Annotated in this window: 53 protein-coding genes (1 of these 53 running past the window's edge); 34 read left to right on the plus strand and 19 right to left on the minus strand. The window is 62.0% G+C overall.

Going from position 1 to position 57,671, the window contains the following annotated elements; genetic code table 11:
• The first annotated feature begins 348 nt into the window (after positions 1–348).
• From OHD58_RS22980 to moaB, 6 genes are all read left to right on the plus strand, one after another.
• Positions 349–573, plus strand: coding sequence for a DUF2007 domain-containing protein (locus OHD58_RS22980; protein ID WP_263805875.1), 225 nt, complete (start codon positions 349–351; stop codon positions 571–573).
• Between the two features lie 40 nt (positions 574–613).
• Positions 614–1,387, plus strand: a complete 774-nt coding sequence (locus OHD58_RS22985; RefSeq protein ID WP_263805876.1) for a tRNA1(Val) (adenine(37)-N6)-methyltransferase — start codon at positions 614–616, stop codon at positions 1,385–1,387.
• A 73-nt stretch (positions 1,388–1,460) separates the two neighbouring features.
• A complete protein-coding gene (locus OHD58_RS22990; protein WP_263806094.1) occupies positions 1,461–2,330 on the plus strand; it encodes a S49 family peptidase in 870 nt (289 codons plus the stop codon).
• Between the two features lie 87 nt (positions 2,331–2,417).
• Positions 2,418–2,603 carry a hypothetical protein gene (locus OHD58_RS22995; protein WP_263805877.1) on the plus strand — a complete coding sequence of 62 codons (186 nt, stop codon included), beginning with the start codon at positions 2,418–2,420 and terminating at the stop codon, positions 2,601–2,603.
• A gap of 10 nt (positions 2,604–2,613) precedes the next feature.
• Entirely contained in the window at positions 2,614–3,507 is an 894-nt protein-coding gene (locus OHD58_RS23000) for a 4-(cytidine 5'-diphospho)-2-C-methyl-D-erythritol kinase (protein WP_263805878.1), read from the plus strand.
• Positions 3,500–4,045, plus strand: coding sequence for a molybdenum cofactor biosynthesis protein B (gene moaB, locus OHD58_RS23005; protein ID WP_263805879.1), 546 nt, complete (start codon positions 3,500–3,502; stop codon positions 4,043–4,045). Before OHD58_RS23000 ends, moaB begins: the two co-directional genes overlap by 8 nt.
• Positions 4,046–4,135: 90 nt before the next feature.
• Here the strand turns inward: moaB and OHD58_RS23010 are convergent, their stop codons facing one another.
• Complete coding sequence (locus OHD58_RS23010) at positions 4,136–4,543, minus strand: hypothetical protein (RefSeq protein WP_263805881.1); 408 nt, start codon at positions 4,541–4,543, stop codon at positions 4,136–4,138.
• 259 nt (positions 4,544–4,802) lie between these two features.
• On the opposite strand from OHD58_RS23010, the gene OHD58_RS23015 reads away from it, so the two are divergent.
• The gene (locus tag OHD58_RS23015; protein WP_263805882.1) at positions 4,803–5,234 is read left to right on the plus strand and encodes a hypothetical protein; all 432 of its coding nucleotides are present in this window, start codon (positions 4,803–4,805) and stop codon (positions 5,232–5,234) included.
• A 99-nt stretch (positions 5,235–5,333) separates the two neighbouring features.
• On the plus strand, positions 5,334–5,705 hold the full coding sequence (locus tag OHD58_RS23020; RefSeq protein ID WP_263805883.1) for a hypothetical protein: 372 nt from the start codon (positions 5,334–5,336) through the stop codon (positions 5,703–5,705).
• A gap of 36 nt (positions 5,706–5,741) precedes the next feature.
• On the opposite strand, the gene OHD58_RS23025 is transcribed toward OHD58_RS23020, so the two are convergent.
• Positions 5,742–6,251 carry a glycosyltransferase gene (locus tag OHD58_RS23025; RefSeq protein ID WP_263805884.1) on the minus strand — a complete coding sequence of 170 codons (510 nt, stop codon included), beginning with the start codon at positions 6,249–6,251 and terminating at the stop codon, positions 5,742–5,744.
• 232 nt (positions 6,252–6,483) lie between these two features.
• On the opposite strand from OHD58_RS23025, the gene OHD58_RS23030 reads away from it, so the two are divergent.
• From OHD58_RS23030 to OHD58_RS23045, 4 genes are all read left to right on the plus strand, one after another.
• Positions 6,484–7,425: a glycosyltransferase gene (locus OHD58_RS23030; protein ID WP_263805885.1), complete on the plus strand. Its 942-nt coding sequence runs from the start codon at positions 6,484–6,486 to the stop codon at positions 7,423–7,425.
• A 605-nt stretch (positions 7,426–8,030) separates the two neighbouring features.
• Entirely contained in the window at positions 8,031–8,981 is a 951-nt protein-coding gene (locus OHD58_RS23035; RefSeq protein ID WP_263805886.1) for a hypothetical protein, read from the plus strand.
• A 304-nt stretch (positions 8,982–9,285) separates the two neighbouring features.
• On the plus strand, positions 9,286–10,440 hold the full coding sequence (locus tag OHD58_RS23040; RefSeq protein WP_263806095.1) for a PA0069 family radical SAM protein: 1,155 nt from the start codon (positions 9,286–9,288) through the stop codon (positions 10,438–10,440).
• Positions 10,441–10,611: 171 nt separating this feature from the next.
• A complete protein-coding gene (locus OHD58_RS23045; RefSeq protein ID WP_263805887.1) occupies positions 10,612–11,340 on the plus strand; it encodes a ribonuclease HII in 729 nt (242 codons plus the stop codon).
• Between the two features lie 101 nt (positions 11,341–11,441).
• Here the strand turns inward: OHD58_RS23045 and OHD58_RS23050 are convergent, their stop codons facing one another.
• The 9 genes from OHD58_RS23050 to OHD58_RS23090 form a co-directional block, all read right to left on the minus strand.
• A complete protein-coding gene (locus OHD58_RS23050; RefSeq protein WP_263805889.1) occupies positions 11,442–11,921 on the minus strand; it encodes a F0F1 ATP synthase subunit B in 480 nt (159 codons plus the stop codon).
• A gap of 13 nt (positions 11,922–11,934) precedes the next feature.
• Positions 11,935–12,507, minus strand: a complete 573-nt coding sequence (locus OHD58_RS23055; RefSeq protein WP_263805890.1) for a F0F1 ATP synthase subunit B — start codon at positions 12,505–12,507, stop codon at positions 11,935–11,937.
• Between the two features lie 68 nt (positions 12,508–12,575).
• Positions 12,576–12,800 carry a F0F1 ATP synthase subunit C gene (locus OHD58_RS23060; RefSeq protein WP_149763079.1) on the minus strand — a complete coding sequence of 75 codons (225 nt, stop codon included), beginning with the start codon at positions 12,798–12,800 and terminating at the stop codon, positions 12,576–12,578.
• 71 nt (positions 12,801–12,871) lie between these two features.
• Positions 12,872–13,621 (minus strand): F0F1 ATP synthase subunit A, encoded by a 750-nt coding sequence (locus OHD58_RS23065; protein WP_263805891.1) that lies wholly within the window; start codon positions 13,619–13,621, stop codon positions 12,872–12,874.
• A gap of 34 nt (positions 13,622–13,655) precedes the next feature.
• Positions 13,656–14,066, minus strand: a complete 411-nt coding sequence (locus OHD58_RS23070; RefSeq protein ID WP_263805892.1) for an AtpZ/AtpI family protein — start codon at positions 14,064–14,066, stop codon at positions 13,656–13,658.
• Between the two features lie 231 nt (positions 14,067–14,297).
• Positions 14,298–15,458: a cell wall hydrolase gene (locus tag OHD58_RS23075; protein WP_412177283.1), complete on the minus strand. Its 1,161-nt coding sequence runs from the start codon at positions 15,456–15,458 to the stop codon at positions 14,298–14,300.
• Positions 15,459–15,709: 251 nt separating this feature from the next.
• Positions 15,710–17,146 (minus strand): ribosome biogenesis GTPase Der, encoded by a 1,437-nt coding sequence (gene der, locus OHD58_RS23080; RefSeq protein WP_263805893.1) that lies wholly within the window; start codon positions 17,144–17,146, stop codon positions 15,710–15,712.
• A 9-nt stretch (positions 17,147–17,155) separates the two neighbouring features.
• Entirely contained in the window at positions 17,156–17,821 is a 666-nt protein-coding gene (locus OHD58_RS23085; protein WP_263805894.1) for a tetratricopeptide repeat protein, read from the minus strand.
• A gap of 95 nt (positions 17,822–17,916) precedes the next feature.
• Complete coding sequence (locus tag OHD58_RS23090; protein ID WP_263805895.1) at positions 17,917–18,483, minus strand: NnrU family protein; 567 nt, start codon at positions 18,481–18,483, stop codon at positions 17,917–17,919.
• 141 nt (positions 18,484–18,624) lie between these two features.
• Here OHD58_RS23090 and OHD58_RS23095 point away from each other — a divergent pair, with 141 nt between their 5' ends.
• A complete protein-coding gene (locus tag OHD58_RS23095) occupies positions 18,625–19,635 on the plus strand; it encodes a polysaccharide deacetylase (protein WP_263805896.1) in 1,011 nt (336 codons plus the stop codon).
• A gap of 6 nt (positions 19,636–19,641) precedes the next feature.
• Here OHD58_RS23095 and sbmA read toward each other — a convergent pair whose 3' ends face one another.
• Together sbmA and OHD58_RS23105 are read right to left on the minus strand one after the other, a co-directional pair.
• On the minus strand, positions 19,642–20,898 hold the full coding sequence (gene sbmA / locus OHD58_RS23100; RefSeq protein ID WP_263805897.1) for a peptide antibiotic transporter SbmA: 1,257 nt from the start codon (positions 20,896–20,898) through the stop codon (positions 19,642–19,644).
• A gap of 119 nt (positions 20,899–21,017) precedes the next feature.
• A complete protein-coding gene (locus OHD58_RS23105) occupies positions 21,018–22,184 on the minus strand; it encodes a YbfB/YjiJ family MFS transporter (RefSeq protein ID WP_263805898.1) in 1,167 nt (388 codons plus the stop codon).
• Positions 22,185–22,334: 150 nt separating this feature from the next.
• Between OHD58_RS23105 and OHD58_RS23110 the strand changes: the two genes are divergently transcribed.
• Positions 22,335–23,582, plus strand: a complete 1,248-nt coding sequence (locus tag OHD58_RS23110) for an aminopeptidase (protein ID WP_263805899.1) — start codon at positions 22,335–22,337, stop codon at positions 23,580–23,582.
• 23 nt (positions 23,583–23,605) lie between these two features.
• Here the strand turns inward: OHD58_RS23110 and OHD58_RS23115 are convergent, their stop codons facing one another.
• Together OHD58_RS23115 and tssH are read right to left on the minus strand one after the other, a co-directional pair.
• The gene (locus OHD58_RS23115) at positions 23,606–23,962 is read right to left on the minus strand and encodes an ArsC family reductase (protein WP_263805900.1); all 357 of its coding nucleotides are present in this window, start codon (positions 23,960–23,962) and stop codon (positions 23,606–23,608) included.
• Positions 23,963–24,052: 90 nt separating this feature from the next.
• The gene (gene tssH, locus OHD58_RS23120) at positions 24,053–26,869 is read right to left on the minus strand and encodes a type VI secretion system ATPase TssH (protein WP_263805901.1); all 2,817 of its coding nucleotides are present in this window, start codon (positions 26,867–26,869) and stop codon (positions 24,053–24,055) included.
• A 376-nt stretch (positions 26,870–27,245) separates the two neighbouring features.
• On the opposite strand from tssH, the gene tssA reads away from it, so the two are divergent.
• The 18 genes from tssA (at position 27,246) to OHD58_RS23210 (ending at position 47,501) form a co-directional block, all read left to right on the plus strand.
• Positions 27,246–28,421 (plus strand): type VI secretion system protein TssA, encoded by a 1,176-nt coding sequence (gene tssA / locus OHD58_RS23125; protein WP_263805902.1) that lies wholly within the window; start codon positions 27,246–27,248, stop codon positions 28,419–28,421.
• Between the two features lie 6 nt (positions 28,422–28,427).
• Positions 28,428–28,967 carry a type VI secretion system contractile sheath small subunit gene (tssB, locus tag OHD58_RS23130; protein WP_263805903.1) on the plus strand — a complete coding sequence of 180 codons (540 nt, stop codon included), beginning with the start codon at positions 28,428–28,430 and terminating at the stop codon, positions 28,965–28,967.
• Positions 28,968–28,971: 4 nt separating this feature from the next.
• Positions 28,972–30,474, plus strand: coding sequence for a type VI secretion system contractile sheath large subunit (tssC, locus tag OHD58_RS23135; RefSeq protein ID WP_263805904.1), 1,503 nt, complete (start codon positions 28,972–28,974; stop codon positions 30,472–30,474).
• A 63-nt stretch (positions 30,475–30,537) separates the two neighbouring features.
• Positions 30,538–30,987: an Hcp family type VI secretion system effector gene (locus OHD58_RS23140; RefSeq protein WP_263806097.1), complete on the plus strand. Its 450-nt coding sequence runs from the start codon at positions 30,538–30,540 to the stop codon at positions 30,985–30,987.
• 21 nt (positions 30,988–31,008) lie between these two features.
• Positions 31,009–31,725 (plus strand): type VI secretion system baseplate subunit TssE, encoded by a 717-nt coding sequence (gene tssE / locus OHD58_RS23145; RefSeq protein WP_263805905.1) that lies wholly within the window; start codon positions 31,009–31,011, stop codon positions 31,723–31,725.
• A 2-nt stretch (positions 31,726–31,727) separates the two neighbouring features.
• Positions 31,728–33,602 carry a type VI secretion system baseplate subunit TssF gene (gene tssF / locus OHD58_RS23150; protein WP_263805906.1) on the plus strand — a complete coding sequence of 625 codons (1,875 nt, stop codon included), beginning with the start codon at positions 31,728–31,730 and terminating at the stop codon, positions 33,600–33,602.
• On the plus strand, positions 33,566–34,627 hold the full coding sequence (tssG, locus tag OHD58_RS23155; RefSeq protein ID WP_263805907.1) for a type VI secretion system baseplate subunit TssG: 1,062 nt from the start codon (positions 33,566–33,568) through the stop codon (positions 34,625–34,627). Before tssF ends, tssG begins: the two co-directional genes overlap by 37 nt.
• Entirely contained in the window at positions 34,624–36,096 is a 1,473-nt protein-coding gene (gene tagH, locus OHD58_RS23160) for a type VI secretion system-associated FHA domain protein TagH (RefSeq protein WP_263805908.1), read from the plus strand. The genes tssG and tagH (OHD58_RS23160) overlap by 4 nt, the downstream gene beginning before the upstream one ends.
• 3 nt (positions 36,097–36,099) lie before the next feature.
• A complete protein-coding gene (gene tssJ / locus OHD58_RS23165) occupies positions 36,100–36,552 on the plus strand; it encodes a type VI secretion system lipoprotein TssJ (protein ID WP_263805909.1) in 453 nt (150 codons plus the stop codon).
• 37 nt (positions 36,553–36,589) lie between these two features.
• Entirely contained in the window at positions 36,590–37,924 is a 1,335-nt protein-coding gene (gene tssK / locus OHD58_RS23170) for a type VI secretion system baseplate subunit TssK (RefSeq protein WP_263805910.1), read from the plus strand.
• A gap of 4 nt (positions 37,925–37,928) precedes the next feature.
• Entirely contained in the window at positions 37,929–39,266 is a 1,338-nt protein-coding gene (gene icmH / locus OHD58_RS23175; RefSeq protein ID WP_263805911.1) for a type IVB secretion system protein IcmH/DotU, read from the plus strand.
• A gap of 1 nt (position 39,267) precedes the next feature.
• Positions 39,268–42,804 (plus strand): type VI secretion system membrane subunit TssM, encoded by a 3,537-nt coding sequence (tssM, locus tag OHD58_RS23180; RefSeq protein ID WP_263805912.1) that lies wholly within the window; start codon positions 39,268–39,270, stop codon positions 42,802–42,804.
• Positions 42,786–43,328 (plus strand): type VI secretion system-associated protein TagF, encoded by a 543-nt coding sequence (gene tagF, locus OHD58_RS23185; protein WP_263805913.1) that lies wholly within the window; start codon positions 42,786–42,788, stop codon positions 43,326–43,328. Before tssM ends, tagF begins: the two co-directional genes overlap by 19 nt.
• Entirely contained in the window at positions 43,328–44,428 is a 1,101-nt protein-coding gene (locus OHD58_RS23190) for a DUF2169 domain-containing protein (protein WP_263805914.1), read from the plus strand. The genes tagF and OHD58_RS23190 overlap by 1 nt, the downstream gene beginning before the upstream one ends.
• Entirely contained in the window at positions 44,425–45,444 is a 1,020-nt protein-coding gene (locus OHD58_RS23195) for a 3-oxoacyl-ACP synthase (protein WP_263805915.1), read from the plus strand. The genes OHD58_RS23190 and OHD58_RS23195 overlap by 4 nt, the downstream gene beginning before the upstream one ends.
• Positions 45,441–45,827 carry a DUF4150 domain-containing protein gene (locus OHD58_RS23200; RefSeq protein WP_263805916.1) on the plus strand — a complete coding sequence of 129 codons (387 nt, stop codon included), beginning with the start codon at positions 45,441–45,443 and terminating at the stop codon, positions 45,825–45,827. The genes OHD58_RS23195 and OHD58_RS23200 overlap by 4 nt, the downstream gene beginning before the upstream one ends.
• A complete protein-coding gene (locus OHD58_RS23205; protein ID WP_263805917.1) occupies positions 45,820–46,518 on the plus strand; it encodes a hypothetical protein in 699 nt (232 codons plus the stop codon). The genes OHD58_RS23200 and OHD58_RS23205 overlap by 8 nt, the downstream gene beginning before the upstream one ends.
• A 26-nt stretch (positions 46,519–46,544) precedes the next feature.
• Complete coding sequence (locus tag OHD58_RS23210) at positions 46,545–47,501, plus strand: hypothetical protein (RefSeq protein ID WP_263805919.1); 957 nt, start codon at positions 46,545–46,547, stop codon at positions 47,499–47,501.
• Position 47,502: 1 nt separating this feature from the next.
• Here OHD58_RS23210 and OHD58_RS23215 read toward each other — a convergent pair whose 3' ends face one another.
• The 3 genes from OHD58_RS23215 to OHD58_RS23225 are packed head-to-tail and all read right to left on the minus strand — an operon-like array spanning position 47,503 to position 50,623.
• Positions 47,503–47,844: a hypothetical protein gene (locus OHD58_RS23215; protein WP_263805920.1), complete on the minus strand. Its 342-nt coding sequence runs from the start codon at positions 47,842–47,844 to the stop codon at positions 47,503–47,505.
• On the minus strand, positions 47,844–48,284 hold the full coding sequence (locus OHD58_RS23220) for a DUF6484 domain-containing protein (protein ID WP_263805921.1): 441 nt from the start codon (positions 48,282–48,284) through the stop codon (positions 47,844–47,846). The genes OHD58_RS23215 and OHD58_RS23220 overlap by 1 nt, the downstream gene beginning before the upstream one ends.
• Positions 48,285–48,292: 8 nt before the next feature.
• The gene (locus OHD58_RS23225) at positions 48,293–50,623 is read right to left on the minus strand and encodes a type VI secretion system Vgr family protein (protein WP_263805922.1); all 2,331 of its coding nucleotides are present in this window, start codon (positions 50,621–50,623) and stop codon (positions 48,293–48,295) included.
• A gap of 212 nt (positions 50,624–50,835) precedes the next feature.
• Between OHD58_RS23225 and tagH (OHD58_RS23230) the strand changes: the two genes are divergently transcribed.
• The gene (tagH, locus tag OHD58_RS23230) at positions 50,836–52,011 is read left to right on the plus strand and encodes a type VI secretion system-associated FHA domain protein TagH (protein WP_263805923.1); all 1,176 of its coding nucleotides are present in this window, start codon (positions 50,836–50,838) and stop codon (positions 52,009–52,011) included.
• Between the two features lie 36 nt (positions 52,012–52,047).
• Here the strand turns inward: tagH (OHD58_RS23230) and OHD58_RS23235 are convergent, their stop codons facing one another.
• The gene (locus OHD58_RS23235) at positions 52,048–55,665 is read right to left on the minus strand and encodes an autotransporter (RefSeq protein ID WP_263805924.1); all 3,618 of its coding nucleotides are present in this window, start codon (positions 55,663–55,665) and stop codon (positions 52,048–52,050) included.
• 583 nt (positions 55,666–56,248) lie between these two features.
• Between OHD58_RS23235 and OHD58_RS23240 the strand changes: the two genes are divergently transcribed.
• On the plus strand, positions 56,249–57,671 hold the 5' portion of the coding sequence (locus OHD58_RS23240) for a caspase family protein (RefSeq protein WP_263805926.1). 44 nt of this gene lie beyond the right edge of the window; only the first 1,423 of its 1,467 coding nucleotides appear in the window; the start codon lies at positions 56,249–56,251; the stop codon falls past the right edge of the window.

A 57,671-nucleotide genomic window follows, 5' to 3' on the forward strand; every position in this document is an offset into this window, starting at 1 on the left:
TTCACTGGCATCGGGAGGCCTGAGCCACTGGCTGGAATAGGTTTCCCTCAACCATTGAACTTCGCCTTGGCCGATGCGAACCGGTTCGACGCCATCCAATGCGGGCCTGGTCCCGTTCAACCAAGAGTATGCGGAGAACAAAGCTACGCCGGCTACTATGAAGTGAAGTAACGGTTCTCGAAACAGCTTCATACAATAACCCTATGCTTCAAATCCCGGCCCGTAAACTGCACAGAAGTTCTTTTCGGCGGGACTCTACGGTGATCCGCTCAAGGTCAATACCTGCCCTAACCTCAAGCCTCACCCTCCCTCTTTACCTCGCCCTCCCAACCTGCCACCCTTCGCGCTATGATCGAACTTGTCAGAACCAACGACGCCGTGCTGATTTCCTTCATCGAGGCACTGATGCGTGACGCGGGCATCGAATTCCTTGTCGCCGACCAGAACATGAGCGTGCTTGACGGCTCGATCGGGGTGTTGCCGCGCCGCGTCCTGGTGGTCGACGACGACATCGACGAGGCGCGCAAGATCCTCGCCGACGCCGGCATCGCCAACGAGATCAAGGGCGCCTGAGGCCGCTTCAGCCATGGATTGTTCGGGCGCCGCAACGGGCATGAAAACAGCCTCGCACACGATCGACGCCTTTCACCGCGGCCATTTCTTCCTGGTGCAGCCGCGCGGCAAGGGCCACCGCGCCGGCATGGATGCCATGATGCTTGCCGCCGCCGTGCCCTCTTCTTTTTCCGGCCGGCTTGCCGATTTCGGCGCCGGTGCCGGTGCCGCGGGGCTCGCCGTCGCGTCGCGCTGCGCCGGGGCCAGCGTGGTGCTGGTCGAGCGCTCGGCCGAGATGGCGGATTTCGCCGCGCAGACGCTGGCGCTGGACCAGAACGCCCATCTGCGCAACCGCGTCTCCCTGCTCACCGCCGACGTGACCCTTACCGGCAAGGCGCGGGTCGCCGCGGGGCTGGCCGATGCCTCCTTCGATTTCGTCGTCATGAACCCGCCCTTCAACACGGCGCGCGACCGGGCGACGCCCGACGCGCTGAAGGGCGAGGCGCATGTCATGGAAGACGGCATGTTCGAGCGCTGGATCAGGAGCGCCGCCGCGGTCGTGCGGCCGCGCGGCCGCCTCGCACTGATCGCGCGACCCGGGTCGCTCACCGCCATCCTGGCAGCACTCGGCGGTCGCTTCGGCGGCGCCGAAATCGTGCCCATCCAGCCACGCGCCGACGAACCGGCGATCCGCATCATCCTGCGCGCCGTGCGCGGCTCGCGCGCCGGCCTGTCGCTGATGCCGCCGCTTATCCTGCACGATGCCTCCGGCGACCCGTTTTCGCCGCATGCCGACGCCATCAACAACGGCCGCGCCTCGCTGTTCGGCGATTGACTTTCCCGCCTGCCATTGCGGATATGCTGCGAATTCCTACATGCGGATGGACGACACCCCGGAGACTTCCTTGCTGAGACGCCTTTTCCGACGCCTCTTGCCGAAATCGATGCGTTCCGACGCGGTCACCATTCCGGTCATCCGCCTGCATGGCACCATCATGAGCGGCGGCGGCCAGCTGCGGCCCAATTTGTCGCTCGCTTCCACCGCCGGCGTCATCGAAAAGGCCTTCGCCTTCCCGGATGCGCCCGCCGTCGCCATCTCCATCAATTCGCCCGGCGGCTCGCCGGTGCAGTCGCGGCTGATCTATAAGCGCATCCGCGACCTGGCCGCCGAGCGCAAGAAGAAGGTGCTGGTGTTCGTCGAGGATGTCGCCGCCTCGGGCGGCTACATGATCGCGATCGCCGGCGACGAGATCATCGCCGACCCGTCATCCATCGTCGGCTCGATCGGCGTCGTCTCGGCCTCGTTCGGCTTTCCCGAGCTGATGAAGAAGATCGGCGTCGAACGCCGCGTCCACACCGCCGGCCAGAACAAGGCGGTGCTCGACCCGTTCAAGCCGGAAAAGAAGGAAGACGTCGAGCGGCTGAAGGCGCTGCAGCTCGAAGTGCACGATACCTTCATCGACCTGGTGAAGCAGCGCCGCGGCTCGAAGCTCGCCGACGACCCGGAGCTGTTCACCGGCCTGTTCTGGACCGGAAAGCGTGGCCTGGCGCTCGGCCTGGTCGACGCGCTCGGCGACATGCGCTCGGTGCTGAAGGACCGATACGGCGCCAAGACGCGGCTCAAGCTGATCTCGCCGCCGCGGGGCCTGTTCGGACGCGGCATGGGTTTTTTCGGCGCCCGCGACGGCTTTTCGGCGCCCGATATCGCCCAGGCGGCGGCCGGCGGCATCATCGATGCGGCGGAAGAGCGCGCGCTGTGGAGCCGCTTCGGCCTTTGAAAGAACGCGCAAGGCGGTTATCATGCGCTTGACGCAACCTTCCCGGCAAGGTCTCTGGCCGGTGCTCTCTAAGGGAGGAGCGAACCGATGCCGCAGCTCATTTTCTTCGCCCTGGTCGGCCTCGTTGCCTGGTACGGCTACCGCCATTTCGTCAGGGAAGCCGAGCGGGTGACCGCCAAGGTGCGCCGCGAGGAACACCAGGCCGCCACCGGCACGCAGGGCACGCTGGTCAAGGATCCCGAGACCGGCGAATACCGGCTGGCCAAGGACTGATCCCGTCCTGATGGACTTGCCTTTGCCTTCGATCACCCGGTACGCGCCGGCCAAGATCAACCTCGCGCTGCATGTCACCGGCCGGCGGCCCGACGGCTATCACCTCATCGAAAGCCTCGCCGTGTTCACGCGCTTTGGCGACCGCGTCGGCGTTTCGGCTTCGGATGAGGACCGTTTCTCGGTCAACGGGCCGTTCGCGGCCTATGTGCCTCTCGACGACACCAATCTCGTGCTGCGCGCCCGCGACGCGCTGCGCGCCGCCTATCCCGGCCCGGCCGTCACGCCCGTCGCCATCACGCTGGAAAAGAACCTGCCGGTCGCGTCCGGCATCGGCGGCGGCTCCAGCGACGCGGCGGCGGCGCTGCGCGGGCTGGCCGAGTTCTGGGCGATCGACGACGCGGCCGCACTTTTGCGCATCGGGCTTTCGCTCGGCGCCGATGTGCCGATGTGCCTCGCGGCAACGCCGCTGGTCGCACACGGCATCGGCGACGGCCTGACCACCGTGCCCGGCTTTCCCGCGCTCGGGCTGGTTCTCGTCAATCCCGGCATTGCTGTGTCGACGGCCGACGTGTTCGGCGCGCTGGCGCAGCGCGACAACGCCCCGCTGCCGCCGCTGCCGCCGTCCATCGACTTCCATTCCCTGCGCAACTGGCTGGAGACCACCCGCAACGACCTCGAGCCCGTCGCGCGGACGCTAGAGCCCGCGATCGGCGCCGCCGCGGCTGCGCTCGACCGCGCCGGCTCGAGCTTCACCCGCATGTCGGGCTCCGGCGCCACCTGTTTCGGCCTGTTCGAAACCGGCAATGTGGCCAAACGCGCCGCCGTCGCCATCCGCGGCCGCCATCCCGGCTGGTTCGTCGCCGCGACGCGCAGCACGGCATCGGAGGACGAAGCGCATGGGTGAGGCACGCTCCTTCATCCCGATCCGCATCGCGGTGCTCACCGTCTCTGACACGCGGACGCTTGCAGACGACAAGTCCGGCCAGACGCTGGCCGACCGCATCATCGATGCTGGCCATCTGCTCGCCGCCCGCGCCATCGTCACCGACGACAGGGACAGGATCCGCGACCAGGTGCTGGCGTGGTCGTGCGACGAAAAGATCGACGTGATCATCACCACCGGCGGCACCGGCTTCACCGGCCGCGACGTGACGCCGGAAGCACTGGAGCCGATCTTCGAAAAGCGCATGGATGGCTTTTCCGAAGTTTTTCACCGCATTTCCTACGACAAGATCGGCACCTCGACGATCCAGTCGAGAGCGACCGGCGGCGTCGTCAACGCCACCTTCGTCTTCGTGCTGCCAGGCTCGCCCGGCGCCTGCAAGGATGCCTGGGACGGCATCCTCAAGGCACAGCTCGACTACCGCCACATGCCCTGCAACTTCGTCGAGATCATGCCCCGGCTCGACGAGCATCTGAAGCGCGGCAGCAAGACGGCATAACGTCCCTCCCCCTTGTGGGGAGGGGTTAGGGGTGGCGGTACTTCGGTACTGGGGTGCTTCGGGAATTTACGCCTTCCCGCAAGAAATCCCCTACTCCGCGCTTCCCTCCAGCAGCGACGCCTTGATCTCGCGGTTCACCGCGCCGTAGGGCGACGAGGTGACATAGACCAGTTCCATGTCGCTCTCCGCGACGAAGGTGCCCGGCACGCCGGCCGGCAGGTAGATCAGCTCGCCGGCATTGGCGGTCACTTCGGTTACGCCGCTCGCCACCGTGCAGCGGCCCCTGGTCACCACCAGCACCTCGTCATAGGCGAATTCGAAGCTGCTGTGCGCGCCTTTGGGAGCACGCAGGAAGCCGACACCGCCCAGCTTCGCCGCCGGCGTCTCGTCCTCGTTCACCACGTCGGCCAGCGCGATGCCCGACCACTCCATCCAGTCGGTGGCGTCCTCGAGGGTGAATTTGCGGACAGCGCGAAAGTCGGATTCTCTGGAATTCATGGGTATTGCTCCTGTCTGTCTTCAAGGAGCGCTCCTTCTAGAGCTTCAAGCCGGCTTGAGGTCAAGCGCGGATCCGAGTCTCACGTGCCGGTATGTCGAGCGCCTCCCGTGGCGGCACCATCGGCAACCATCAATTGTATTGCTTCCTTCACCTCGCGCAACAGCTTCCATTAGAGGGTTTTAAAACGCGGAGCCTGTGTTACTCTCGCATCGTTACGATGTGAAACAAATCGTCATACGGCGAGAAAGAAGGAAGAAGATGTCTCAGACAGAGAATCTCTCGCAACGCTGGGAGAACTATAGTCCATCGAAGACCCTTTGGTTTTGGTCTCTCATGGGCGCCGCCATCGTCACCATGCTTGTCGGCTTCACCGTCGGCGGGTGGACGACCGGCGGATCGGCGGCGGTAATGGCCGAAAAGGCGGCGCGGGACGCCCGCGCCCAACTCGCGGCCAGCATCTGCGTCGAAAAATTCGTGACCACGGCCGGCGCCGACAAGCTCACCGCACTCAAGGAAGCGTCGCAGTGGCAGCGGGACAATTTCGTCGAGGAAGGCGGCTGGACGCAGCTGATCGGCATCGAAAAAGCCGTCCCGGGCGCCGCCGATCTCTGCGCCACCGAACTGGTGGCGTTGGACAGCCTTCCGGTGCGCACCGTTGCGCCTGCCGTCTCGACGACCACCGACGGTTGATCCCCTCGTCTCCCGGCCACCGGCCGGGAGACTTACGATGGTAGGCCGGGCGTGTTTTCGATAGAAGTCGAGTGCGTTCCCATGGAGGTGTTGTCCCGCATGATCGATTTGAAGTTCGTCTCAGGTTGCGCCGTGGGCATGCTGCTCGCTGTCGTGGGGGCTACCCCCGTCAATGCCGAAAGCAGGATGTGGATCGATTCCGCCGCCAGCAAGAGAAGAACCTGCCCGTCGTTCGAATGCGGCATCATCGGGCGGTTTTTCTTCCGCGAGACGGTAGTCGTCTACGAGACCGCGGATGGCTGGTCGCGGGTGTCGCAATATTACTCCGCCGGCTGCAGCGACGGGCGCTCGGCCTTCGTCGATTCCGGGCGCGACGACTGCGCAGAATCCAACGGCATCAGGAACGGAGAGTTCGCCGAATGGGTCCGGTCCGACTTCCTGGCCGCGACCCGGCCGGACAATCCGGGATAGAGCCGGCGACCGAAAATTCGCCGCCGTTCCTGCCGGTCATTTCTTCGGCGGCGCGACCAAGATCTCCGCCGCCAGCAACTTTGTCGCCAGTCCGCGCGCCACCGCTTCGGCGTCGCGCGCCGATTTCGAAAGCGTTGCCGCCTGCCGCTTGGTGATTAGCAGGCCCTGGGCGAGCGCCCGGCCGCCGGTGAACACCCGCGACAGGAACGGCGCGCGATCCTTGCGCGAGCGCGAAAAACGCGCCGCCATGGTCAGCTTGCCCACATGCTGTAGAACATCATCTATCCAGCCGTCGGCCAGCCTGGCGCCGGGCTCCAGCAGAAGCAGCCAGTCGCCTTTCGCCTGCGCGACACCGGCGGCGATGCCGCCATCTGCCAGATAGTGGCAGCCGGCATGTTCGGCGACGTAATGGGTCTGGTCGGTGGAGCCCCGGTCGCAGACGATCACCTCACGCACGACGCCTTCCACCGCGCCGCCCACCAGCGACGCCAGCGTGCGCGCCAGCGCCTCCTCGTCGTTGCGTGTCTCGATCAGCACGGAAAGCATCGTTTCCGCGTAGCCGAAAGCTGTTTGAAACGCCAGTTGCCTGTCCGCAGTGCAAATGATTTGGCGCCTCCCTCAGGAAAAATCGCCCAGCGATTGTGCATCGCACAAGACAACCCGTTCGTTCTGCCAACCGACTGGAAGTGATTAGGTTTTTGCGTCAAGCGTTTAGCCGAAGCACGACGCGCTTGGCATGGATGATGCATTTTCTTTTGCAATGCAAAAGGAGAGCATCATGCCGAAGGCCACCGAAATCGACATCTGTGTCTGTACGTTTCGCCGGGCGGAAATCGCCGATACGCTGCGCTCGCTTGGCCGAATGGACATGCCCGTGGGTTACAAGGTTGGCGTGATCGTCGCCGACAACGACGGCGATCCGACCGCAAAGCCGCTCGTCGCCGCGCTCGCCCGCGAACTGCCTTTTCCGGTTCGCTACATCCATTGCCCGGCGGGAAACATTTCGATCGCGCGGAACGCCTGCCTGGATGCAAGCAAGGCCGGCTTTGTCGCCTTTATCGACGACGACGAAACCGCATCCAGCCAGTGGCTGGTAAAACTGGTCGAGGCGGCGGACATCACCGATGCCGATGCGGTGCTCGGGCCGGTCAAGGCGCAATACCGGCCCGAAGCGCCCAAGTGGATGCGGCGCGGCGATTTTCATTCAACCGCTCCTGTGTGGATCCAGGGCGAGATCCACACCGGCTATACCTGCAACGTTCTCCTGCGCATGGACGCGACCAGCATTTCCGGCCGCCGCTTCAGCCTGGCGCGCGGCCAGACGGGCGGCGAGGACACGGAATTCTTCGATCATGTGCACAAGGCTGGCGGCCTGATCGCCTATGCAGCCAAGGCTTGGGTCGACGAGTTGGTGCCGCCCGCCAGGGCTACGTTCGGCTGGCTCGGCCGGCGCCGCTACCGCGTCGGGCAGACCCATGGCCACTTGCTGCGGGACAAAACGGCGGGGAAAGCGCTGGTCCGGCAACTCGGTCTCGTGTCGGCGAAGGTGGCCTTCTGTTTTGTATCGGCCGTCGCGACCGCCGTCTGGCCCGTTCGCCGAAACCGCAGCGTGCTCAGAGGCATCATGCATATTGGCGTGTTGAGCGGCCTCGTCGGCGTCGGTGAAATCCGCCAATACGGAGTGCCTGCATTGGGCGAGCGACCGAAACGCGCAGCCTGATGGCTGCGCCCTCGGCGATTGGCGGAAACGCCGGCGCCGGCGCTATTTCCGAGCGGCATCTGACGTTTGAACTTCAGCCCTTCGAGCTGCTCGTTGCGCAGCGCCTGCCAAGCAGGTTCTCCGCCTTGTGGCGTCGGCGCGCACGGTGCGGGCGAAAGTGCGGTGGCTGGACGGCGTGCGCTGGCGCATTGCTTAGCCCCCTCTCTTGCGATTTCTAACGCTTGGCCTCCGCTGGCGTCCATGCCGCTGAAATGTCGGTGCGTTGGTTCGCTCCGGCCAAGACGTTGAAATCGCTTTCTCCCCCGCAAGGGGGGAGATAGCCGGCATCCACCCTCGCTCCAATCGCCAACGCCGAAGATTGGCGGAACGGCGGGGCGAGCGTATCTCCCCTTTGGTGGGGGAGAAAGCGATTTCAACAGCTTAGCCGAGCCGGACGAAGTCCGTCTTCGCGAGGCTAAATGTTAGAAATCGCAAGAGAGGGGGTCGCTTCGTGACCTGACGTTCATTCCAAATTGTCACCATCTGTCAGGAATATTTTCTCCCTCTTTATCCCCACCCCTCCAGCTGCCCCGCATAATCCTTCTCGCAACTTGGAAGGAACGGCAATGGACTGGAACCTGGCAATCGAGCGGAATCGGGAGGCACTGAAGCGCATCCTGGCGATGCTCGTCGCCATGGCGGAACTCGGGGGACAGTTTACTTTCTTTCCGCAGAAAAGCGCGCTGCCTCAAGGTTCAGTGCTGGCGGAAAAAAGTAAACTGTCCCCTGCATCGACCCTGCCGCGCCATCTCCACACCGCCGTGCTCCGCCTGCTGCGGCCGGCTGAGGCCGCCGTACGGCGGCTGATCATCGTGGCGGCGCGTAGCGTTGTCGTCCCGCCCCCTCCACCACGCTCCGCGTGGTCCCCCTCCCCCGCTTCGCAGGGGAGGATCAGCGGCGCCGCCGGCACGACCTGGATCCTCCCCCTCCTGAGCTTATCGAAGGAACGGCGGAGGGGGACCGCCGAAGGCGGTGGAGGGGGCGCGGGGACAATCTCCAGCGTTGAAGTAGCGGGCATCGCAAAACCGCACCTCGCCACCCGCCCGCTCGCCCTGCCGCTGTTCGATGCACTGCCGCGCTGGAATATCCGCCCCCGACGCCCGGTCCCCACCAGCGTGCCGCGCATCTCGGTGCCCGGCTACACCACACTGTCGCCCATCGTGCCCCGCCGCCTGCCAGCACCCGACGACCCGGTCGACGCCACCCGTCTCGGCCTGCGGTTCGCAGCCCTTGCCGCCGCCCTCGACGACCTGCCGCGCCAGGCAAAACGCTTCGCCCGCTGGCGTGCCCGGCGCGACGCGATCATCGCGCAGGACAGAAACCCCGATGCCGCCGAGCAAACCGGAGAACCGCGCCGCAGCAAGCCACACCGCATCTGGCCGCTGCGCCCCGGCCGGCCGCCCGGCCAGCACCCGAGGCAGGGCCGGAAAAAATCCCGGCACGATGTCCACGAAATCCTGAAAGACCTGCACGGCCTCGCCTTCGACGTCCTGGAGGAGCGCCGCGACACATCCTGACGGTGGTCGCGTGCGCGATTGTGCGCTGAACCCGGAACCCGTCCATTGCCCTGCCGGGCAGCGAGCGGGCGATGGAACCTGCCGCGATACCGGCGCTCATCCAGCCTGGGTTCCTCGCCCCTCCGGGGAGAGGTGGCTCGGGCAAAGCCCGAGACGGAGAGGGGGTCGCTTATGAAGCGCAGCACAGCCCGTTCATCCACCTCCGCGCAGAAAGTTCTTGCTTTGTTCTCATGGAGAAAATAGGAATAGTTTCATGAACACCGCGATTCGCCAGACCGCCGAAACACCTTGGGAACGAGCTAAAGTGGAACAGATCGTCCGCGCCGACATTGCTGCTTTTGGGAAAGGCAGGGCTGAAATGGCGAATGCAATGATCGAGCAGAGTGAAATCCGCGTCCGTCCCGACCGCAACCGCGGCAGGTCGGCGGGCATCAATCCGTCCGGCCGCTTCGAGCCGGTGAGCCGCCATGTCTTCGACGACGGCTGGAATTCGCTCGAGGAACTGCCGCCCTTCAAGACCGAAGTGCAGGTCGAAAAGCCGCGCACCATCATCACCCGTAACGATTCGCCGGACATTTCCTTCGACCGGTCGATCAACCCCTATCGCGGCTGCGAGCACGGCTGCGTCTACTGCTTCGCCCGGCCGACGCATGCCTATATGGGCCTGTCGCCGGGGCTGGATTTCGAATCGAAGCTGTTCGCCAAGCCGGATGCGGCAAAACTGCTCGAACGGGAGCTGTCGAAGGACGGCTACCAGCCGCGCACCATCGCGATCGGCACCAATACCGACCCCTACCAGCCGATCGAAAAGCAGTACCGCATCATGCGCGAGGTGCTGGAGGTTCTCGATGCCCACAACCACCCGGTCGGCATCGTCACCAAGTCGGCGCTGGTGACCCGCGACATCGATATCCTGTCGCGGATGGCCGAGCGCGGGCTGGCCAAGGTGGCGCTGTCGGTGACGACGCTCGACCGCATGCTGGCCCGGGTGATGGAACCGCGCGCCTCGACGCCGACCAAAAGGCTGGAGGCGATCCGCCAGCTGACGGACGCCGGCATCCCGGCCTCGGTCATGGTAGCGCCGATTATCCCGGGGCTGACCGACCAGGAGATCGAGCGCATCCTCGACGCGGGACGCGCCGCGGGCGCCCGCGATGCCGGCTACGTCATCCTGAGGCTGCCGCTGGAAGTCGCTCCGATCTTCAAGGACTGGCTGCTGCGTCATTATCCTGACCGCTACCGGCATGTGATGTCGCTGGTGCGCTCGATGCGCGACGGCAAGGACTACGATTCGGAATTCGGCAAGCGGATGAAGGGCGCGGGACCTTATGCATGGCAGATCGGCCGCCGCTTCGAGATCGCCGCGCGCAAGCTCGGCCTCAATTCCGAAAGGACGCGGCTACGCAGCGACCTGTTCCGCGCCCCGGCCAGGCAGGGAGAGCAACTCAGCCTGCTGTGACCGAGCATGTTCCCGAAAAGTCCGCGACTTTGTCGGGAACATCGGCAGACAAAATACCCCATCCCGTCCGGCCACTCCCCTGTCCGCCTGACGGTGCCTTCCTGGACCGCCGCCCCATACGGCCGGGAAGGACTTGCGGAGAATCGGAGCCGATGCGAACCTCGCCGCACCATGGCTCGCGCGCGTTCCGATTCTCCGCCCCTCTTCGATATCGACTGCAAACCCGATTTCGCGTTCGAAAAACGTGCGATCAAGGAAGGCCAATGGCCGGTCGCCGGGCTCGACGAAGCCGGACGCGGCCCGCTCGCCGGGCCGGTGGTGGCGGCCGCCGTGATCCTCAACCCGAAGCGCATCCCCAAGGGCCTCGACGATTCCAAGCGTCTCACCGCCGAGCAGCGGGATCTGCTGTTCGACAAGATCCTGGCATCGGCGCTCGGCGTGTCGATGGCCTCGATCTGCGCGGAAGGCATCGACAGCATCAACATCCTGCGCGCCAGCCTGGAAGCGATGCGCCGCGCCGCCCTCGGTCTCAGCGTCCAGCCTCGCCTGGCGCTCGCCGACGGCCGCGACATCCCGCCCGGTCTGCCGTGCGAGGGCCGCGCGCTGGTCAAGGGCGATCAGCGTTCGCAGTCGATCGCCGCCGCATCCATCGTCGCCAAGGTGATGCGCGACCGCATGATGTCGGGCTGCGGCCAGGCGCATGTCCATTACGGCTTCGAGGCGCATATGGGCTACGCCACCCCGCGCCACCGCACCGCGATCGGCAACCACGGGCCGATCGCCCGGCTGCACCGCGTGTCGTTCGCCCCGTTCCGGCTCGGCGTGGAAGCGGCGGAATGCGATCCGGACATGCTGATCGACGCGCCGTTGGAGACGCACCCCGCCGCCACGTCAGGATAAGTGGTCGGTCACTGTCGCAACATTTGGCTGGGGTTTGCACAAGCCAACAAAAAAGCCGCCAGGTTGCCGGGCGGCTTTTTTGAAAACCCTGCATCGGCGGCTCAGTTGAGCTTGGCCTTCACTTCCTGCAGCGACGACTTGAAAAGTTCAGCACCGGTCTTGGCGTCGACCTTGTCGCCGAGAAGCTTGCGTGCCGCCTCGACAGCGATATCGACGGCGCTGGCGCGCACTTCGTTCACCGCGTCGCGTTCGGCCTGGCCGATCTTCTGTTCGGCAAGTGCCGTGCGGCGGGCGACATATTCCTCGGTCTTCTTCTGCGCCTCGACGACCAGCTGATCGGCCTCGCGCTTGGCGGCGGCGACAATGTCACCGGCCTCCTGCTCGGCTTCCTTGCGCTTGCGCTGGTATTCGGCCAGCAGCTGCTGGGCCTCCTCGCGCAGGCGCCGCGCCTCGTCGAGTTCATTGCGGATCTTGCTCGCCCGCTCGTCGAGCGACTTGGTGATCATACCCGGCACCTTCATGTAGAAGATGATGCCCAGGAAGATGATGAGAGCGACGAATGCCCAGAATGTTGCGTCCATGGCCGCGCTCCCGTTACCTGACGGCCTTGACGGCGGCCGCGACAGTTGCCTTGTCGAGCTTGCCGCCGACCAGTTCCTGTACGATCGCACCGGCCGTGTCTTCGGCGATGGTGCCGACTTCCTTCATGGCCGCAGCCTTGATGGAGGTGATATGCGCTTCGGCGTCGCCGAGCTTCTTGTCGAGGCTCGCCTCCACCTTCTTGCGTGCGGCTTCGGCGCTCGCCTTGGCGCCGTCGCGGGCCTCTTGGCCGATCGCATTGGCCTTGGTGCGGGCGTCGGCGAGTTCCTGCTCGTAGGCGGCAACCGCGGCGTCGGCCTCTTCCTTGAGGCGTCCGGCCTGATCGAGATCCTGCTGGATGCGGTCGTGGCGAACTTCAAGGATGCCGCCGATACGCGGCAGCACAGCCTTCTTCAAGAAAAGATAGAACAGCCCGAAGGTGATCGCGAGCCAGAGTATCTGCGACGGAAAGGTCGACGCATCGAACGGCGGAAACGACCCACCGCCGTGTCCGGCATCCTCTACGGTATGCGCTTCGTCCAATGCCGGAGCATTGTGTTCCTGCGCGTATCCCGGTGTCACAAACATCAAACTTCCCCTGTCCACTCGCTCCGGCCGCAATGCTGCGGCCGGTCAGATCGCTTTTCCGTCGGCTCTTAGGTGAAGAGCAGCAGGAGGGCGACGAGTAGCGAGAAGATGCCCAGAGCTTCGGTCACGGCGAAGCCGAAGATCAGGCGGCCGAACTGGCCGTCGGCAGCCGACGGATTGCGCAGCGCGCCGGCGAGGTAGTTACCGAAAATGTGGCCGAGGCCGATGCCCGCGCCACCCATGCCGAGGCAGGCGATGCCCGCACCGATTGCCTTTGCTGCTTCTGCTTCCATTGTCCAACTCCTTGTGGATCTCAAATAAATTGCAGTTTCAGGTGGCGGATGAAACCGCCGGCGAAATTTTCCTAGTGGCCAGGGTGAATGGCGTCGTTGAGGTACATGCAGGTCAGCACCGCAAAGACATAGGCCTGGAGAAAGGCCACCAGAAATTCAAGCCCGGTGATCGCCACCGTCATGGCGAGCGGCAGGATCGATCCGGCGACCCCGACGAAACCGAAGGCGCTCAGCGACGTCACGAAACCCGCGAAAACCTTCAGCGTGATATGCCCGGCCAGCATGTTGGCGAACAGACGAACCGAAAGGCTGATTGGCCGCGACAGGAACGAGATCACCTCGATCAGCACGACGAGCGGAATGAGGATTCCCGGCACGCCCGACGGCACGAACAGCTTCAGGAAGCCGATGCCGTTCTTCATGAAGCCATAGACGATGACCGTGCCGATGACGAGCAGCGCCAGCGCGAAGGTAACGATGATATGGCTGGTGACGGTGAAGAAATAGGGAAACAGGCCGAGCAGGTTGGCGACGAGCACGAACATGAACAGCGAGAAGACGAACGGGAAGAACTTCATTCCCTGCGAACCGGCCGCGTCGCGCAGCATCGACGCCACGAATTCATAGGACATCTCCGAAACGGACTGGAGACGCCCCGGAACCAGGCCCCGGCTGGACGTGGTCAGGAACAGAAACGCGCCAGCGGCGGCAACCGTCGCCACCATGAAGGCGGAAGCGTTGGTGAACGAGAAGTCGAGCCCGCCGATTTCGATCGGAACCCATTTCGAAATCTGGAACTGGTGGATCGGATCGTTGGCCACCTTAACCCCTCACATCCGCGCCCGCGGGCGCCATTCATTTCTTGTCCGACCCGTCGACGTCCTTGCCGGACTGCTTCGGGCCTTGTTTCGCAACCAGTCCCGCCGAGCGCAGGACATTCAATACCCCGGCGCCGAAACCGAGCAACAGGAACACGATCAGTCCCCACGGGGAGGTCCCCGCAAAATGGTCGACCGCCCAACCGAGAGCGACACCAACCGCGATCCCCGCGATGAATTCGCTGGAAAGCTTCAATGCTTGCCCGAACCCGGCGGCACCGCCGGAATTCGTGCCTTCACTCCCGGAACGCTTTTCCGGCCGCCTCGCCGCAAGAGTTGCTTCGAGATCGCGCCGGCGGCGCTCGAGGTCGTCGTCGCGAACGTCAGGCCTATCTGGATTTCCGGGCCCGGTTTTGCCGGTTTCGTCTGGCCGAATGGGTGTGGCCACCGCAACCTCCCTGCCCGGCCAGCCGCAAACCTGCTGTCCGCTTCAAAGTCGCGCGCAACATAGTTAGCGGGCATGTCCCAGTCAAGCCACGCAAGGGTGCCTTAGAGTATGTATTTAAGATAATGAAATCAATGATTTGGGAAACTGCGACATACTGCCCGCCCGGCCCGATGGGGGAACGACCACGAATCCCGCGAGACTCCCACCGGCGCGACGCACGTCGCGCCGCGTTCAGCTCCAGCCGCCGCCGTAGGTCCGGTAGAAGATATGAAGGCCGATCTTCTTCATCTTCTCCATTGTCCGGGCCCAACCGGGGCGGACATAGGTGGCATAATAATGTGTGGAGGAGCCGATCTCGGGGATGAATATCTTGCCGGCGGTCACCGCCATCGCGATCTGTTCCGCGGTTCGGTAGTGGGATGGGCTGAGCACGCGGTCCTTGATGCCGTCGCAGGCAAAGGAAAACTGGCAGCGATTGCGCCAATGGTCGTTCTGGTAGACGACGCCGCAGATCGTGCTGGGATAGGCCGGATTGCGCACGCGGTTCAAGACGACCTGCGCAACGGCGGCCTGCCCCTTGAGGCTTTCGCTGCGCGCCTCGAAATAGATGGCGTTGGCCAGGCACTTCTGCTCCACCTTGGTGAAGACATGTGGTGGCAGGGGTTTGCTCATCCAGTCATGGTCGCCCTTTGCGATCGGTGGAATGAAGCGGCCCTTGTTGGGATCCTCGTCCTGGAGCAGGGTTTCGAAGGGCGACGATTTCGCGTAGTCGGGCTCGGCCGGCGCGTAGGCGGTGGCAAGGATGTCGGGTGTGTCGTTGGTCACCAGCGAGGCCAGCATGACCGGCACGCCGGGATTTATCTTCTTGTCCTGCTTGGCATGGAAGGCCGCGGCGATCTCGATTTCCTTGCCTTTGATCGCCGGCTTGGCAAAGGCCATCTTCAGCTCGTTGTTGATCTTCGGGCTGAGCAGCGAGCTGGTGCGCTCGAAAACGGAGCCCGCGTTGAACGATTTGGGTGGCGCCACGGGGGCCACATTGACAATGCGGCCTTTCTTGTCGCCCCGATTGATGCGCTGTTCGTCAGGTACCTCGTTGGCGGCACCCTTGCCACGAAAGGTGACGGTTCCAATCCCGGGTGCGGCAAAGCCCGCGCCGGAGATCGACCCGGTCGTCACATCTGCATCCGCAAAGGGCATTTCGGCGGCATGAACCGAACCGGCAGCGGATTTCTCGACAAACGAATTCCATCGGGCGCCCTGCGTTTCCACGCCCGAAACCATGCTCGCCACATCCTGCAGAGCAACGGTGGTCGGGAAACCGATCCAGATACCCAGGCCGACGATGAATGATGAAAGGAGCGAAGATCTGCTTTGGCTGGCGGCGGCCTGCAGTTTGGCAGCGGCCTGCAGTCCGGCGGCGGCGACTCGCAGTCTGGCGGCGGCGACCCGCAACCGCGTCACAAATTGTCGATGCACGAACACCCTCTCCGCTACGCAACACAACCCACAGAAGATGGATAATGGCGCATTAACCTTGATGCGGCGTTAACGGCAGAGCTGTGACTGAAATTGGGCGCAGGCGATCGGCGGCGCGTGCCGTTTTGTCGCGTGTGGACAGATCGCCGGACGCGACCCGGCAGCGATCAGCGCTTCTTCTTGGCCTTGCCCGCAAAGGGGTTGTCGGAGGCACGCAATGCGACACGGATCGGCACGCCGGGAATATCGAAGGCCTCGCGCAGGTTGTTCACGAGATAGCGCACGTAGGATTGCGGCATGGCATCCGGACGCGAGCAGGAAACGACGAAGCCGGGCGGCCTGGTCTTTGCCTGCGTCAGATATTTGACCTTCAACCGGCGACCGGCGACCGCCGGCGGCGGATGGTGGGCGAGGATACCCTCGAGCCACCGGTTGAGCTTTCCGGTTGAAACGCGGCTGTTCCACACCCGGTGGGTCTTGATGATGGCGGCCATCAGCTTTTCGAGACCGCGGCCGGTTTCGGCAGAGATGGTCACCGCTTGCACCCCACGCACCTGCGGCAAAAGCCGGTCGGTCATTTCGCGCAGTTCGGCCAGCTTCTCCTGGGGATTGTCGATCAGATCCCATTTGTTGAAGGCGATCACCAGCGCCCTGCCCTCGCGGATGATCAGGTCGGCGATCTGCAGATCCTGTTTCTCGAAGGGGATCGTCGCATCGAAGACCACCACCACGACTTCGGCAAAACGAATCGCACGCAGGCCGTCGGCGACGGAGAGCTTCTCGAGCTTCTCCTGCACCCTCGCCTTTCGGCGCATGCCGGCGGTGTCGAACAGCTTCATCTTGCGGCCGCCCCACTCCCAATCCACCGAAATGGAATCACGGGTGATGCCTGCCTCCGGTCCCGTCAGCAGACGTTCCTCGCCGATCAGGGCATTGATCAAGGTCGACTTGCCGGCGTTCGGCCGCCCGACGACCGCAATGCGCATCGGTTTGGCTTCATCATAATAGGAAGCAGCATCGTCGGCGTCAGGGTCGCCGATGTCCTCGCCGATCAGGACTTCGCTCTCGGCGACGGCGTCTTCCACTTCGCCTTCGTCGAACGCTCTTTCCTCGCCGAGCGCCGCAATGACGGCATCGCGCAGGTCCGGCAGGCCCTGACCGTGTTCGGCTGAAACCGGAACCGGCTCGCCGAAGCCGAGTTCCCAGCTTTCCAGCATCCCGCTTTGGGCGCCGCGGGCTTCCGCCTTGTTGGCGACCAGCACAACCGGCTTGCCCGAGCGGCGCACGACTTCGGCGAAGGTGCGGTCGTCCGGCAATATGCCTGCCTTGGAATCGACCATGAAGAAAATCAGATCGGCTTCGGTGATCGCGATCTCGGTCTGCGCGCGCATGCGGCCCTGCAAGGTGGCGGCCGCGGCATCCTCGAAGCCGGCAGTATCGATGACGTCAAAATGGAGATCGTAGAGCTTGGCGGCGTGAACGCGCCGGTCGCGCGTCACGCCCGGCGTGTCATCGACGAGCGCCAGTTTCCTGCCGGCCAGACGGTTGAAAAGCGTCGATTTGCCGACATTAGGTCGGCCGATGATGGCAACCTTGAAGCTCATTAGCCGGAATCACGACGCACTGCCCGAACCGCGGATCAGTTCGGTAAGGAGATTGGCACGCTCCCGTACGTTGCGAGGGGCTGCGTCGTCGGCCGAAATCTGGTCGAAGAACTTCAGCGCTTCGACCGATTTGCCTTCCTTCCATGCGGAAAGGCCGAGCAGTTCGCGGGCGGAGTGACGCAACGGGTTGGAGTCAGCATTCAGCACATCGACCCGTGAAGACACGTCGGCGAAAGTACCGTGGTCGACGAGAACGAGGGCCGCCCTCAAACGTGCCATATCGCGGATCGCCACCGGAATGGAGCCGTCATTCGACACAGCGTCGAACGCGGCCACAGCGCCGGAGAAATCCCCGCCGCCGGCCATCACGGTCGCCGAGCGCAGCCGCGCCAGCACCGGATAGGCACCATGGCCCTCGGTTTCCAGCGCCTGCAGCGCTTTCAGCGCGTCGTCGTTCTTGCCTTCATTGGCAAGCCTGAGCGCCTGCGAAAATGCGTCCCCCGACTGGCTAGCGCGGGTCTCCACCCAATAATTGTAGCCGACAAAGGCAGCGGTGCCGAGAACCACCAGGATCGCCAAAACGATAGCGGCAGGACCGTAGCGATCCCACAGCGCTTTCGCCTGCTCCTGGCGAATCTCTTCATTCACCTCGCGGATGAAACTGTCGTCCGACATAAAATCTTCCGAATTTCGTTTTGCCCGTTTCGGGCTTGTGCGCCTGCGTTTAAGCGGAATTTTGTCCGCATGGAAGGGGCGAGGTCGAAAATCGCTCAGAGCGGCGAGACACCGAACAGCCATTCATGCAGCTTCCAGACGAAAAGGACATAGACCAGCGCGCCCGATGCGACTGCCGCGACGTCCCATTTCCCCGGCCCCGGATTGGCGATCCTGTCGCCGAGCCGCTTCACCGCGATGCGATCCAGGACAGCCCAGACGAGGAAGCTCCCGAAAAGGACCACCGAAGCCAGGTCTCCATTGGCCAGGAGATGCGCGAATGCCCAGATCTTGGTCGCCAGCAGCATCGGGTGTTTCAGTACCGGTTTCAGCCTGCCCGGCGGCAGAATGAAGACCATCATGCTAATCAGCGCCGGTAACATCAGCGCCAGCGTCAGATGTTTCATCCAGACCGGCGGCTCATAAAGAACCGGGGCAACCGGCCAGGCACGCGCATAACCCCAGACGATCAGCACGAAACCGGCAAGCGAAATCAGCGAATAGAGGCCTTTCCAGCCGTTTTCGCCGAGGCGCGCGTGCTGCGCGTCGCGCCATGCCGGCGCCACGATGCGCACGGAATGGATACCGAGGAAGAGAACAAGACCGAGAATCAAAAGAAACATGGCTGGCTCCGCGCTGGCTTTTGGATAAGCTAATATGCGCTGCGCGCCGGTTCCATCGCTGTCTTGAAGAACTCGACGCACCGGCGCCACATTTCGCTCCTAGCAGCGTCGTTGCGAACCTGAAGAATCCAGCCGGTGCCGATGTCCGTAGCCTCGCGTCTTTGTACCGCCGTATCAGCGTTCGTTGCGGGCGCATCGCCTCTCCTGGCCGGCGAGATGCCCAGGCACCCGCAATATGTAATCATCTCCTTCGACGGGGCGCATGACATAGCGCAGTGGAAGCGCAGCCGCGCGCTGGCGGAAAAGACGGGCGCGAAGTTCACCTACTTCCTGTCCTGCGTCTTCCTGCTCTCGCCTGAAACCAAGCGCGATTATCAGGCGCCCGGAAAAGGGCCGGGCAAATCGAATGTCGGATTTGCCCTGACCAGAGACGAGGTGAGCGCGCGGCTCGCCCAGATCTGGGCGGCGCGCGGCGAGAGGCACGAGATCGCCAGCCATGGCTGCGGACATTTCGATGGGGCCGACTGGAACAAGGCGGACTGGCTTTCCGAACTTTCCCAATTCACGACCATCCTGCGCGACGCCTATTCGGCCAACCATATCGCCGCAGAGCCTGCCGGGTGGCAGCATTTCGCCGAGACGGAAATCAAGGGCTTTCGCGCGCCCTACCTCTCGACGAACAAGAGCCTTTATGCCGCGCTTGCGGGAGACAAGTTCTCCTATGACGCCAGTGGGGTGTCTCGCGGACCGGCCGAACCCTCCCGCGACGCATCCCTCACGCGCTTTTCGCTGCCGCAAATCGCCGAAGGCCCGAAGTCGCGCCGGGTGATCGCCATGGACTACAATCTTTTTGTGCGCCACTCAGGCGGCCTCGAACGGCCAAGCGAAGCGAAAAACTTCGAGGACCGCGCCTACGACGCGTTCCTCGCCTCCTTTGACGCAGAGTACAACGGCAAGCGCACGCCGTTCCAGGTCGGCTTCCATTTCACGCTGATGAACGGCGGCGCCTACTGGCGCGCGCTGGAGCGCTTCGCGGAGGAGGTCTGCGTCAGGCCGGAAGTCGCCTGCGTCAGCTACCGCGACTATCTGGCGCGAACTCGGCCGGCGCCCGCCGGTCCGGATGAACGGCCCGGCACCACGATGGGTGGGTGAGACGGCTCAAACCGGCTCTTCTTTAGGCGCCTCCATGTAGCGTTGATCGATGTCGGGCAACGGTTCGCCGTCCAGCGTCGCCTCGAAGGCGCGCAGACGTTTGTAGATCGAGATCAGTTCGACGATCGTCGGCCAGGCGTTCACCAGGTACTGGAAGGACGAGCTGACCTGACTGAACGCGGTCAGGATTTGCTGCCAGATACCCAACGTGATTTTTCCAGCGGCAATCGTCGGTATCAAGATGACGCTGGAGAAAATCGCGTCCGCCTGTCCGAAACCGGAGCGAAAGACGTTGAAATACGCATAGTGGAAATAAAGCCGGAAATAGTTGCGGCGCACATTTGCGAAAAGCTCGGCGACCGTCGGTGGCTGGGCGCGGTTTGCATCATCCTCGCCGTAGACGAGTTCCTTCCGGTAGGCCGCCTCGACCCGCTGGTTGCGGAATTCGAGCCCGGGAAGCTTGATTCCTACCAGCGCGAGCAGGCCGGTCCCGAAAACGGCCCAGACAAGTGCTGCGACGACCAGCGAGTACGGTATGGCTCCGACCACCGGAAGTTCCGTGATGTTTTCCGACAGCATGGCCAGCACCGGCAGGAAGGCGATCAGGGTCAGGATAGCGTCGGCGAAGGCAACGCCGAGGCCTTCCATCGTGGTCGAGAAGCGCATCGTGTCTTCCTGGACACGTTGGGACGCGCCTTCGATGTGGCGCAGCCTCGACCAGTTGGCCATGTAAAAGTCGTTCATCGCCGTTCGCCAGCGAAAGATGAAGTGGCTGACATAAAACCGCGTCATGACGAACAGGGTGACGTTCGCTATGCCGATCCAGGCGAAGACCCAGAACAGATTGTAGAGTTCACCTTGCGAGACGGAACCTGCCGTCGTTATCGCCTTTTGGAAAAGATCGAAGAAAGGCCGGCGCCAATTGTTCAGCGCGACGTAGAGCTCCACGGAGATATAGGTCGAAAACAGGATGAGCGCTGATCCGAGAATGGACCAGTTTTGCCAGGGATGCGGGGCATAGTACCGCCAAAAAAGATAAAACGCCGCCAACATCACGAAGAAATAGATATAGAACCAGATAAACGGCCCCGACCAGAAAATCGGGACACCAAGGATCGGTGGTGTATCGGCCGGCGCCGGCCCCATGCCGAATGCAGCACCCAGATCTCGCCCGCCGAAGAACCAGAACAGAATGCCAAGCAAAGCCCATGCCGCGGCGCTGATGAAAAACATCTTGGGCTTCGGGAAAAAGGATACGAACATTTCGGCTGTTCCTTCGGGGCAAATCAGCGGCGGGACGTTTCGGGCATGAAGTCACACTTCATGTCCGAATGGAATGACCCTTCTGGCAGTGCTTTACGGCGAAATCTGGCGGAAAGTTTTCAGGCGAGCCGCTGCTTGCGGCCGGCGTCGTAGCCGATTGCCGCACATAACAGCAGGACCAGCGCAGCCCCCATCGACGGCACGACGAAGCTGCCGCTCCAGTCGGCAAGGTACCCGGCGATGATCGGCCCGAGTATCTGGCCGGTGCCGAAGGATGCGGTCATCAGCGCGAGCGCGCGGCGCGGCGCTTGCGGCGCCAACAGACGGCCGGCCTGGAGGCCGATCGCGGTGATCGCGATGAAGGTGCCGCCAAGCAACACGCCGGCAAGCAATGGTCCGGCATAACCGCCGATGCCGACACTGGCGATGACGCCGACAGCCTCGACGATGCAGCCCAGTGCAAACGTGCCGGTCAGGCCGAAACGCGGCACCACCCGGTTCCACAGATATACGGACGGGATGCCGGCGAGGCCGGTGACCACCCACACGGCCGACTCGAAAAGCCGACCGCCTTCACCGTGGCGAACAATCGCGACAATGAAGGTGGCGGTGACGATGTAGCCGAGACCGAAGAGCCCGTAGGCGAGAATGATCTTTGCGAGAGCGGCGCTTTTGGGCAGTCGCGCCTCGCGCTGGGCTTCAGCTGCAACCAGCGGGCCGCGGTCGATGATCACCATCACAAGCAGGAAACCTGCGATGGAAAGGACGCCTGACCAGAGCCACCCGGCAGGCCACGCCGCGCCGGACAGCACCAGCGCTCCCGTCATGACCGATGACACCGCGATACCCAGGCCGACGCCGCCGAAATGCAGTGCCTGCAAGCTGTTGCGCCCGGCGGCGGCCAGATGGCTGAAAACAATGGTGATGACAAAGACCAGCACGAAGGCGCTGGCAATGCCGGCGAGGAAGCGGATAACGACGAAGGCGGTGAAATCTTCCGTCAGCCCCATCGCCCCTGCCAGCAGGGCGCTGGCTGCCAGGCTGACCAGCATGACCGCGCGCTCGCGTCCTTGCGCCCACCCCCCTGCCGCTGCGATGGCGCCGAGCAGATAGCCGAGATAATTCGCCGACGCGATAAGCCCCGCATCCGAGGCCGACAGGCCAAGCTCTTCCATCATGCCGGGCAGGATCGGCGTATAGACGAAACGGCCGATGCCCATGGCGACCGCCATCGCGATCATGCCGGCGGCGGCGTAGCGGAACGGGTCGGCGGGAACTGGATTCATGACGCGACCTTATTGGCAACGGCGTAGGGCGCAATCCGGTTGCCGCATTTGCGTGTTGGGCCAAACGGCTTGACCCACCTCCCATATGGCAAGGCCGGGCGGTGCGGTTTATGAGTGTCGTTCTTCTAGGTTTCAAGGACGGCACTCATCATGACATCGCAAAGTTCCACACAGATCGACCAGATCAAGCTCGACAGGCTGGCCGAGGTGGCCGTCAAGGTCGGCGTCCGCCTGCAGCCGGGGCAGGATCTGGTGATGACCGCACCGGTGATCGCGACGGGCTTTGCCCGTAAGATCGTCGAACATGCCTACAAAGCAGGCGCAGGCATCGTTACGGTGCTCTATTCCGATGATGAAGCAACACTTGCCCGTTATCGTCATGCACCGGACTTGAGCTTCGACCGTGCCGAGGGCTGGCTTTACGAAGGAATGGCGAAGGCGTTCGAGGGAGGCGCCGCACGGCTCGCCGTCCGTGGCGACAATCCAATGCTTCTCGCCTCCGAGGATCCGGCCAAGGTAGCGCGCGCCAACAAGGCCAACTCGATGGCCTACCGGCCGGCGCTGGAAAAGATCACCGGCTTCGACATCAACTGGAACATCGTCGCCTATCCCAATCCGGCCTGGGCAAAGCAGATGTTTCCGAACGACAAGGAGGATTTGGCGGTCGCCAAGCTCGCGGACGCAATCTTTTCGGCATCGCGCGTCGATATCGATGATCCGGTTGCTGCCTGGAACGACCACAATGCCGCGCTGCACAAGCGGACAAGCTGGCTGAACGGGCATGCTTTCCATGCGCTTCGGTTCACCGGTCCCGGCACCGACCTCACCGTCGGCCTGGCCGATGAGCACAAATGGAATGGCGGCGCGGAAACCGCGAAGAACGGCGTTGTCTGCAACCCGAACATCCCGACCGAGGAAGTATTCACCACGCCGCATGCGCGTCGGGTCGAAGGGCATGTGTCGAGCACCAAGCCGCTATCCTACCAGGGAACGCTCATCGACGATATTTCCGTGCGCTTCGAAGGCGGACGCATTGTCGAGGCCAAAGCTTCACGCGGCGAAGAAGTCCTGAGCAAGGTGCTCGACACCGACGAAGGGGCGCGCCGCCTCGGCGAAGTGGCGCTTGTTCCGCATTCCTCGCCGATCTCGCAGAGCGGGCTCCTGTTCTACAACACGCTGTTCGACGAGAACGCCGCCAGCCACATCGCGCTCGGCCAGTGCTACTCGACCTGTTTCGTCAATGGCGGCTCACTCAAGCCGGACGAGATCGCCGCCAGGGGCGGCAACAAGAGCCTGATCCACATCGACTGGATGATCGGTTCGGGCAAGATCGATATCGACGGCGTAAACAAGGACGGCAGCACTGTGCCGGTCATGCGCGGAGGCGAATGGGCCTGATCCTCGCTTCCCGCTAAACGGAGCTATCGCGAAGCGGCAACCGCCGCTTCGTAGCGTTCAGTCTTGAAGCCGGCCATCAGCTTGCCGCCGGCATCGAGCACGGGCCGCTTGATCATTGTCGGCTCGGCCAGCATCAGTTTGATCGCCTTGTCCTTGTCGAGATTCTGCCTGTCGGCTTCGGGCAGAGCGCGAAATGTCGTCGACGATTTGTTCAGCAACGTCTCCCAGCCGAGTTCGTCGCACCAGCGTTCGAGGAGACGGCGGTCCAGTCCTTCGACCCGATAGTCGTGAAAATCATACCCGATGCCGTGGCCTTCCAGCCACGCTCGAGCCTTCTTCATCGTATCGCAGTTCTTGATGCCATAGATTTTGACGGTCAAAACGGATTTCCTCGGGCGTAATGTATCCAAACGGAATCGCCAATCGCCAGGGCAATCGGCGATTCCGTTTGTCTGTGACAGCCGTTCTAGCTATTCAAACGCATAGGTGAAACCCTCGGCGGACGCGCCGACCGTCACCTTTGTCATCTTCTCGCCTTCCAGCGACCGGTTCAGCACGCCGCGGCTCAATTCCGGCAGCAGCGTGTTGGTGAGGATCGCATCGATCATGCGGCCTCCGGATTCGATCTCGGTGCAGCGAGCCTTGACCAGATCCATGACGCCGTCGCCGATCACCAGTTCCGCATCGTGGCTGGCGCGCAACCGGCGGGCGATCTTGCCGAACTGATGGCGGGTGATCGCTTCGATCATCGAATCCGACAGCGGATAATAAGGAATGGTCACCACGCGGCCGAGGAAGGCCGCCGGGAAGACCTTCAGCAGAGGTGCGCGCAATGCCTGGTCGAGGTCGTCATGCCCTGCCCGCTCGCGGCCACCGTCAGTGCGGTCCATGATGACCTCGGAGCCGACATTGGAGGTGAGCAGGATCAGCGTATTCTTGAAGTCGATGCGGCGTCCCTCGCTGTCATCCATCATGCCCTTGTCGAAGACCTGGAAGAAGATCTCGTGGACATCCGGGTGCGCCTTTTCGACCTCGTCGAGCAGGATGACGGAATACGGCTTGCGACGGACCGCCTCGGTGAGAATGCCGCCTTTGCCGTAGCCGACATATCCGGGTGGCGCGCCCTTAAGCGTCGAGACGGTGTGCGCCTCCTGGAATTCCGACATATTGATCGAGATGAGGTTCTGCTCGCCGCCATAAAGCGTTTCAGCCAAGGCCAGTGCAGTCTCCGTCTTGCCGACGCCCGAAGGTCCGCAGAGCAGGAAGACGCCGACCGGCTTCTCGGGAGCACCGAGCCCGGCGCGGCTGGTCTGCACGCGTTTGGAGATCATCTCCATTGCATGATCCTGGCCAACGACACGTTCGGAAAGCGTGGCCGCGAGCCGCAAGGCCTTTTCGGTCTGGCTGGACAGCATTCGCCCTGTCGGTATGCCGGTCCAGTCCTGCACTACGGCCGCAATGGCGTTGCGGTCGACCGACGGCAGGATCAGCGGCGTCTCACCCTGCGCAGTGGCCAGTTCAGCCATGAGTTCACGCAGCCGGGCCAGATCGACGGCGGGATCGGTGGCCGTGTTCTCAATCTTCTCCTCACCGGATGTCGCACCCTCGATTGAGGCGACCGAAGCTTCATCCGTTGCAGCCGGGGTCTCGTCAGTTCCGGCTGCAACCGACGGTTCGACCGGCTTTTCGGCCCCCTCGCCTTCCTGCTCGGCGGCGGCCTCATCCAACGGCACTCCTTCGCCGCGCAGCCGGGCACGCAACTCGAGTATCTCGGCAACCAATGTCTTTTCGCGGTCCCATCGCTCCTGGGCGGCTGCGAGCGAGGCTTCCGTCTCGGACAAACCGGCATCCACGCGCGCCTGCCGGTCGGCAACCTCGATGCCGATCGCCGCCTCGCGGCCGATGATGCCATTCTCGACTTCCAGCGCCTGGCGCCGCCGCAGAATGTCTTCGACCTCGGCCGGCGTGGCATGCTGGGAAACCGCCACCCGGGCGCAAGCGGTATCGAGAAGGCTTACAGCTTTGTCCGGCAACTGCCGCGCCGGAATATAGCGGTGCGAAAGGCTGACCGCCGCGTCGATGGCCTCGTCGAGGATCTGCACCTCGTGATGTTTTTCCAGGACGCCGGCGACACCACGCAGCATCAGCACCGCGACTGCCTCCGTCGGCTCGTCGATCTTGACCACCTGGAAGCGGCGGGTCAGCGCGGGATCCTTTTCGATGTGTTGCTTGTATTCCGCCCAGGTGGTCGCAGCGATCGTGCGCAATTCGCCGCGCGCCAGCGCGGGCTTCAGAAGATTGGCGGCATCGCCGGTGCCGGCGGCGCCACCGGCTCCGATCAAGGTATGAGCCTCGTCGATGAAAAGGATGATCGGCGTCTCAGAGGATTGGACCTCGTCTATGACCGTCTTCAGGCGCTTTTCAAACTCGCCTTTCACGCTGGCGCCGGCCTGCATCAGGCCGACATCCAGCATGCGCACGCTGATGCCCTGAAGCGGAGGCGGCACGTCCCCCTCTGCGATGCGCAGGGCAAAGCCCTCCACCACCGCGGTCTTGCCCACGCCTGCCTCGCCGGTGAGGATCGGGTTGTTCTGCCTGCGCCGCATCAGAATGTCGACGATCTGCCGGATCTCCGGATCGCGGCCGACGACAGGGTCGATCTTCCCGTCGCGGGCGCGCTGCGTCAAGTCGGTCGCATATTTCGCCAGCGCCGAATCGCTGCCCGGCGACCGCTTCGGTGCATCGACGGAAGCCGGAGCAGCTTCGGCGACGGCAGCTTCGAGTGATCCCTCCACCACTTCGGCGAACCGACCAATGACGGCATCCGCATCTATCTTGTCGAACTCAACGCTGATCTTCGATAGCAGGCCTTCAAGTTCGGGTTTCTTCAGGCAGGCGAGAATCACATGCGCGCTGCGCACTTCCTCGACGCCAAATTCGAGCCCGGCCAGGCTCCATGCTTCCTTGATGGCGTGGAAGATATGGTCGGAAAAGTCGGTGATGGACGTTGCGCCGTAAGGCAGCTTGTCGATTGCCCGCGTGATGTCAGCGGCGACCCGACTCGAATCCGCACCGGCATCGGCCAGCATGAACTGCACGTCCGACCGTTCGGAAAGCACCAGCTGCTCGATCCAATGAACAAGTTCGACATAGGGATTGCCCCGCAACTTCGCCGCCGTGCCAGCTGCGGCGAAGGCCCGTTTGCAGGTCGGATTCAACTTGTCGACCAGCTCGCTGCGCTTGAAGCTTTGCGACGCCCCTCGCCGCTGCGCACCGCTTCGCTCCATGACTTGCTCCCTGCAATCGGAATGTCTTGCTAATAACCTGCCACACAAAAAGCGACTTTACAAAGAGGGAAGTACGATGTGGAATAGACCAGCGAACAGGTCTGATACGATCAAATTGTTTCGATCTCGGAATATTCGAGGCTCAGCTCACCGGAAATTCAAGGCCGCATAGAAGCTTTGCCGGTTGCATTTAAGCATACTTGAATTTTGTAACAGTTGGCTGGAAATTTGATAGACGAGAATTCGCGAAAATGTAGACACCACGATTTAAACGGGTATCTTACCTTGGATTGGGCTTTGCTCGAACTGTGACTGACGAAGACCGCATGATAATACTGACCATATGCGGCCTTGAGGCCGGTCGCTGGGGGGGTGTGTGATTGATCCTGCGCTCTGGCTGAATCCTTTGGACGGTGACAACCCGTCGGGGGAGGATTTGCGCAACGATCCGCGTTTCCATGAGCTGGAGCGCCTCACGGAGCAGCAGGTCAAGATCGTCCACGACGACCGCAACAAACCGACCTCGCAAACCACCATTCCAGTCGATTGGCCGGCCGTTCTGGACAAAGCTGAAGAACTGCGACCCCACGGTCGCGACCTGCGCCTGCTCGTCATCGTCACGCGGGCGCTTGCGAACGAGCAGGGACTGGCCGGCCTGGCGCAGGGGCTGACGCTGATTGCCCAGACCTTCGACGCTCATTGGGAAACCATGCATCCGGCATTACGGCCGAACGCGCCGCCCCGCGATGCCGCCCTTCGCCGGATCAACGCACTGCTCGACCTGCAGAACAGCCAAGACGGCCTGCTGGCCAACTTGCGGCAGATGACGTTCTTTGCACCACGCGGCATAGGCCCGATTACGGGTCGCGACCTGGAACAAGGCGCCCTGGATGACCGCGTCATGCTTCAGGAAGCCGCTTCGGGTTTGAACAATGCCGAGAAAGCGGCGCTCTCCAGTGCCCACGAACAGCTTCTCAACCGGGTCCGCGCCGGTTGCGCGGCACAAACCGACCAGGCCAACGCGGACATGATTGCGCTGGTCGCCGACGCACGGGCATCCACGGCCGCGCTCGCCGCGGTCGAGACGGCACTCAACACGCGTCTTGAAGGCGGCGGCACTGCGGTTCCGGAGCTGAAGCGGTTTCTGGAACGGGTGCTGACCGCGCTTGAGCGTGGATCGACGGTTCGCTCATCGGCGAATGGTGTCACCAAGCCGGCAAGCACGCAGGCGGCAGCGGAAGCACCCGAAGCGCCGGTTCGAAACGGCCACGACACCGAACCCGTGGCGAACAGTGGGGGACAGAGTGGAATGCTCCCTGAACGGATTTCCTCCCGTGAGGACGTCGTGAAATGCCTCGACCTCGTCGTTGCATTCTACGACCGGACAGAGCCGTCGAGCCCGATCCCGCATCTGGCCCGCCGCGTTCGCCGGATGGTTCACATGGACTTCGTTGAACTGATGGAAGATCTCGCGCCGTCGGGGCTCAAGGAATTCCGGCTTCTGGCCGGCGTTCCCGAGAACAAGAAGACGGCACAGAAGGATGAAAGGTAAAAAACAATGCCAGCGGAAAGCAAAGCAAAGGTCATCGAACGGAACCGCGCGCCACGCGTGCAGATCGCCTACGATGTCGAAACCTACGGCAGCCCGACGACCATCGAGCTGCCGTTCGTCATGGGTGTGATGGCCGACCTTTCGGGCGCGTCGCAAACCAAGGAAGCACAGAAGTCGGTGCTCGACCGGTCGTTCGTGGAGACCGACGCCAACAGGTTCCCGCGTTTCATGGAGGCTCTCGGTCCGCGCGTGAAGGCGCGTGTCAAGAACACGCTTCCGCAGGCCGAAGGCACTGAGCGTGACGAAGAGCTGGCGCTCGATCTGACCTTCTCCAAAATGGGCGATTTCGCCCCGGACAAGATCGCCGAACAGGTGCCGCAGCTGGCCGAGATTCTCAAGATGCGGCGGCAGCTCGAGGAATTGCTCGGCTTCATGGACGGCCGGGTCGATGCTGAAAAGCGCATCGCCCAACTTTTGAACAACGAGCCACTTCTTGGCCAGATAGCCAGCCAAGCACTGTCCGACAGCGACAAGGGTGAGGAATAAAACCATGGCCGAACAGCAAAAGGTCGCAACCGTCGCCGAGGCCGAAGCCATCGATCTCGGTGAATTCGGCGAGCTCCTCGAGAAGGATTTCAAGGTCAAGAAGGACGACAGCGAGAAGCTGCAGCAACTTGTGCGCAATCTTGCGCTGGCGGCGCAGTCACGTTCCGAAACGACGACGATTTCGTCAAACGCCATCAAGTCGATCAAGTCGCTGATCGCCGGCATCGACAAGATGCTGACGACGCAGGTCAACGAGATCCTGCACGCCCCCGAAGTAAGGGAGATGGAAGGCACCTGGCGCGGGCTCTGGTATCTCGTCAACAACACGGAGACGGATCAGAAGCTGAAGATCCGGGTGATGAACGTCTCCAAGGAGGCGCTGGCCGACACGCTCGAAGACTATGAAGGCCAGATGTGGGACCAAAGCCCGATCTTCAAGAAGGTTTATACCGACGAATATTCGATGCTCGGCGGCGAGCCGATAGGCTGCCTGATCGGCGCTTACGAATTCTCCAATCACCCGCGGGATGTCGGCCTGCTCCGGAACATTTCAGGCATCTGCGCCTCGGCGCATACGCCGTTCATCGCGGCCGCTTCGCCACGCCTGTTTCGCATGGACAGCTGGCAGGAACTGCCGAACCCGCAGGATCTGCAGCAGATCGTCTCGAACCCGGCCTACGCGTCCTGGCAATCCCTGCGCGAGAGCGAGGACGCACGCTATATCGGGCTTACGATGCCGCGCGTCCTGGCGCGGTTGCCGTATGGCGCCGACACTGTCCCGGTCAAAGGCTTCTCCTTCGAAGAAGAAGTGCACGCCGACCACAACAAATACGTCTGGATGAATGCTGCCTTCCCGATGGGGGTGAATATCAACCGCAGCCACAAGCTTTACGGCTGGGGCACGCAGATCCGCGGCGTCGAAAATGGCGGCACCGTCATCAACTTGCCGGTTCACAGCTTCCCGACCGACGACGGGTCGATAGCGATGAAATGTCCGACAGAAGTCGCCATCGACGACCGGCGCGAGGCGGAACTGGCCAAGCTCGGCTTGATGCCCATCCTGCATCGGAAGAATACCGATCTCGCGGCGTTCATCGGTGCGCATTCCCTCCAGGATGACGAGACGCGTGCCGGACGGCTGGTCGATCCGGATGCGCAGTCGAACGAGCGACTGAGCGCGAACCTGCCCTATCTCTTCCCGGTCTCGCGATTTGCGCATTACCTGAAGGCGATCGCCCGCGACAAGATCGGTTCCTTCAAGGAACGGTCCGACATGCAGATCTGGTTGACCGAGTGGATCAACCGGTACGTCTTGGCCAACCCGGCGTTTGCCGACGACAAGGCTCGCGCCAAGCGTCCGCTGGCGGCAGCGGAAGTACAGGTCGACAGTGTCGAGGGGCGCCCGGGCTACTACAACGCCCGGTTCTATCTGCGGCCACATTACCAGCTGGAAGGGATAAACGCGTCGTTGCGACTGGTGTCGGAACTGCCGTCCGTGAAGTCCTGATATTTCTAGAAACAATGGAGAACGACAATGGCATTGATAGACGATCTGAGAAGTTTGAACATGATGAAAATCGATGGCTTCCTGGAGGTTCCGGACATTGCGGGACCAAGCCAGCGCGATGGCCATGAAGACCAGATCGAAATCTACGACGTCACCTTTTCCATGGTCGCACCGTTCGATCCGAACTCGCTGTCCCGAAAGGGCCGCGTCTCCCTGGGAACGTTGACCTGCACCAAGGATGTCGACATGTCGTCGCCGTACCTGGCCAAGGCCTGCCATGAGAACAAGCCACTCGATGAGGTCGTCGTCTACTGCCGCAGGACGATCGACGGCGCCACGAGCGATTATTTCGTCATCACGCTGAAGGAAGCTTCCGTCGTCGGATATTCGTTCGGCGCCAGCAAGACAAACCCCGATACGCTCGGAGACGTCGTCCAGTTCGCCTACAAGAACATCGAACTCAAGTATGACGACGATCACACGACCGACATGGATGTCGCCACCGGCATGTGATCGCGGCAACTGCATTGAGCCATGAAAGCAAGCAGTACCCAGCGCGCCAAACGCGAAGCGGTTCAGCCATCCCTTTGGGATCGCCTCGTCAATGATCTGCCGGGCCTGAGTTCGGAAATCGACGGACTGCGTCAATCATTGCTGGTCGAACTGGGTGGCGAGCGGCTCGACACCCTGTTGGCCAGCAGTGCGCGGTCCATCGATTCCGACGAGAACCTGACGGCCGATCAGAAGCGACGGATACACCGGCTTGTCTTCCAGAGCAGTCAACGGGCGGAACTCGAGCGTCGCGGCATCGTCGTGTCCCCAAGTGTCCTGCGTGAAGCCGTGCGGCGAGACATCGAAGCGCTTTTCAACACGGAGCGCTACGAGGTGACGCCGCTTCTGTCCGACCATGAAGGGGAGCAGATGCAAGGAAGTCCGCTGGACCTCAGCGATTTTCCCGAAGTGCGGCGGAGCGTCGTCAACTATGGCGTGCCGTCGTTTTCCGGCCGTTCATCGCGCGACTTCGACCGCGATGCGCTGGCGCGCGAGATAAAGATGGTTTTGAACACGTTCGAACCCCGCCTGAAGGACAACGGCACCAAGGTGCAGGTCACCCTTGGCGACAAGAACGGCGGACTGAAAATCGAGATCGATGCTATCTTGATCATGACACCGACGCCGGAGCGGCTGCGGTTGCGTACTTCCATAAACCTGGACAACGGTCTGGCACGAACAGACATCGGGGACACCTGAAAATGGATCGGGTCTTCCTGGAGTATTACGAGGAAGAGCTTACCCATATCCGCGCGCTCGCTGCGGAATTCGCCGACATGCATCCGTCGGTGGCGCGAAACCTGTCGCTCGACACCGTTCCGTGCCCGGATCCCTATGTCGAGCGGCTGCTGGACGGCGTCGCCTTTCTCGCTGCGCGCACCCGGCAGAAGGTTGACGCCGAGCGTTCGCGCTTTGCGCGCAGCGTGCTTGAAGTGCTTTATCCCGACCTCGTGTCGCAAGCACCGGCAACCGCGATGGCGTTGCTCAAGCCCGGCCAGCAGGTGCAGACGATGGCGGCCGGCCATGTCGTCAAACGGGGCACCAAACTGGTATCCAGCCTGCAGCCCGGGCTGTCGACGCGCTGCACGTTCACGACCTCCCAGGATGTCACCTTGTGGCCGATCGCCATCTCGTCCGTCGGCTATTATCAGGATCGCAGCGCGCTTGCCGCAGCGGGTATCGGGCCTATCGGAGGCGTTGCCGGCGACGCCGCCTTGCGCATCAGCATCACTCATGCCGGCAAGGGCAAGCTCAGCGAACTCGCGCTTGACCGCCTCGACATCTTCTTCGGCGGCCGCAACAAGGCTTCATTGCTGTTTGACGCGATATTCGGCAGTTGCTCGGCGCTCGGCGCGCGCGCGGAAGGCAAATCCAACCCTTTGTCGCCTTTGCCTGTTCCCGAAATGGTCGGCATCGGAGATGCCGAGGCGCTGATGCCGCGGACGCGCCCGACATTCGAGGGCTACCGGCTGCTCCGGGAATATTTCATGATGCCCGAGCGCTTCCACTACGCCCGCCTGCAAGGACTGCGGCCGGTGGTACGGAAGTGCGAAGCCGGCCTGGAACTCATCCTCCTGTTCAAGCGTCGGGTACCGGAACTGGCGGATATCACCGCTGCGGATCTCGAGCTTTTTGTTACGCCGATCATCAATTTGTTCGAGCGTGAGTGCAACATAATCGAGATCGATCGTCGCAAGACAAGGCAGATCGTGCATGCCGACCGGACGCGACCGCGCGACTTCGAGATCTATCGCGTCACACGGGTCGAAGACGCCGATGTCGAAGGTCCGGATGCCGAAGTTCCAGCGTTGTTCAGCCTGGGACAGAACCGTGGCAGCGGCTGGGTCTACTCCATCGAGCGCCGGCCTCGGCGCGCCACCGAAGATGAGCGACGGCAAGGCATGACGCGCACCTCCTACACCGGTGACGACGTCTTCCTGGCCGTCTCTTCTCCGGGAAACGTACCGCCGCCACGTCCGCTGAAACGGCTCGACGTCGTCGCGCTCTGCACCAATCGCGACCTGCCCATCCTCGACGATAACCCGACGCTGTCGCTTGAAAGCGGCGACCCCGTGGAATCGGTCAAGCTGCTGAGCGCCCTGCGCCCACCGCAGCCTGCTATCGCGGCCTCCTTGCCGGCAGGCGCAGCGGGCGAGTCGCGGGCTGACGAATTGGCATGGCGGATGGTGTCGCAGCTTGCCTTGAATTTCCTCAGCCTCGCAAATGAAGGCCGCGGTGTGGATCCTTTGCACGCCCTGCTCGACCTCTACGCCGATCGCGGCGATCCGGGATTGACCCGACATGTCCGCTCGGTCGTGCGGGTCGATTCCAACCCGGTGATCGAACGCCTGGCGATCGAGGGTCCGATGTGCTTCGGCCGTGGCACCGAAATCACTTTACACATCGACCTGGCGGTTCTGGCGGGACAGAGCACGCTGCTCCTATCGGCGTTGCTGGCCCGGCTATTTGCTCGATACGCGGGGATAAATGGCTTTGTGCGGACCCGTACGCGGCTACTCCAGAAGCAGGAGGACGTGCCATGGCCGATGACGCTCGGCAATCGTTACCTGATCTAGACAAGTCCGCGGCGCTGTCTGAGGCGTTCGATTTCTTCGAGCTTCTGCGCCGGCTCGAGCAGGATGGCCGTTTGTTCGGCCAATCCGGCCGGCCGGATCGCGAGCCGGCGCGTCTCGGACAGCACATCCGTCTCGGGTTCGCAGCACAGGACGTGGTCGGCTTTCGCGAAGCCACGGACAAGGCGCCCGCCAGAGTCACGGTCGCCAATCTCGGACTTATGGGGCCGGAGGGTCCACTACCCTTGCACATGACGCGCTGGGTGCTCGATCGCCTCTCGCAACGCTGGTTTGCCGGCGCTGCCGCGGAGCAGACAAGCGACACGACATTCGTGGATTTCGTGAACATCCTGCAGCACCGAATGATTGCCTTGTTCTATCGGGCGTGGGCCGACGCTCATCCGGGAGTCCAGGTCGAACGCCCGGTCGGTGGACGGGTGCGTTCCATGCTGGAGGCGATGTCGGGAACCGGGCTTCCGGGCACAAAAAATGCCGAATACGCTGAACTCGATGCGGTCAAGCTGCAGCAGGCTGCGGCGCTTGCCACGCAAGTCGACGGACCCGAACGGCTGACCTTGTTCATAGCAGAGGCATTCAAGGTGCCGGTCCAATTGAAGGAGTTCGTGGCTTCGTGGATGACGGTGCCCAAAGCGTTGCAGACCGGACTGGGCAAAGCCCACGCAGCGCTTGGCCGCAGCGCGACGATCGGCCCCCGAACCTTCAGCCGCCAAAGCCGGGCTGAGCTTCGCATTGGCCCGCTCGGGTTCGACGATTACAAGGCATTCCTGCCCGGTGGCGAAAGACTGAAAGCGTTGAAACGGGCGATCCGGGATATGGTTGGCGACCTGCTGGACGTCGACCTGCGGGTGGTGTTGGCTCGCGATGAAGTGCAGCCGGCCCGGATAGGAAGGTCGCAGCTTGGAAGAACGGCTTGGCTTGCACCCCCCGATGAAAGGGGAGATGCTGAAGACATGCGCCTGCGGACCATTGTTGGATGGCGGCCGGAAGTGACGGGGATAGCGGCATGAGCCTGCTCCTCACGCTTGAGCAGGGACCGCGCAATCAAGCGGTACGCCAGACCCGGCTGGACGAGGGTGAATTGGTTATCGGCCGCAGTTCCGACGCGGACTGGCAGATCGATGATCCTGACATGTTCGTTTCACGCGCCCATTGCAAAATCGTCGCACGACAGGACGGATACTTCGTTACCGACACGTCGAGCAGCGGACTTTTCGTAGATGACGCCGGCAGCCCGCTTGGGGCGGGAAACTCGATCCCGCTCCGGAACGGGATGCGGCTTAGGATGGGCGATTATGTGCTGGGGGTCGATCTGCAGACGGCGGCGGCTCCGCAAGCTGCGCCCGTGCAGCCGGCTCCTCAGTCATCGTCGCATACCTCGCGTGCCCCCCTCGGCATCAGCAGCGACGATTTCTTTTCCGTGCAGACGGAAGAGGAACCACGACGCCCTCGTCCTGCCGGCTTGCCTGATCCGTTCGAACAGCCGCAGGCAGGTGCATTCGAGCGCTCCAGCGAACGCAGCTCTGCCGCTTTCGACGACCCGTTCAGCCTTGATCCGGTCGCAACGCCCTCCCCGGACGGAAGCGTCGACGGTGACCAACGCAGCGCGGCGGCGTTCGACCCGTTCGGGTTCTCTCCTGCTCCCGCTACTTCGGATGCAGGCGCCGACGCTGCTCAACCGGAGGCACCAGCTTTCGACGATGATTTCAGGCTGGACCCGGTCGTCACCCCTGTTCCTGAAAAGGGCATGGATCGCACCGGCAACCGCCAACCCGTGACCGACACTTCTGCGTCTCCGAATCCGTGGGACCCACCTGTGCCTGCAGCGGAAGCACCACCTCCCCCACCAGCTCGGCAGCGGGTGGTGCCAAAACCGGCTCCCCGATCCTCTCCAGCGTCCGACGTCGGGGATACTGCGCTTCGCGCCGCTTTCCTTCACGGCATGGGCCTCGAAGAAGACGGCTTCCCCGGCCGCGATCCGATTGCCGAGATGGAGAAGTTCGGCCGCGAATACCGCATGATGATGGAAGGCCTCATGCAACTCCTGCGCAAGCGCGCGGAGGAAAAAGGCAATGCACGCGTCGCGCAAACCGTCGTCGGAGCATCCGAAGTGAATCCGCTCAAGTTTCTGCCAACGGTGGACGACGCATTGGTGACAATCCTCGCCGAGCGCAGCCCGGGCTTTCTCGCCGCTGAGCCGGCGATCGCGGACGCAGTCCGTGACCTTGCGAACCACCATGTTCGCGCCTGGCGAGGGGTACAGGGCGCGTTACGGCGCATGATCGACCGCTTCGATCCGGTGGCGCTCGAAGAAGAATTGAAGTCGAGTTCGACGATCGAAACATTGCTTGCAGGCGGACGTGGCGCCAAGCTTTGGGAACTCTATCAAAAACGCCATCGCGAAATCGCCACCAGTGCGGAATCCCGCTTCCTGGGCGACATTGGCGCCGATTTCAGAAACGCATATGAAGAGGAGTGACGCATGATCCACCGGCGCGACTTTATCCTTGCCCTTGGGGCGACAGGGCTTGTTACCGCCTGCCAGAGCGGACCACCGAAGCCATCAACCGTCACCATCAACCTGGCAGGCCAGGCGGGGATGAATCCGGGACCCGGCGGCGGCGATCGGCCAGTAACGGTTCTCATCATGCGGCTGAAGAGTGCAGGCAAGTTCAATTCCGCGGACTATTTCGCGCTGCAAGGTGATGCCGGTACGGCGCTCGCGGGCGATCTTGTCGGATCCGACTCGATTGCGGTTGGGCCAGGCGCGACCGCTTCGAAGACGATTACCGTCGAGCCCGAGGCAACGACGCTGGGCTTCGTGGCGCTGATCAGAGAGCCGGGCGGTCGGACTTGGCGAACCACCAAGTCCGTCTCGCCTGGATCGACAGTCACGATCAACGCAAGGATCGGAAGCGGCGGTATTTCCGCATAGCGCGAAGGCAGGGGTGATTGGTGCAGAAAGTGGCGGCATGAGCGACACAAACAGAGTGCTGTGGTCCGAGGGATTGTTCCTTCGGACGCAGCATTTCCAACAACAGGATCGCTTTTTCGAAGCGACCGTGCGCGGCACGCTGCAAGCCGGGCATCTTCAGACGTTCGGCTTTAGAACGCTGACGCTCGCCCCGGCGCAACTCGAAGCGGGCCAGGTTTCGGTTCTCTCCGCGCGCGGCATCTTTCCCGACGGAACGCCATTCGCGATCCCGGACACCATGGATGCACCGCAGCCGCTTGCAATAACGTCCGAGATGGGCGGTGGTCCGGTGCTGATCGCCTTGCCACTGGAACCCCCCGGCGGCGTCGGCTTCGATCCTGCACACGCCGGATCGACCGGAGCGCGTTATCGCGGACGCATCGTGTCGGTGCGCGATGCCGTGCAGGGAGGAGCCGATCCCGAAGAAATCGAGATCGCCCGACCGCAAGCGCTGCTGCTTGCCCCCGGCAAGTCGATCGGCGGCTACACCGCATTACCGGTTGCCGAGATCAAAGGACTTTGCGCCGACGGCGGCGTGGCATTGGACGATACGTTCCTGCCGCCTGCCTTGGCGACCGGAGCGGTTGCCTGGTATGCGCAGCTTCTCCAGGAAGTCATCACCGGCCTCGACCAGATCTCCGAAGCACACGGCAAGATGGTGCTGGGTGGCCCGGGACGCAGCGTTGAAGATCTGCTGATGCTCAACCTCGCCAACGCGGCTCGTCCGCGGCTGGCGCATATGCTGGCACAAGAGGTCTTCCATCCGGCCGAGTTGTATCTCGAGCTTGCCGGCCTTGCCGGTTCGATGGCTACCTATGGCTCGAGCGCGCGACGGCTGGGCGAGTTGCCTGCCTACGACCACATGGCCCCGGGGGCGGCCTACACGGCACTGGCCGATACCTTGCGCTCGCTCATTCTCAGCTTGCGCTATATCGAGCCCAAGTCGCGCGCCCTGCCCGTCATGCGGCATTCCACCAATGTCTGGAAGGTTCGAGTCGACAATCCGAAGCTGCTGGTGGCCAGCCGCATCGTCGTCCGGGTCGGCTCCGAATTGTCTGAAGACGCCCTGCGCAAGATATTTGTGAATCAGGCGACAGTCGGTGCCGCCGACGAGTTCGAGGGACTATGGAAATCACGCCTGCCAGGCATTCCGTTAAAGCCCCTGCATTCGCAGCCACGTGAAATTCCCTATGACGGCGACCGACTTTGCCTTGAACTCGACCAGCGCAGCGAGCATTGGGCCTCGCTCCTCGATGCACCCGGTTTCGTTATCGGTGTTTCGGGCGTGCTCCCGAGCGAGCCGCAGGTCGATTGCTATTCGGTAAACAGGTGAGACGATGAGCAAGGACGATCCTTTCGGCCTCTCGGAGGATCGTGAGCGTACCCGCATACGGCTGGTCGGGTCGCCCATGCCAGGGACTCCAATGCCACGCGCGCCGATGCCCATGCAGCCGGGCACCCCGGTGAAACGGTCTCGCTCGCATCCGAATGCGCTGGTCAATGCCTTCTCGCCACTGCTTGAATTTGCGCCCGAAATGGAAAGCGCGCTGCCACCGGAAAATCCGGAGGCTCTGCGTACCCGTCTGCTCGACGAGCTTATCCGGGCGCGAGACGCGGCGATAACGGCCGGGTCCTCACTCGAACGTGCGGATCAGGCCGCGTGGGTGGTAGCCGCGCTGCTGGATGATCTCGCGTTGAACACGCCTTGGGGCGGAGCCAGCGCCTGGCCGCGCCAGCCGCTCGTCGTCATGCTGCGTGGCGATGTTGACGCCGGCACGCAATTCTTCGCCAGGCTGGAAGAGCTTGAGCGGCATCCCAACCGTGATCGCGAGTTGCTGGAGTTGCAGTACCACTGCATGGCGCTCGGCTTTCGCGGCAAATATCGCGTACCGGGCCGTTCCGGAGATCGCTCGCTAAATGCCGTCCGTGTCGCCGCGGCACGCTTCCTGCGAGATCCGGACGCCGAAGGTGCGCCACTCTCGCCAAACTGGAAAGGCGTCATAGCTTCCGACGAACCCGCGCGCTTCACAGTCCCCATTTGGGTGATGGTGGCCGCCGCCGCAGTGCTCGCCACGGCAATCCATATCGCGCTTTCAATGAGCCTGAGCAGCCAGGCCGTCGAACTTTCCGCACTGGTCCGCGCACTTCCGCCGCCAGATCGTGCGCAAATTCAGCGCGTTTCACCCAAAGCCGAGGCACCGCCGCTGGAGACAGTGGATTTTGCCCTGCTGCCTGAGTTCGAGGCCGCCGCTCCCGCAGAATTGCGGGCAGCACTCAAGGGAACTGAAAGCATCTCGCTCGCCAAGCTGGTCGTCCAGAGATCGAACCCCGAACTGTTCCAGTCATCGCGCGCGCAACTGACAGAAGGCTTCGAGCCGCTCATCGGTTCGATTGCCAAGGTAATCCTCGAAAATGAGGACCTGATCGGAAATATCACAGTGGTCGGGCACACCGACAGCATTCCCCTGCAGAGGAGCAATCCACTCTCGACCAACCAACGCCTGTCGGAAGCCCGCGCCGCGACTATCGCGGAACTCCTGGTCCAGAACGGCGTGCCTGAAGGCCGGGTCCGTTCAGAGGGGCGCGCAGCCACCGATCCAGTAGCCGACGACAGCACCCGTGAAGGCCGGGCATTGAACCGCCGCGTCGAGGTGCTTGTCGAGAAGAGGCTCTGAGATGTTCATCCTGCGCTTCCTCTGGTCCGTTCTGACATCCCGCTGGCTCTGGACGCTGATCGGCCTCACGCTGCTTTCGCTGGTCATCTGGATCTTCGGTCCGATCGTCAGGATCGGCCAGAGCGAACCATTTGCATCGGAGACGGTGCGTATCGTCCTCATCGCCCTTCTGGTCATCTTTTGGCTGATCTGGCTGATCGTCGCGCAGCGCAGGGCAATCCGCGCCAATCGGATGTTCGTTGCCGAAATCGCCGCTCCCGTCGTTGAAAAACCGCTCAGCCCGGGCGAAGAAAGCGTCGCCGCTGTCGGCGCCAAATTCCAGGACGTGATGGGTGAACTGCGCCGCCGCAAACTTGGCGGCCGCAAGTTCCTGCGTGAAATGCCGTGGTACGTGATCGTCGGCCCGCCGGCTACCGGCAAGACAACGGCGCTGCGCCAGTCCGGACTCAATTTTCCGATCGATCTGACCGACGATCTCCAGGGCGTCGGCGGCACCCGCAACTGCGACTGGTTCTTCTCCGAAAACGCGGTGCTGATCGACACCGCCGGCCGCTATGTCCAGCAGGAAAGCCAACCCGACGTCGATGCGGCCGAATGGCTGGGTTTCCTGGACCTGCTGAAGAGACACCGGGGACGCCGCGCGTTGAACGGTGTGATCGTTGCGCTTTCGATCGATGCACTTTCCGAAGGCGACGAGGCCATCAAGGCGCATGGGCGCAAAATCCGCAGGCGGCTGGCGGAACTGAATGAGCGGCTTGAGATCCGCCTGCCTGTCTATCTGATGCTGACCAAGGCCGACCTCATCAAGGGTTTCGAAGCCTTCTTCGGTGGCCTCTCGACCTCGGCACGCGAACAGGTGTGGGGGACAACGTTTGCCCTCGACGCACGCGTGGATGGCCAGACTGTCGCCCGCGAAATTTCAACCCTTGCCAGGGAACTTGAGCGGCGGCTCGTGCCGCGGCTTGAGGATGAAGACAAGCTTGCCACCCGTGCCGAGATATTCCGGTTCCCGGCCCAGGTCGAAAGTCTTTCAGAACCGATCCAGGTGCTGATCGACGCGATGTTCGGGGAAAGCCGTTACGAAGAAACCGCCTGGCTGCGCGGCATCTATCTGACCTCCGCGACGCAGGAAGGCGCGCCTATCGACCGCTTGACCGCAGCGTTGGCCTCTTCGTTCGGATTGCCGGCAAGGGGATCCATGCCGGCCTCACGAGTTGAAAAGCGCAGCTTCTTCCTTAGGAACCTGCTCACCGAAGTGGTTTTCAAGGAAGCCGGTCTTGGCACCTTCGATCCACTCGCCCAGCGCCGTCGCACATGGATATGGCGCGGTGCGGCTGCGGCTTCGGGCGCGGTTGCGCTGCTGGCGGGTTCTATCTTCACGTTCTCCTACTTCGACAATCGCAACGCCATTGCCACTCAGGCCACGCAATTCGAAGCCTTGCAGGCACCGCTGACGACGATTGCCGCGAGCCAGGCACCCGTGGAAACACCTGACCTCGATGTCGCGCTCGAAGCGATGGATGAGGTGGCGAATGCGAGGACCGAACCGCCAAGCGGCATCCGGGATCTGATCGGGCCAACGGCATCGCCGGAACTTCTGCGAGCGCAGACCGACGCCTACAACCATTCACTGCGCAACGTGCTGGAGCCACGCATGGTGGCTTTGCTCGAAGCGACGATGTGGCGTCAGATCCGCGAGCCGGACTTCCTGCTTGGCGCGCTCAAGACCTACCGCATGATGACGGGCTTGTCGCAAATGGATCCCGACTTTGTTCAGGGCTGGTGGGTGAACGATCTGCCCGAATTCGCGCCTGCCGCACCGTTTCCGACCGCCGACGCAGAGGAACATCAACTCGCAGCCATCCGCCGCATGGCCGTCGACGAGAGCTACATCGCACCGGACCAGGCGCTGGTTGCCGAAGCACTGAAGAGCGTCTGCACAATTTCGCTGCCGGCGCGCGCCTACAAGCAGCTGCTTGGCGATCCCGCAGTCGCCGAACTCAAGGAGTGGATTCCGGCGAACTTCGCAGGACCAAATGGAGCCAAAGTATTTGCCCGGCGATCAGACAAAACGCTCCGCGTCGGTGTTCCCGGAGCGTTCACCTATGACGGCTTCCAGAACGTCATCCTAGATCGGCTGGAGGACGTAGCGGCCCAGGCGGCGCTCGACCGGGCGGTCTTTGCCGGCGGATGCGAAGAAAACGCCGAGACGTCGGTGTCGGCGCTTTCGGAGGATATCCTTAAACTCTACTACGAGGACTACATCGCACAATGGGATAGTTTCCTTCGCGACATGAGGCTTGCCCCACTGACCGACCTTACGGTCGCCGGCGAAAACCTGAAGGATCTGTCCAGCGCGGATTCCGCTTTGAAACGCCTTGTTACGGCAGTGGTACGGGAAACCGAACTCACGCGGTCGGACGAACCGGCAGCTGATGACAAGGCCGCACCGAAGGGCGCCTCGAAACTGCTCGGCAAGCTTGGCAAGATCGGAAAGCTGGCCAAGAAGGGGGCAAAACTCCTCCCGCGTGCCGGCGCTGCGGCGGAAGTAGATCTTACTGGCGCGCTGGTCGCCGAACATTTCAAGCCGCTGAAAGGCGCCATCGCGGAAGTCGACGGTCAGCCGCCGGCGCTGGATGCCGCGGTGGTCGCGCTGACCGCGCTCTCGAACGTGTTGCAAACGGTCGCCGCCAACCCGGACCCGCAGGACGCAATCAAGAAGCAGGGTGGACTTGCCGAATTGACGGGAGCTGTGGCCAGGCAGGCCCAGATATTGCCCGACCCGATCGATGACTGGCTGGGCGGCGTTGCCGGCGACACCAGCGGCCTGACCGAGAGGGCCGTGACGTCGGAACTGAACGCCATCTGGCGCGCCGATATCCTGCCCTTCTGCCAAGCCGCCCTCAACAACCGTTATCCCTTCACCGCCGAAAGCGCGATCGACGTCAACGTGCGTGATTTTGGCCGCCTGTTCGGGCCGGGCGGCATGATCGACGCCTTCATCAATGACCACCTGATCAGCTACGTCGACACGGCAAGCCAGCCGTGGAAATGGCGCGCCGATTTCGGACTGGATGCTTCCGCGCTCGCCGCCTTCGAGCAGGCGCGGCGCATTCGCGACGATCTTTTTCCGGGCGGCTCGGGGCCTGTCATGAGTTTCACCCTGGAGCCGAAAGACCTGTCGCCGAGCGTTACCCGTGTCACGCTAAATCTCGATGGCCAAAGTCTTGTTTATTACAACAACGCGACGCGACCACAGCCGATGACTTGGCCGGGCAAGGACGGCACTGGCGTCATCACGCTCGCGTTCCAGCCGATCGACGGCTCCCCTGAAGTCATCGTCAGCGAGACCGGCAGTTGGGCGTGGCTCAGGATGCTGCGCAGCGGCCGCTTCACCGGCACCAAGCTCGCGGATGTCTACAGCCTGCGGCTGGGCGCCAAAAGCTATTATGCTGATTTCGAGCTGAAGGCTTCCAGCGTGGAGAACCCCTACAATCTCGAAATGTTCAAGAAGTTCACATGTCCGCAGAATATCTGATCCTGCCCGGCTTCTACGGCAAGCTGCCAACCGCGGGTGACTTCGTCACGAGGCGGCTGCCGTTCGATTTTGTCTATTTGTGGGACCGATGGCTCGCTCAGCATTTCGCCCCTCTGATTGGCTCGCAGCTCTGGCCCCCCCACGCCGCATTGCGCTTTCTCAAAGGGCCGGCGTCTTTCGGCGCGGCGGCGGGCATCATTCTGCAGAGTGCCGACAAGGTCGGCAGGCAGTTTCCCCTTACCATCGTCGCGCAGCTTCCCGAGGTGTCGATCGGCCTGGTGCGCGCCGAAAAATGGTTTGCCAGCATAGAGGAGGCTGGTGCCGACGCTCAGCTCGGCAACATGACACCTGATGAACTCGATGCCACGTTGACAACGATGCCGATGCCATCTGCCGACGTTGACGACGAGATCGTTAACGGCATGGTGGTCTGGACCGCGCATTCTGACATCTTCGACATCGACCCCGATACGCCGCAAACCGTGCTGGAGCAGGTTTTCGCAAGAAGCCGGGAGACCGGCTGATGCAAATCTGGAACCAGCTGGGCTATCCGCACGAGTTCACGATGGCGACCGACATTGTCGGCCATGATTGGGTGGTCGTCGTCGTAAAGGGCACCTTCGATTTTCCGGAAACACCGGGCGGTCCAGTGCGCAAATCCGCCGAGCAGGCACCGCTGGTTTTCGCCGATACACAGACCGGCGAGCCCGGCTATTCGGCGACGCTCTGGGAGACGGATTTCGCCTTTCGCAAGCCACGTTGCGATGTCGTCGCCAATGGCTATGCCTACGCGCCAGGCGGCCGGCCCGCAGAACGGGTACCGGTTGGGATAAAGGTCGGCAACTGGTCGAAGCTTTTCGAAGTGGTGGGACACCGCGAATGGCGCGCAATCGGTCCGGTTTTCACGTCGACCTCGCCGCAGCCTTTCATCAAGATGCCGATTACCTACGACAATGCCTGGGGCGGGGTCGACAAGCTCAATCCGGAAGACAAGCTCCCCGGCGCCTATCTGCGCAACCCCGTCGGAACAGGCTGGGCGCAGACGAAGAACCAACGCTTCATACCTGGCTTGCGGCTGCCCAACACGCAGGCCGTCGGCGAGGAGGTGCGCTCGCCCTTCGGCGAATACAAGCCGATGAGTTTCGGACCGATGGGGCGCGGCTGGCCCGGCCGTATCGAATTTGGCGGCACATACGACCAGAACTGGATCGACAACGTCTTCCCGTTCCTGCCCGCGGATTTCGATGAGCGCTATTTCCAGATGGCCCCGTCCGATCAGCAGATCGACCATCCGCGCGGCGGTGAAGAGGTGCAGCTGGTCAACCTGACGCCGGAGGGTCGGGTGAGCTTTCGCCTGCCTTCAACGGCGCTGCCGATCACACTGCTCAAGAGGCGCGTGAAGGCCTTCGAGGGCAACCTCTATCCCGATACAATCCTGTTCGATCCGGAAAACCGGCGTTTCTCGCTGGTCTGGCGGATCTCACAACGCATCCACCGCACTATCCTCGACTTCTCGGAATGTTGGATCGGCCCGCCGACGAGAGGAATAGAGCGCGCCTTTGCCACGGGCAAGGCCTATATCCGCTACCAGGTTGCAGGCCGCTTAGAGGACAAAGCCGCATGAGCGCCGGCCTCGATATCGTGTCTACCGGCATGGTGACAGCCGTGGGCCTTGATGCTCCATCGAGCTGCGCCGCGATGCGTGCAAGGCTTGATGGGTTTCAGCAAACCGGCTTTCGTGCCCCTGGCGGCGACTGGTTGGTCGGCGCGCCGGTGCCGCTGCCGCGTAACTGGCTCGGCGAGAAACGCCTTGCCCATATGGCTGCTGCTGCCATCTGCGAGGCGTTCGACGCGGTTCCCGAAGCCCGCGACACCGCCGCCCTGATCCTCTGCCTCGGCGAGGAAGACCGCCCCGGCCGCCTCGCCCCCAACTCCGCCCGCCTCGCCGCCCACATCGCCGAGATCATCGGCTTCGCCTCCCCCCATCGCACCCGTATCGTCGCCCACGGCCGCCCCTCCGGCCATGCCGCGCTCGACCAGGCCCGCCGCCTCCTCGCCGACCGCACCGTGCCCTATGTGATGATCTGCGGGGTCGACAGCTATTTGACGGGCCTGACGATCGGCCACTACCTCGCCGAGCGACGCCTTCTCACCCCCGACAACCCCAACGGCTTCATTCCCGGCGAAGGTGCCGCCGCCGTCCTCTGTACGCGCCCAGGCGCCGGCGGCTCCCTGCGCCTCTTGGGGCTCGGCCTGGCGCGGGAACAAGCATACATCTACAACACAGCCGACCTGCCGTTCCGCGCCGACGGCATGACGAATGCCTACAAGGCGGCATTCGCGGAAGCAGGTTGTCGCCATTCCGACATCGCGATCAAGATCGGCGACCTCCCCGGCGAGAGCTTCTGGTTCAAGCAGACCGCCCTCGCGATGCAAAGGACGCAGCGGGAGCCGGCCGACGTCCAGCCCATCTGGGTGATCGCGGCGAGTCTCGGCAACATCGGCGCCGCGGTCGCCCCGCTGATGCTGGGATGGGCTCTCACAGCCGCCCGGAAAGGCTACAGCTCTCGTCGGCCGGTTCTGCTTGAGGCTTCTGCCGATGGCGGGGCCTGCGGTGCTCTTGTGGTGACCGCTTCATGACCGTCTTCGCCAACAACCTGGAGATCTCCGCCAAGGCTCAGGGCTGCAAGGTCATCGCCGCCTTTCCCGACCCATGCTTCACGCCGCCGCAAACACCGGCCACTCCGCCCGGTGTTCCCATTCCCTATCCAGACTTTGGCCAAGATTCCGACCTGACCTCCGGCAGCAGCAAGGTCAAGATCGGCGGCAAAGAAATCAGTCAGGAAAACAAAAGCAACTATAGCAAATGCTCGGGCGACGAGGCCGGCGCCGCACCAAAAAAGGGGCTCATTACGTCGAAGAACACCGGCGCCGTATTCGCGCAGAAATGGTCGATGGACGTAAAGGTCCAAGGCAAGGGAGTTGCCCGATTTAGCGATATAGCGACCAGTAACCATGCCTAGCGAAAACCCGCCCGACTCAGCGCCGACTGTGCTCGTGGGTCAGCCTGGGCCGTCCGCTATCAATACAATCGATTGCCTCGTCGGGTCTTACAAGGACACCCATGTGGAGTGTGGCAATCGCGGAGGTCAGGCGCACCATATCATTCCCGACGAGTATTTTCGCAAAGTCGAATATAATCGGATTGCAGGTCATGCTGCAGCAGCAGCCGCGGCAGCGAGCGGAAAGCCGGATGCGTCGCGAGTGGACGATAGCTTTCCGACGATCGAGGACGGCTGCTGCATTTGCGTCGGCGGAAACGCCTACGGCTCGACAGCACAGGAGTCGGACCCACAGTCGCCTGAGGGCAAGGCGAACAAGGCAGCGATCCTGCAGAAGGGCGCGGACCATGCAAAAGCCGGCGGCACGGATCTGACCACGTCGCGCGGTCACGGCTTCCTGCATCAGATCGATGAAAGGTTCCGCGAGAGGCCCGAGCCGACGGTCGACAATGCATTGCAGGATGCAAACGACCTTCTGAACGAGCTCGTGGAATACGAGAACCCTCCAGATGCTGACTGTGTGGCAGTGGCGAAGGAATGTATAAAGAACCAGATGGCCGCGGCAAAGAAGAAGGGCGCAAAGCTGAACAAGAAGGCGCCGAGAAGCGAGGAGTCCAAAGCCAAGCGCCTTGAGAAGCTAGGACTCCCCTGACATAATTCAAATCGAGGTGACGACACATGTACGCTCTGCCCATCTCCGACACCACGGCCATCGCGGTGGACGACGCCGACGAGGATACGTGGTGGGTTCATGTCGTCGACTTCGCGGTCAAGACGTTCGAAAGCTTTTCGGTTGAGGGGGTGGGCCATGTCGATTTTGCGCACTACGATACCGGTTTCGGTCTACTCTGGATCATCTCGGACGGCACGATTTTCGCCATCAAGCGCTCGGCACAGCAACTTTTCGAAGTCGACATGCCGGAAGACCGGTTCTTTGCCTATTCGATGGTCGGCGAGGGGTCCCATGTCTATGTCAGCGGCGAGTATTCGAACCTCTGGCGCATTGCACTCCCCGCGCAGGAGTGGGAGCCGCTGCTGACGCCTGAGCCGAAGCCCCCACGGTCGGACAACGAAGAAGAGCAGACACGGCGGACCAGGGAGTACGCCCGGAAATACCCACCCTACTATTTTGGCTTCAAGTTCGGCTCTGACTATATCTTTTGCGGTGCACTGGGCGCTCTGGCCCGGGTCCGTGGCACGTCCGTGGAAACCCAGGCAATTGACACAGCCGCGCGTCTCGTTTCCGGTCGCGTCGAGGGCGCGCATATATCGCTTTCCGCCGACACACCCCGCGCTGAGATCTATCTTGGTGATTTCGACGGGGGGTTCGAGGTCATCTTTTCGGACAATCTCCGCGCGTTTCATCGAACGGCGCTGCATGCGGGTCGCCGCTACCTAGGCGTGGCGGAATACCCGCCCTCGAGAGTGGAAAACCTCTATGTGCTGGAAGCAGGTGGACCCGTTCTCGTCGAAACTGGAGCGGCAAGAGAACCTCTGACCTTGATCTCGCTATCTTCGACTGACACCGCGCTTTGGGCGATCGATAGGATCGGCATATTCCGGCTGTCGGATGGCGCCTGGACGCTTGTCGACATCGATGACCTGCGCAGCGGCGTGTGGCCAGCAGGCGGCTGAGCTATCCTGCAGGCAGGTTGGCGTTCAGATAGGCGCGCACCTTATCCAGGTTAAGGTCCGCGATCGGGATCGGCTTCTCCGCCGCCAGCATGCGCATTACGAAAAGCTCACCCGGCTCGGGAAATTCCGCGTAGCGTTCCTGTGCAATGCGTAGCCCATCGGCACCGGCGACACGAACACCATCCAAATGCGCCTCCAGCCGCTCCATAAGCTCTAGCTGCTCGTCATCCGTTTCGGGCTCTCCATCCTGGCTTAGCAGGTGGCTATCGTAAGCCGTCCACAAAAACGCGGCCATCTCGGCGTGCTGGCGGACGATGTTTTCGAGAACCGGCGGCTTTGGCATCAGTTCAGATTCACCGAACCGCCCCGGATGTGATTGGAGGCGCTGGCGTGGCTAACGAGGTGCGTACCCCGAATGGTGAGGTGTCCGTCTTTTTCCATAATGATGACCGACTTGCCGCATCTTAGCTCCAGCCGCTCGTTCGCATTAATCTTCACCCTTTCACCGTCTCGCACCACATGAGCGTCGGCGCGAAAGCTGTCTGCCTGTCGCTTCACGGGGTCGACAATCCGCCCGACAATCAGCGGCTTCATCGGATCGGCGTTTTCGAACAGAAGGGCAACTTCCGAGCCGATCATGTCGGACGACAGTTCGGCCAGACTGCGCGCCGGCAAGGCTGTTTCCTCGGGATTACCGGGAAAAACCACGAGCGGTCTGCCATGGTCGAACCCAAGCAACAGGCCGATTACTACTCCATCTATCCGTTCGTCGACTTTGTTCATCGGTGGCCTCAGTTCTGTTTTATCTCCGAGCCCTTCATGACGATATCGCTCGAAGCGTTGACGGTTATCTTTCCGGAACCCTTAACATTTATGTCCTTACCTTTGATGTGAATCGTCCCGTCCTTCTTCATAAGAATCTCGGCGCTGCCGGTTTTGATTGTGATCGATTCCTTGGCTTCAATCGTAAGGTTCTTGCCTACTACAATGGCCGCATCGTCGCCGACCTCAGTAAGACTCTTCTTGGCGATCTTAAGATTGCGCGCTCCACCTATTTGCGTCGAGTCATCCTTGGCAACCTTGGTCGAGCGGCCGCCGCCGATTTCGCTGCCTTGATCCTTCGCAATTTTGAAAGTCTGGCCGCCGCCAATCTGCACGCTCTGGTTCGAGGCGATTGTCCAACCATCCGCCGCCCCGATACTATGTGTCTGCCCCGCACCCACTGAGACCGACCGCGTCGCGCCAATTGTATTGCGTTGAAGGCCCCCGACGCTTCTCTGCTCCGCCGCCCCAACCGAGTCGATGCGCGCGGCGCCGACCGTGATTGTCTGCACCGCGCCAACCGTCTGCGTGTGAGCGATGCCGATCGTCTCGGTGGAATTGGAACCTATATTGATCGTCTCGTTGGAGCCGACCTTCAGCGAGCGGTTGACGCCGACAGTCTCGGTATCATTGTTGCCGATATTCGTCGTCTGGTCGACGCCCACCTTGACCGTCTTGTTGTTGCCGACGTCCTCATCGAGGTTCACTCCGACGGAATGCTTGGCATTGTTGTCGATGCGATCCGACTGATCGTGCTGCACCAGCTTGGTGCGGTCGTTCTTGATCAGCAGGTTGTGGTCCTTCTGCGCCTGGAAATTGACCAGTTCCGAGCCGGCCTTGTCCTCGAACATCAACTCGTTGTAGCCACCGCCGCCCAGCGACGAATTGGATTTCCAGCCTGATTGCGTGGCGCTGCCGGGCAGTCCGTAGGGCGGCATCTGCGAGGCATTATAAACACGGCCGGTGATGATCGGCTGGTCCGGATCGCCTTCGATGAAATCGACGATCACCTCCTGGCCGATGCGCGGAATCTGGATGAACCCCCAGCCGCTGCCGGCCCAGGTTTGCGAGACCCTGACAAAGCACGAACTGTTCTGATCTTTCTTGCCGAGCCTGTCCCAGTGAAACTGCACCTTCACTCGGGCATATTTGTCGGTGAATATCTCCTCGCCGGACGGGCCGACGACCGTCGCTGTCTGCGGCCCCCGCATGATGGGTCGTGGGGTTATGCGCGGCGGGCGATAAGGCAATGCGGTTGGAGCCACTCCGAGAACGACCTGAAAATTCTCGCCCTCGGTCTCGATCCCGCTTCGGTACCCCGGATCGAACAGCTTGTATTCGGCGCTGATCACCAGATATTCCTGGTTCTGGTCCTCTCGCGGGAAGCCGTCCAGCTTGAACGTGCACCCGGAGACCAGCCTCCGCACCGTCCCAACCGCGGCGATGCGGTTGTGTGCGGCTTGAATTTCCTCGCGCCGGATCGCCGCAATGCTGTCGCCACGCCCGACATCCAAATGCGCACCAGGCTGCCGGTAGTATTCGCCGGAGGCCTGTTTATGGCTGAAGGCCTGGGCGGATACCGCTGTCAGATCCGCACCCGGCTTCTGGAAATCGTAATCGTCGTGGGCATAGCTCCCAGGCCTTACGGAACTGCCGGGAATCCATTCGGTAATGTACTCGACATCGCGCCGGGCACCTTGCCCCTCGAAGTGATAGGGCACCGTTTCGTTACCCGGGGCGGGTTTCAGCTTGCTCATTGCATCGACAATGACGAGTGTGTGCTCACCATCGCCGTGCTCGAAGAAATACATGATGCCTTCGTGTTCGAGCAGGCGCTGCACGAAGTCGAGATCAGTCTCGTCATATTGCACGCAGTAGTCACGCTGCGGATAAGAGCCCTGCAGCCGTTTTTCGAACTTGACCGGACCGTATTTGGAGAAAATCTCCTCGATGATCTCGATCACGCTCATGTTCTGGAAGATCCGGCAGTCGGTGGCATTGCCGAGGAACCAAAGCCATGGACGGACAACCGCTTCGTAATGTGCAAGCCGGTCCTCAATCCGCGTAAGCCGGAACTCCGAGATGAGGCCGCTGAACCACCGTTTCGGATCACCGGATTCGCCCTCGATCGAAACGGCGCCACCCAGCATTTTGAGCGGATCGACGTCGGTATTCTCGCCTGCAAATCCCACGGTATAAGCAAAACAGCGACTAACTTCATCTCGGCCAACGAGATGCGTGAAAGTCAACATATCGGCGCCAACCGGTGTCTGGATGACTGTTGCACGATCAGTGGGCATAAGGGGCTCGTGCCTCTCCAGTATTGCAGCCGATCTTCTCTCGTTTAGCTTAGCACATGTTTTTCAACCGACCCAAGAGACTTGCCGCATGAAAAATTGTGACTGCGAATCTGCCACTTGCCACTATCCTGTTGTGGCCGCAAACTAGCGTAACAATCGGATGTCGTGCTGACGAGCTTTGACGATCGAGGATTTAGCAGGCAATTTCCGAAATGCTCATCAATCTGAAGATTGCCAACATCGACCGGCTGCCCAACGGCGGCCCGCTCAGCTACAGATCGCACAACCGCAACTTCGAAATCGGACGCGAAAATCGCGACTGGACCCTGCCAGATCCAGACAAGTTCATTTCAGGCCGGCACTGCGAGGTCCGATACGAGAGCGGTGCCTTTTGGCTTCATGACGTCTCGCGTAATGGAACCTTCATCAACGGAGCGGCCCAAAGGATCACCAATCCTCACCGGCTCGGCGATGGGGACCGCCTTCGGATCGGCCGCTATATTGTCTCGGTGTCCATTGAGGATGAACGCGTTGCATCCGGCTCAACAGAGAATACCGAGGGGAACTGGCAGCAGCCGAATTCGGACCCGGCGGATGGGCGAAACCCGCAGACTGCCGGTTCCTTCTTTGCCACCTCGACACAACCCAGGGTGCCGGGGACCTACAGAGATGAAGGGCAGGCATCACGTCGAGACGTACCTCTCGCAAACGACCCGTTTCTGGCATCGAACGACCCTGCCGTTCGCCGCACCGGGCAACGATCGCAAGCACCAGCGCAAATCCCGCGCCATCCAGCGATGGTTTCGGGCCGGCCGATGGAAGGCGCGGAGATTCTCCGGACCATAGCGGCCGGTGCTGGTATCCCGCCGGAAGCGCTCATGTCGCGCGACCCGCATGAGGTCGCACTCGAAATAGGTGCGGTGCTGAGAAGCGTCGTGGACGAGTTGGCATTGTTGCTGAAGGCGCGAGCGGCCGCGAAAGTTCTGGCAAAAAGCTCCCATAGAACAATGGTGAGCGCCACGGACAACAATCCGTTGAAATTCGTGCCAGGAACGGAAGAGATCCTCGACATCATGTTTGCTCGGCGTCGAGCCGGATATCTGGATGCCAGGCACAGCATCGAAGATGCATTCCGTGACCTCAAGACGCACGAATTTGCCACATATGCGGCAATGCAGGCGGCGTTGTCGCGCCTTCTCGACGATCTCTCACCGGACGCGATCGAGAAGAAACTCCCCGCCTCGTCGTTCGCCTCAAGAAAGGGCCGCGCCTGGGATGCTTTCGTCGCGACCTGGGAGGCGAAAGAGGATGCACATGAAAACGGCATGCTCGACGTATTTCTCGCTTATTTCAGCGAGGCCTACTCCAAAGCCGCCAAGCCCAAATAGGCCCGGAGCCTGTTGCAGGCTGCAACGGATTGGACGCTAGAACGCGATCTTCAAACCGAGCTTGCCGCCCACGGTGGAGCTATCGGCCGAGAATTTGCCGCGAACCTCACCGCTGACCGTCGCGCGCTCCGTCATTTTCAGATTGAACCCACCCGACACCGCCGCCGAAAAATCGGCGTCGTCGAAGTTGATCTCCCGGTTGTCTATGTTGGTGGTGTTCTTGTAGGCGAAGCGCTGCTGGAAATCGGCGCGCGCATAGGGGCTGAGCACCATGCCGTTTTCGAGCGCAAAATCGGCGTAGATGCCAGGCTCGAACTTGAATGCCCCGAACGAGATCCGGCTTTCACCGAACTGGTTGCCGCCGCTGTCGGTATAGTCGTCGCCATTGAAGGTCACACCCAGAATACCGCCGCGCAGGTCAAATCGCACACGCTCGGTCAGCGAGAAGATGTGCCCGACCGACCCGGTTACGGCATAACCTTCCGTTCCATAGCTACCGGTCGTGTTCAGCACGCCGTTGGAGACGTCGGTTTCACCGAGGAAGGCCGATGCCGAGACCAGCGCATAGTTGACGCCCTGGCGGAACAGCGCGTAGCCGCCGAACATGCCGCTGCGGTTGTCGGCGTCGCCGATATTGGCGAAGCCCTGGAAGGCGCCGAGACCAACGTCGGTTGACGCATAGCCGGCGAACACACCGAGATTGAGGCCGTAGCGGTCGTCGAAGCCGAAATGTTTGGCGGCGTTGAAGTCGAGGCTGATCGCCGCGGAGAAATCGTTGGCGTCGAAGCCGGGGCCGGCCCCGGTGAGGCCGTTGCCGCTGATGGTGAACCCGTCATGTTCGGTATGTGCAAACTGTCCGGAGGCGAAAACGCCGAAGGTCGGCGAGATCTGTACACGCTGTGCGCCATTGGCAAGGCCGAGGTCGGATTCGATGGCGTCGTCGTTGATGCCGTAGAGCGCATCGATCGCAGTGTCGACCGTGGACGCGTTGACGGCACTATCGGGCGCGGTCGCTATACCAAAATTGGCGGGCGTAGCGCGAATGAAGAGCCCGCCGTCCGGACCGGCGATCACCTCGTAGGTGAAGAGGGAGCTCGGCGTACCCGTGATGCCGGTCGCGAAGGTTCCGGCAATCGGGCCATTGGTCGAGACAATGATCGGAATATCGGTCGGCTCCGCAAATACCGGCGCCCCCAGGAGATTGACGACGATGGTGTTGGCGCCATTGGCGGTGAACGCGCCGGCGACAAGCTGATCGGCGAGGCCGGTTTGCTGGTTCAGGTCGAGGCCGATCGTTCCGCCGTTGAGCGTCAGGCCGCCAAGTGTGAAGACGTCATCGGCCACGCCGTCGATCATGTCTATGGTCGAACCCGTCACGACGACATTGCCGATCATGTTGGTATTGCCGTTGACAAAAAGCGTGGAGCCGTCTCCGAGGCTGAGCAAGCCGATGTCCTGCGCGCCGGCGCCGAAGCGGAGCGTCGACGCCGACATGGTCACGCTGTCGAAACCGGTGAAATTCTGTGTCTCGCCGCCAGCCGCCAGATCCTCGTCGGTGATGGTGCCGACGGCGTTTGTACCGCTAAACACGACACCGTCCTGCAGGTCGAGCGGGTTCACCCCGGAACCGTCGATGATGAGCGTCGTATTAGAAATGCCGGTGATATCCCCGCCGATCGTGCCGCCACGCAGAATGACGGTCTCGCCCTCTACATCGCCGGCGATCGTCCCGCCGGAAATGGTGACCCGGTCGATGCCTTCATTGCCCCGCACATCGTCCTGTACGGTGCCGCCTGTGACGAATATCAGGTCATCGCCAGCGTTACCGGCAACGAAGGAGCCAACGGTGCCACCGCTGATCGTCAATGTGTCGGCGCCATTGCCGCCGCTGACCGCGCCGGCAAGCGTACCGCCGGTCATGGTGAACGTGTCGTCACCGTCCTCCAGGCCAACGGAATCGGGAGCGCCACCCGCGATGCTGGCCGTGCCAGAAATGGTCACGGTGTCATTCTCGCTGCCTGCGAACACCGAGCCGCCGATGGTACCACCGCTGATGTTATAGGTGTTGCCACTACCAAGGCCGCTACCACCAAGGCCGAACACCGAACCAGTCACCGTACCGGCGCTCATCTCGAACAGATCGACTCCAGCGCCCAGGTTAACATCCGCAACAACGCCGCCTGAAATGCGTATCTGGTCGGCGCCATCGTCGCCCGAGACGGTCGACCCTATGGTTCCCCCGCTAATTGTGATGACATCATCGCCAAGCCCGCCGACAACCTCTTCGGTAATCTCCCCGCCAAGCACATTGATTGCGTCCGCCCCATCATTGCCAGCGAGGAAAGCGTTAATCGTGCCGCCGCTGACCGTCATGGTATCGGCGCCCGAACCGCCGCTGACCGAACCGCCCAGCGTCCCGCCGGTCATGCTGAAGGTGTCGTCGCCATCTTCGAGACCGACAGCGTCAGGGGCACCAGTCTCTATGTTCGCCGTGCCGGATATCGTCACCGTGTCGTTTTCGCTGCCAGCAAACAGCGAACCGCCGATTGTCCCTCCACTGATATCGAAGGTGTTGCCGCCGCCTAAGCCATAAACCGAACCCGTGACGGTACCGCCGCTCATCTCGAAAACATCGGCGCCGGCGCCAAGGTCGACAACCGCCGGCAGAGCAGTCGTCCCGATTGTCCCACCCAAAATCTGGACGTCGTCGGCGCCATCGTCACCAAAGACACCCGAGGCAATCGTCGGACCTCCCGCGGCCGTACCGATGATGATGGTGTCGTCGCCATCATTGCCCGCCACGAAGCTGTCGATGGTGCCGCCACCGATCGTTATGTCATCGTCGCCGATGTCGCCGAGCACCGGGCCGGCAATCTCGCCGCCGGAAATATTGATTGTGTCGTTGCCCTCGTTTCCTTCGACAAAGCTCCCGATTATGCCTTCTTCGATCGTGATCCGGTCGTTGCCGGTGTTGCCGCTGACCGAACCTTCGAGTTCGCCGCCCGTCATCGTGAACTCGTCGTCGCCGTCTTCAAGGCCTACGGAATCAGTGCCGATGCCGGTATCGACGCCCACGAAGGCATCACCGGAAATTCTCACGATATCGTTGCCGCTATTGCCAAAGATCGAGCCAAAGATTTCGCCGCCGCTTAAATCAAATGTGTCTATGCCGTCGTTTCCGAACACCGACCCGTAAATGACAGCCTCGCCGGACAGGTGAAACTCATCGTCGCCGAGGCCAAGATTGATATCAACCGGCGCTCCGTCGGCTCCGACCGTCGCAGCGCCGGATATGTCGACGATGTCATTGCCGCCAAGCATCTGCACGTCAGTGCTCGGGTCCAGGTTGAATGTTTCGTCGACAACCGGCGTGAATATCTCCACACCCGTGGAAACGATGCTACCGCCGTTCATGAAGAGGGTATCGGCTCCGTTGCCGTTGTATATCTCTCCTCCCTCACTCTCGTACCTGGTGGTGAACGGCACCACGGTCGGCGTCAGATCCGAGCAGGTGATGTCGATGGAGGTCACGTCGACGTCACCTTGCGACGTTGCGGTGCAGGCGACTGCTGGCAACGGCGCGATGGAGACGACTGCTGCGACTGCCAACGCCGACACGCTTGCCAGCTGAACAGGTCGAATTTTACCGATCATCGGTCCCCATCCTGAAATAATGACTACAGCAAATTCTCAAGTTTCAGATCGCCTGCTTAGCCTGCCCCACCTCAAATCACCCTTGAACGCCCGCGCAACTACATCTTGGCGAAAACATAACACCACCTTTGAAGCGAGGATACCGTTCGCGACCTTCTCCGGCACCGATGAACTTTTTGCAGCTGCAGTGCCTTGGTGACCTTCTTCTCGTGGAAATTATGCACGTTTTCTTATATCCAAGAACCAACAATCAATTGAAAAACAAACATGAATCCGTCTCTCCTCATCTAGCTCGGCTAAAAAGCCCTTATTATGTACTGGCAATTCTGAAGTGTGGCAGAAAAATCACTTCTCTGTTGGTTTGTGATTTGACGATGAGAAGAGCCGCTGCATTTGGCCAAAGCTGGTGGATCAAGAAGCCGGACACTGAATCGCCTCGGAAAACCTTTCCCTATCTTTGACGAAATTCTTGGTGTAAAAATCGACTGGTCTTCGAGATCGAAGCAACGCGCGAGCGTGATGAAGTCCGATAGGCACTTCACACGGCTCGAAATTGTCGTAGGCGCGAAACGAGCACGCTGACATGACAGACACCTACAGAAATTTTCTGCGCATCCCGGCTCTCTTGATTCTCATACTATTTGGGTCAATTGGCGCCCAGGCGGCGATTGAAGAAAAACCCTCATCTCAGACACGCAACCGGCTGGCGATCGTCATCGGTAATTCTGGCTACCAGAGTTCACGCCTGGAACGTCTGCCTAACGCGGCAAACGACGCCCAAAAGCTTGCCGAAAGCTTGAAAAGGCTCAATTTCGACGTCTTGACGGGAACCGATCTTACCGCCGAAGGCTTTGCTGAACTCCTCAAGGAGGCCGACTCCAGGCTTGCGGCCGCGAATTCCGTTTTGATCTTCTACGCGGGCCACGGCGTGCAGTTACAGGGTGAGAACTACCTGCTCCCGATCGATACGCCTGACCCGGAAAGTGTGGAAAAGCTTACTGCGGGCGCGATCAAGCTCAACGAGGTCATTGCGCGGTTTGCCAGCCGTGATCGCCAGACCTTCGTATTCCTCGACGCCTGCCGGAACAATCCGCTTGGCAGCGCCGCCAATGCCAGCGATGGCTTGGCCCAGGTCGAGGTCGGCGAGAACACCTTCATCGCCTTTGCTACCCAGCCAGGCAATGTCACGGTCGATGGAGCAGGAGACAACAGCCCGTTCACCACGGCGCTGTTGAGAAGCGTCGAGATCCCGGGACTCAGCATTTCGGATATGATGATCCGCGTCCGCAACGAGACCGAAGCGCTGACCGTCGGCCGTCAGGTCCCCTGGGACCAGTCCAATCTGCGCGAGCAGTTTTATTTCACTGAACAGCAGGTGCTCGATCCCGCACAATTGAGCGCCAGTCTTTCGCGCATCCTGTCTGACCCGGCCGCCAAGGAGAAGCTGCAGATCGAACTCGCGTCCAACGACCTGCAGACCGCCGTGCTTATCGTCGGGCAGACATTGCGATCGGTCGAGATTCCCACGCAACCCGGTGCGGTGCCCGAGCCTTCCGGCACGCAAGTTGCGAGCCTCGATTTGAAGGGGCTCGAAGGCGCGCGGAAAAGTGTCGTTTCGGGCCTGGAAACGCTGATCGTCGGCACGTCGGCGGGCGAAGCCGAGAATGAGAAGGCAACGGATCTTGCACGCGGCATCCAAACTGAACTCCGCCGGCTTGGCTGCTATCGCATGACGGTCGATGGCGATTGGGGCAAGGGCTCGATACGAGCACTCACCGATTATTACAGGAACACCAAGCAAGTCGCGGCGACGACCGATCCGACCGTCGAACTTCTGGGCGATCTGTTCCTCCGCTCAGGCCGAATCTGCAAACAGCCGGTCATCGTCAAGAAGGTCAAACAGCCGCCCAGGATCGCCTCCGATGAAGGCAGAGGGCGCGCCAAGGCGGCAAACAACGGTAAATCTGTCAGGCGCACGCAACCCGCAAGGCGGCCCGCGGCCCCTC

The sequence above is a fragment of the Mesorhizobium sp. ZC-5 genome, from assembly GCF_025753855.1.
GTDB lineage: Bacteria > Pseudomonadota > Alphaproteobacteria > Rhizobiales > Rhizobiaceae > Neomesorhizobium.

Coding starts and splice junctions, on each gene's coding strand:
- OHD58_RS23000 (WP_263805878.1), top strand. CDS start 2,614: ATGGACTTGCCTTTGCCTTCGATCACCCGGTACGCGCCGGCCAAGATC.
- OHD58_RS23210 (WP_263805919.1), top strand. CDS start 46,545: ATGTACGCTCTGCCCATCTCCGACACCACGGCCATCGCGGTGGACGAC.
- tagH (WP_263805908.1), top strand. CDS start 34,624: ATGAGCCTGCTCCTCACGCTTGAGCAGGGACCGCGCAATCAAGCGGTA.
- tssC (WP_263805904.1), top strand. CDS start 28,972: ATGGCCGAACAGCAAAAGGTCGCAACCGTCGCCGAGGCCGAAGCCATC.
- icmH (WP_263805911.1), top strand. CDS start 37,929: ATGAGCAAGGACGATCCTTTCGGCCTCTCGGAGGATCGTGAGCGTACC.
- OHD58_RS23215 (WP_263805920.1), bottom strand. CDS start 47,844: ATGCCAAAGCCGCCGGTTCTCGAAAACATCGTCCGCCAGCACGCCGAG.
- OHD58_RS23095 (WP_263805896.1), top strand. CDS start 18,625: ATGTCCGTAGCCTCGCGTCTTTGTACCGCCGTATCAGCGTTCGTTGCG.
- OHD58_RS23220 (WP_263805921.1), bottom strand. CDS start 48,284: ATGAACAAAGTCGACGAACGGATAGATGGAGTAGTAATCGGCCTGTTG.
- tssG (WP_263805907.1), top strand. CDS start 33,566: ATGGCCGATGACGCTCGGCAATCGTTACCTGATCTAGACAAGTCCGCG.
- OHD58_RS23090 (WP_263805895.1), bottom strand. CDS start 18,483: ATGTTTCTTTTGATTCTCGGTCTTGTTCTCTTCCTCGGTATCCATTCC.
- OHD58_RS23195 (WP_263805915.1), top strand. CDS start 44,425: ATGAGCGCCGGCCTCGATATCGTGTCTACCGGCATGGTGACAGCCGTG.
- sbmA (WP_263805897.1), bottom strand. CDS start 20,898: ATGTTCGTATCCTTTTTCCCGAAGCCCAAGATGTTTTTCATCAGCGCC.
- OHD58_RS23105 (WP_263805898.1), bottom strand. CDS start 22,184: ATGAATCCAGTTCCCGCCGACCCGTTCCGCTACGCCGCCGCCGGCATG.
- OHD58_RS23050 (WP_263805889.1), bottom strand. CDS start 11,921: ATGGACGCAACATTCTGGGCATTCGTCGCTCTCATCATCTTCCTGGGC.
- OHD58_RS23235 (WP_263805924.1), bottom strand. CDS start 55,665: ATGATCGGTAAAATTCGACCTGTTCAGCTGGCAAGCGTGTCGGCGTTG.
- tssF (WP_263805906.1), top strand. CDS start 31,728: ATGGATCGGGTCTTCCTGGAGTATTACGAGGAAGAGCTTACCCATATC.
- OHD58_RS22980 (WP_263805875.1), top strand. CDS start 349: ATGATCGAACTTGTCAGAACCAACGACGCCGTGCTGATTTCCTTCATC.
- OHD58_RS23035 (WP_263805886.1), top strand. CDS start 8,031: ATGGACTGGAACCTGGCAATCGAGCGGAATCGGGAGGCACTGAAGCGC.
- OHD58_RS23205 (WP_263805917.1), top strand. CDS start 45,820: ATGCCTAGCGAAAACCCGCCCGACTCAGCGCCGACTGTGCTCGTGGGT.
- OHD58_RS22985 (WP_263805876.1), top strand. CDS start 614: ATGAAAACAGCCTCGCACACGATCGACGCCTTTCACCGCGGCCATTTC.
- tagH (WP_263805923.1), top strand. CDS start 50,836: ATGCTCATCAATCTGAAGATTGCCAACATCGACCGGCTGCCCAACGGC.
- moaB (WP_263805879.1), top strand. CDS start 3,500: ATGGGTGAGGCACGCTCCTTCATCCCGATCCGCATCGCGGTGCTCACC.
- OHD58_RS23225 (WP_263805922.1), bottom strand. CDS start 50,623: ATGCCCACTGATCGTGCAACAGTCATCCAGACACCGGTTGGCGCCGAT.
- tagF (WP_263805913.1), top strand. CDS start 42,786: ATGTCCGCAGAATATCTGATCCTGCCCGGCTTCTACGGCAAGCTGCCA.
- OHD58_RS23045 (WP_263805887.1), top strand. CDS start 10,612: ATGGCTCGCGCGCGTTCCGATTCTCCGCCCCTCTTCGATATCGACTGC.
- tssB (WP_263805903.1), top strand. CDS start 28,428: ATGCCAGCGGAAAGCAAAGCAAAGGTCATCGAACGGAACCGCGCGCCA.
- OHD58_RS23200 (WP_263805916.1), top strand. CDS start 45,441: ATGACCGTCTTCGCCAACAACCTGGAGATCTCCGCCAAGGCTCAGGGC.
- OHD58_RS23140 (WP_263806097.1), top strand. CDS start 30,538: ATGAAAATCGATGGCTTCCTGGAGGTTCCGGACATTGCGGGACCAAGC.
- OHD58_RS23020 (WP_263805883.1), top strand. CDS start 5,334: ATGATCGATTTGAAGTTCGTCTCAGGTTGCGCCGTGGGCATGCTGCTC.
- der (WP_263805893.1), bottom strand. CDS start 17,146: ATGAGCTTCAAGGTTGCCATCATCGGCCGACCTAATGTCGGCAAATCG.
- OHD58_RS23085 (WP_263805894.1), bottom strand. CDS start 17,821: ATGTCGGACGACAGTTTCATCCGCGAGGTGAATGAAGAGATTCGCCAG.
- OHD58_RS22995 (WP_263805877.1), top strand. CDS start 2,418: ATGCCGCAGCTCATTTTCTTCGCCCTGGTCGGCCTCGTTGCCTGGTAC.
- tssM (WP_263805912.1), top strand. CDS start 39,268: ATGTTCATCCTGCGCTTCCTCTGGTCCGTTCTGACATCCCGCTGGCTC.
- OHD58_RS23010 (WP_263805881.1), bottom strand. CDS start 4,543: ATGAATTCCAGAGAATCCGACTTTCGCGCTGTCCGCAAATTCACCCTC.
- OHD58_RS23060 (WP_149763079.1), bottom strand. CDS start 12,800: ATGGAAGCAGAAGCAGCAAAGGCAATCGGTGCGGGCATCGCCTGCCTC.
- OHD58_RS23110 (WP_263805899.1), top strand. CDS start 22,335: ATGACATCGCAAAGTTCCACACAGATCGACCAGATCAAGCTCGACAGG.
- OHD58_RS23015 (WP_263805882.1), top strand. CDS start 4,803: ATGTCTCAGACAGAGAATCTCTCGCAACGCTGGGAGAACTATAGTCCA.
- tssH (WP_263805901.1), bottom strand. CDS start 26,869: ATGGAGCGAAGCGGTGCGCAGCGGCGAGGGGCGTCGCAAAGCTTCAAG.
- OHD58_RS23025 (WP_263805884.1), bottom strand. CDS start 6,251: ATGCTTTCCGTGCTGATCGAGACACGCAACGACGAGGAGGCGCTGGCG.
- OHD58_RS23030 (WP_263805885.1), top strand. CDS start 6,484: ATGCCGAAGGCCACCGAAATCGACATCTGTGTCTGTACGTTTCGCCGG.
- tssJ (WP_263805909.1), top strand. CDS start 36,100: ATGATCCACCGGCGCGACTTTATCCTTGCCCTTGGGGCGACAGGGCTT.
- OHD58_RS23190 (WP_263805914.1), top strand. CDS start 43,328: ATGCAAATCTGGAACCAGCTGGGCTATCCGCACGAGTTCACGATGGCG.
- tssE (WP_263805905.1), top strand. CDS start 31,009: ATGAAAGCAAGCAGTACCCAGCGCGCCAAACGCGAAGCGGTTCAGCCA.
- OHD58_RS23055 (WP_263805890.1), bottom strand. CDS start 12,507: ATGTTTGTGACACCGGGATACGCGCAGGAACACAATGCTCCGGCATTG.
- tssK (WP_263805910.1), top strand. CDS start 36,590: ATGAGCGACACAAACAGAGTGCTGTGGTCCGAGGGATTGTTCCTTCGG.